This is a genomic window from Streptomyces sp. CA-251387, assembly GCF_050936625.1.
In the GTDB taxonomy this organism is placed as follows: domain Bacteria; phylum Actinomycetota; class Actinomycetes; order Streptomycetales; family Streptomycetaceae; genus Streptomyces.
In genome coordinates this window covers 7,323,530-7,380,137 of the sequence record NZ_JBNJMJ010000001.1, presented here as the reverse complement: position 1 = coordinate 7,380,137, position 56,608 = coordinate 7,323,530, and the positions used below count along the sequence as shown (strand labels likewise).

The following is a 56,608-nucleotide window of genomic DNA, read 5'->3' as shown; positions in this document are numbered from 1 at the left end:
GCGCCGCACGTACATGCCCGCGCACAGGTCGACCGGCTTGACGACGAGCGGGTAGCCGATCTCCTTGGCGGCCCGCGCGAGGTCGGCCCACTCCTCGTGCACGGCGAAGCGCGGTCCGGGCAGGCCCGCGTCGGCGAGGACACGGCGGGTGGCGTCCTTGCGGCAGGCGTTCTCCACCGCCTCGGGGCCCGGGCCGGGCAGGCCCAGGTGCCCGGCGATGCGGGCGACCGTCGGCAGGTAGTAGTCGCAGGAGGTGACCACTCCGTCGAAGCCCAGGACCGAGTGCAGCCGCGTCACCTCGGGCAGCAGGGCGTCGATGTCGTTGGTCTCGGCGGTGATCGCATGCCGGAAGCCGAGCAGCGGGTGCGCCGTCCCCTCGGGCGCCGAGCGCAGGTAGTGATGCAGGTCCCGGGTCAGGAAGGTGAACTCGTGTCCGCCCTCCCGGATCGCGCGTGGCAGCAGCCTGCTCATCGACCCGACCCAGCTCTCTACCACCAGCAGATGAGCCACAACTCCCCTTTTCGTGCCGCGAGTTCAGACGTCAGGGCAGCCCGGGGCGCCCCTCGGTCGGAGGGGTGCCGGACTTGACGCGCACACGTTATCGATAATCATTTTCATTTGCCACCCCGTTCTTACTCAGCTCCTCTGCATCGGAGAAACCTTGTCCCGCCCCTCGTCCCGTCCTCTGACCCTTCCGGCTCGTCCCGCCGCCCTGCTGTGCGCGCTCGCGGCCGCGGCCACCCTGTTGCCCACCGCCGCGCCCGCACGGGCGGCGGGGGCCCCTCTCACCTTCGGCGCCTGCCCCGCGTCCATTCCGCGGCCGCCCGCCCCGGCCCGTGTGGAGTGCGGCAGCCTGAGCGTCCCGCTCGACTGGAAGAACCCGACCGGCCCGCGCATCGAGATCGCCGTCTCCCGCGTCCCCGCCGCAGGCACCCCGGCCGAGCGACGCGGCGTCCTGCTGGTGAACCCGGGCGGCCCGGGCGGCTCCGGGCTCCCCTACGCCGTGACCAAGCGCGCCAAACTCCCTGAGAACGTCCGGCGTTCGTACGACGTCATCGGCTTCGACCCGCGCGGGGTCGGCCGGAGCACGCCGGTCGACTGCGGGGCGATGGGCGGCCTGTTCGACAGTCCGGGTGCCGACCCGGTGCCGGGGGGCCGGGCGGCCGAGCGCGGGTACCTGGCGTCACTGCGGAACCTGGCCGACGACTGCGCGGCGAGCGCGGGCAAGGTCCTGCCGTACCTGTCCACCGAGCAGACGGCGCACGACATGGACGCGATCCGCGCCGCGCTGGGCGAGCCGCGGACGAGCTTCCTCGGTGTCTCGTACGGCAGTTACCTGGGCGCGGCCTACGCGGCCCGCTTTCCGCACCGGGTGGGCCGCATGGTGCTGGACAGCGTGGTCGGTCCCTGGGACTGGTACGACTTCGACGTGATCCAGAGCCGGGCACTGCTGCGGGCCCGCGACACCTTCTTCGCCTGGACCGGCGAGCACGCGGAACGGTTCCGTCTCGGCAGGAGCGCGGATGCCGTACGGCGGGCGTATGTGCGGGTGCGCGCGGGACTCGCCGCGCACCCGCCGAACGGCTTCGGTCCCGCGGAGTTCGACCGCGCCGTCTACCGCGCCCTGGGGCGCACCGAACGCTGGGCGGGCCTGGCCGACGGCCTGCGCGCCTACCTGACCGGGGGCAGCGTGGACGGGCTGCGCCCCACGGCCGCCTTCGACAGCCCGGAGTCCCGCAACTACGAGGCCGCCAACCGCATCGTGAAGTGCGCCGACGGTCCGGGGCCGGCGCCCCGCGAGATCCTCACGGACCTCCACCGCACCCGGCGCCTGGACCCCCAGCCGATCCTGACCGGCATGGAGGCGTCGACGTGCGCCTACTGGCACCACCGGCCCGCACGGCGCACTCCGCTCGGCAGCCCGGCCGCCCCGCCCGTCCTGCTGGTCGCCTCCGCCCACGAACCGGTGACCCCGATCGAGGGGGCCCGACGGCTGAGGGAGGTGCTGCCCGGCTCCCGGCTGGTGACCCTCGATCAGGACTACTCCCACGGGGTGTTCGCGAGCCGGGGGAACGGGTGTGTGGACGGCACGGTGGCGGCGTATCTCGTCGACGGGGTGGTGCCCGAGGCGGATGTGCGGTGTGCCGGGCCGGGGTTGCCGGGGGCGCGGTGAGGGCGTCCCCGTCGACGCCGGTCAGCAGCATCAACCCGTCCGGCGTTCGCATCGTCGCCGGTGCCTTGAAAGCCGCGGCGCTCGGTCACCCTCCACGGCGCGCCCGGCGGAGCGTCACGGCAACGGCTGTTCCGTCCAGATGACCTTCCCGTTCGGGGCGTAACGCGTCCCCCACCGCTCGGTGAGCTGCGCGACCAGGAACAGCCCGCGCCCGCCCTCGTCCGTGCTGCGGGCGCGCCGCAGCCGCGGTGACGTGTTGCTGCCGTCGGAGACCTCGCAGATCAGGGCGCGGTCGCGGAGCAGGCGCAGTTGCACGGGCCCGGTGGCGTGGCGGATGGCGTTGGTGACCAGTTCGCTGGCGATCAGCTCGGTGGTGAAGGCCAGCTCGTCGAGGTGCCAGGCGGCGAGCTGATCGGTGACCGCGGTCCGCGCGCGGGACACGACCGCCGGATCGCTGGGCAGGTCCCACTGGGCCACGCGGTCGGCGCCCAGCGTGTGCGTGCGGGCGACGAGCAGCGCGACGTCGTCGACGGGGCGGGCGGGGAGCAGGGCGTCGAGGATGGCCTCGCAGGTCTCCTCCGGCGGACGGTCGGCACGGGCCAGGACAGTGCGCAGCCGGTCCATGCCGGCCTCGATGTCACGGTGCCGGTCCTCGATCAGACCGTCGGTGTACAGCACGAGTTGGCTGCCCTCGGCCAGCTCCAGCTCGACGGTCTCGAAGGGCATGCCGCCGAGCCCGAGCGGCGGACCGGACGGCAGGTCCACGAAGTCCACCGTGCCGTCGGGGGCGACCACCGCGGGCAGCGGATGCCCGGCGCGGCTGAGGGTGCAGTGCCGGGACACGGGGTCGTAGACGGCGTACAGACACGTGGCGCCGACGATGCCGGAGTCGGGCGTGCCCTCCGCGGCCCAGCCCTCGCCCCGGTCGAGCCGGCCGACCAGGTCGTCGAGGTGGGTGAGGACGTCCTCGGACGGCAGGTCCAGGGAGCAGAAGTTGTGGACGGCGGTGCGCAGTCGGCCCATCGTGGCGGCGGCGTGCAGACCGTGGCCGACGACGTCGCCGACCACCAGGGCCACGCGGGCGCCGGACAGCGGGATGACGTCGAACCAGTCGCCGCCGACCCCGGCCTGCGCGGGCAGGTACCGGTAGGCGACCTCGACGGCGCTCTGCTCGGGGCGGCCCCGGGGCAGCAGACTGCGCTGCAGGGTGAGGGCGGTGTTGTGCTCACGGGTGTAGCGGCGGGCGTTGTCGATGCAGATCGCCGCGCGGCCGGCCAGCTCCTGCGCGAGGGACAGGTCGTCGTCCTCGAAGGGGGCGGGCTGCAGCGAACGGTAGAAGCTGACCACGCCGAGGGTCGTGCCACGCGCCCGCAACGGCACGGTGATCAGGGAGTGGATGCCCGCCGCGAGCACCCGTTGCAGCCGCTCCGGGTCCTGCGCGATCCAGCCGCCCGCCTCGGCCAGGACGGGTTCCAGCACGGACTGCCGGGTCTCCAGGGAGCGGGCCTGAGGCGTGGACGGGACGTACTCGACGAGGTCTCCGACGTCGTACAGGTGGTGCGGATCCCTGCGTACGGCCCGGAGGGCCACCCGGCGCAGCGCCGCCCGGCCGCCGAGCGCGTCCGGTTCCTCGCCGCGCAGCACCGGGTCCGGGAGGTCGACGGCGACGAAGTCGGCGAACCGGGGGACGGTCACCTCGGCGAGCTCCTCCGCGGTGCGGGTGACGTCGAGGGTGGTGCCGATCCGCACGCTCGCGTCGTGCAGCAACTCCAGCCGCCGCCGCGCGAGCACGGCCAGCCGGCCGACCCCGGGCTCACCGACCAGCAGCAGCCACCCTTCGGCACCGCCGTCGCCGTCCGGTTCGGGGCGGGTGGAGGGCTCGGGCGGGGAGAAGAGGGTGCGTGCGGCGTCGGTCCCGTCGGTGTGCGCGTCCTGGGCGGGCGGGGCGGATGGCGGCGGGGGTGCGACCGTGTGCGTCGGGGCGGTTGGTGCTGCGGCCGTTTCCGGTGCGGGCCGTGCTGCGGTCCGGTCCGGCGCGGTGGGCGCCTCGGCGGATTCGGGAGTGGAGCGGGGTGGAGCCGATGAGGGTGCGGGTGCCGTTGCGGTGCCGTAGGGCGCGGGCTCGGCAGACGCAGGCGGCGCGGGGGGCGCGGCGGGAGCGGCGGGCGCGGCGGGCGCCGAAGTCACCGGAGGCGCATACGGCGCCGAAGGCGCGGCCGATGCGTGGGCGGCCGGCACCGACGTGATCGAGGGGGCCGGAACCCGCGCCGCCGACCCCGCAGTGCCCGACGGGGCCGAGGCGACCGTGCCCGGCGGAACCGAGACGGCCGTCCCCGGCGGAACCGAGACGGCCGTCCCCGGCGGAACCGAGGTGACCGTGCCCCGCGGGACCGAGGCGACCGTGCCCTGCGCAGACCAGGCCACCGGAGCCTGCGTGCCCGACGGTGCCGGGCGTACATGGCGCAGGCGCGGGCCGCCGAGGACGCGGGCCTCGACCGCGACGCCGCTCTCCCCCGCCGCTCCTCGGACCTGCCGACGCCACAGGGTGGCCGTCCGGCCGCTCGGCAGGGCGACCTCGGCGAGGGTGCGGAGCGGTGAGGCGATGAGTTCCTCGGCCTTCTCACGCAGCACAGCGAGGTCGAGCCGGCCGAGGGCGCCGCCGTCATGGCCGGGCGGCAGTGACTCGGGCTGCTTCGGCCAGCCCCGCGCATGGCCGTCGGCCCGCCGGTACGCGGTGAGGAGGGCACGCTCCCGTTCGGTGGCCTGCTCCAGCAGCCGGGCCTCGATGTTCCGGGCGGCTTCGCGGACCATCCCCACCATGGCCGGGTCGCCCTGGTCGCGCAGGCAGGTCAGATCGAGGACGGCCTCGATACGCCCGCTGAGCGGGTCCCGCACAGGCGCGCCCGCGCAGGCGAAGGGCTGCAGGCAGTCGGCGAAGTGCTCACGCCCGGCGACGTAGACCGGGCCGCGCTCGGCGAGCGCGGTGCCGACACCGTTGGTGCCCACGACCGGCTCCGAGGCGTCGAACCCGGGCGCGAACTGCACCGCGTCGAGGCGCTCGCACAGCTCCCGGCCGCCACCGAGCCGCTGGACCATGCGGCCCTGTGCGTCGCAGAGCGCGATGGTCATCCCCGCACCGGCGAGCGACGCGGTGAGGCCCGAGAGCACCGGGTCGGCAGCACGCAGGAAACGCTCGTCCAGTGTCACGTCCGCGGTGTAGCGGACCAGCAGCCGGTGCGGCTCCAGCCCGGCGGAGCGGCAGCGCTTCCAGGAGTCGAGCACGGAGTCCCGAACGTCCGACTCCACCGGTGAGCCGGCGAGGAATCGTTCGTGGGCATCGACGAGCCCGCCGATGTCGTCCCAGGCGACGGTCAACGGGATCACTTCCCTCACCTGGAGCCGTCCCGGTCGCGCGCGCCGCCCTTCGGCCCACGGCCCGGTAGGCTCCCAAGCGCCTATCACCCTAGCCCTTGTGTGATGCGCCTCACAACGGCCCGCTTCGGCCCCGCGGAGCGGCCGCGACAGGCTGCGACCAGCCGCGACCCCTGCTGATCCGTGCAGGTGAGGGACGACGCACAGCGGACCGCAAGTTTTTTCCCGCGGCGGTGATTGTTTCGCGCGTTCGATCCGTACTTCCTGAGGTACCGAGCCGTTCACGTCAGGAGTCACGATGCCCATCTCGCGCCGCATGGTTGGCACCGTCTTCGTGGGAGGCGCCCTCGTCCTCACCCTGTCCGCCCTCGCCTATCCCGCCATGCTCGGCGTGGAGACCACGTCCGCGTCGCAGGACCGCGTCATCGCCAACACCCGCTACGGCCCGCTGACCGAGGCCGACCGAGACTTCGTCGTGAAGGTCCGCGCGGCGGGCCTGTGGGAGCACCCGCTGGGGCTGATCGCGATGCAGAAGGGCACGACGGCGGCCATGAAGGAGGCCGGGGAGCACCTGGTCGTCGGTCATGGCCGACTCGACGCGACCTGCCGCAAGATCGCGCCCGAGCTGGGCATCACCCTGCCCAACCAGGCGAGCCCGCAGCAGCAGCAGTTCGTGGCGACCGCGGACTCCAAGACCGGTCAGGAGTTCGACTCCACCGCAACCGCCATCATGCGGGTGACGCACGGCCAGATCTTCCCGGTCGTCGCGAAGATCCGGGCCACCACACAGAACACCCTGGTCCGTCAACTGGCCGACCAGGCGAACGACACGGTGCTCGACCACATGACGGTCCTGGAGAAGACCGGCCTGGTGAACTTCGACGCAAACAACTTCCAGCAGACGACACCGCCGAAGCTGCCCAAGGACCAGACGACCCCGCCGCCGCCCCAGCCGGGCACGCCGGTCCTCGTCCTCAACATCCCGAAGGGCCTGGAGGACCTCAACACGGCATCCCCGGCACCGAGCCCGTCGGCCGGCTGACGCAGCACGCAGCAGTACGGCACCCGTCGCCCGCCTCAGCGCTTCGGCTCAGCAGGGCGGCGGGTGCCGTATCAACCCGTCTTCCACCCCCACGGCGTGTCCATCCGCTCCCACTCCGCTGCCCACTGCTCCATCCGGCGCCGCTCCAGCCCCAGCCGCACCGCCCAGGCGCACCCGAGGACGACGCCGCCCGCGCCCCCGGCGGCCAGCACGCCTCCGGCGACGGAATGCAGCAGGATCTCGGACTCGGACAACGGCTCGTTGACGACGCCGCCGTTCCGGTCCGTCCACACGTCGACCTTGCTGCCGGCGTGCGTCTTGGGCGGCACGCGTGCCTGGTCCGTGCGGGTCGTGCCGTCCGGGTCGGTCCAGCGGACGGTGGCCCACACGAGATGGTCGGTGGTGACGCGCGAGGCCCCCGGATCCTCCGCGTCCTTCACGAGTACGGCCGTCACCTTGCGACTCTCGGCCCGCTGCTCCTCGGCGGAGTGCACGACCGCGTCCGCCGCCACCAGCCCCGCGAACAGGGCACCGACCAGCGCGAACAGCCACCCGCACAGCACGACCCACGCCTCGACGACGTCACTGCGCCGCCTCAGCGGGCTGCGCCGCCACCGCCATAGCCGCACCCTCGTGCACCTTGACGCAGCCATGCCGACACCCCCTTGAGCACCGACGGCCTTGTATTCCAGTGTGCGCCACCTACGGCGGGCCGCACCCCCGCCCAAGTCACCCGGGAGGATTCGTCGCCCGCCGAGGCGTGATCAGCTCGCGGTGCGCCGGATCCGCCCGGCGTACCGCTTCTCCAGTTCCAGGTTGCCCTCGAAGCCGCCCGGCACATTGGCCGAGACGTACACCGGCGGGCGTTCCCCGGCGGCGAGGAGCAGGGCGGAGGCCTCGGCCACGGCCATCTGGACGAGCATCACGCCGGTCAGCGTGGACAGGGCACAGACCGCCCCGCCCTCCGGGAGCTCCAGCAGCGCGTCGCCGCGCGGAGCCCGGTTGTCGAGGACGACGTCGGCGAGGTCGGCGAGCTTCTTGCCGCTCGCGTGTCCGGCCGGGACGGCGCGGGTGTGGGTCAGGGAGGTGAGGGCGAGGACGCGGTGGCCGTGTTCCTTGGCATGCAGGGCCATTTCCACGATGACGTTGTTGACGCCGGAGTTGGAGATCACCACGAAGAGGTCCTCGGGGCGCGGTGCGGCGAGGTCGTAGATCCGGGCCGCGACCCCGGCCCGGCGCTCCAGGAGCGGGTCGTCGAGGACGCTCGGGGACTCGCCGCCGTACAGGACGAGGTCGGCGATGCTCAGCCGGTTCGTCGGCACCAACCCGCCTGCTCGCCCGGCGAGTTCGAGGACGATGGCCTGGGAGTGGCCGGTGCCGAAGGCCTGGATCACACCGTCCGCACGCACGCAGTCGGCGATCAGCTCGGCGGCACGTGCCACGTCGTCGCCGACGGCCCCGGTCAGGCGGTCGAGGACGGCCATGCTCTCGCGTGCGAAGCGCCGGGCGCTCACGGACTCGTCGGACACGGGTCACTCCCCACTGGTGGATTGAACCACCTCACGCTACTTCGTCAGTGAATCAATAAATCACAACGTGGATGGCAGGGGCAATGAGCCGCCACCTCGGTCCTGGTATCGCTCTTGGTAGCGGCCTTGGCATCGGTCCTGGTATTCAATCTGCGCGGGTAATGGTGGCTGGTACCTTCTCTCCCATGCCCCCGACGGACGTCACCACACTGATCCGCACCGAGCTGCCCCGACTGGCCGGTTCCCTGAGGAAGGTCGGCGAGCTGATCCTGGAGGATCCGGCCGCCGTCACCCACTGCTCGGCCGCCGAGCTGGGCCGCCGCACCGGCACCTCCCAGGCGACGGTGACCCGCTTCTGCCGCGCCATCGGGCTCGACTCCTACCAGCATCTGCTGATCGAGCTGGCCCAGGAACGCGGCCGCGGCGAGGTCTCCGACTGGGGCACCGCCGAGATCGGCCCGGATATCTCCCCCGACGACAGCCTGGAACGCGTCGTGCAGGTCGTCGGCACCGCGGACCTGCGGGCCATCCAGCAGACCATCGACCGGATCGACCTCGAGGCGATCGAGCGCGCCGCCCAGGCCCTGGCCCGCGCCCGGCGCATCGACGTCTACGGCGTCGGCGGCAGCGGCGCCGTGGCGCAGGAGACGGAGACCCGGCTGTTCCGCATCGGCTGCTCGGTCCGCGGCTGGACCGAGGTGCACGCGGCGGCGACCTCCGCGGCCCTGCTCACCCCGGCGGACGTGGCGATCGGCATCTCCCACTCCGGGGCGACCCGCGAGACCCTAGAACCGTTCGAGATGGCCAAGGAGCGCGGCGCCACCACCGTCGCCCTCACCACCGACCCGCGCTCGCCGCTGTCCCGGGCCGCCGACATCCGGCTCATCTCGTCATCCGCGGAGACCAGCTTCCGCGCCGAGAGCATCAGCAGCCGGCACTCGGTCCTGATGCTCGTCGACTGCCTGTACGTCCGGGTCGCCCAGCTCACCTACCAGCGCGCGAGCGCCTCGCTGGCGCTGACCGACCACATCACCCCGCAGCACGCGGTGAAGTCGCGCCGCGCACGCTGAGCCTGACCCGGACTGCATGGATGAACCACCGAAGCGGAATACAGATGGTTGTTTGAACCAACTCCTCGGTCAGGATGGGGCTCCCCACGAGCACTCGTAGGAGCCCCATGCGCGTCATCTCTGTCGAGTCGACCGAGCTCTTCGTCGGCACCGAGGACCATCCGCAGCAGGTGCTGGCCGTCGGGATCGGGCACACTCCCGGCCGGAGGGTCCACCTCACCGCCGAGGGGCCGGGTGTCCACGGCGCCGCCGAGGCGACCACGGGGGACGACGGCACCGTACGGGCCGAGATACCGGTGACGACCGACCTCGCCCCCGGCGACCGCACGCACATCAGGGTCACGGCCGAGGACACCGGCGACCCGGCCCGGTCCGCGGAGCACTCCGCCGCGTTCACGGTCGCCGAGCCCGGCTGGACCATGTTCATGGTCAGCCACTTCCACTACGACCCCGTCTGGTGGAACACCCAGGCCGCCTACACCGAGACCTGGGACGTCGCCGACGACCCCGCCACGACCGGCCTGCCCGCCCGCACCTTCGACTCGCGGGGCCAGTCCGGCATGAGTCTCGTCCGCGCCCACTGCGATCTGGCCCGGCGCGACCCGGCGTACACCTTCGTGCTCGCGGAGGTCGACTACCTCAAGCCCTACTGGGCCGCCTTCCCCGAGGAGCGTGCCTTCCTGCGCCAGCTGATCCGCACCGGCCGCGTCGAGATCATGGGCGGCACCTACAACGAGCCGAACACCAACCTCACCGGCGCCGAGGCGACCGTACGCAACGCCCTGTACGGCGACGGCTTCCAGCGCGGGATCATCGGGGCGTCCCCGGAGACCGCCTGGCAACTGGACGCGTTCGGGCACGATCCGCAGTTCCCGGGGCTGATGGCGGACGCCGGGGTCAGCTCCAGCTCGTGGGCGCGCGGCCCGTTCCACCAGTGGGGACCGACCCTCTCCGTCTTCGGCGAGGAGCCGCGCGACCCGAACCGGATGCAGTTCCCGGCGGAGTTCAGCTGGATCGCCCCGTCCGGGCGTGGGCTGCTGACCGCTTACATGGTCAATCACTACGGCGCCGGCTGGGCGATCGACAACGCGCCCACCCTGCCCGAGGCGGAGGCGGCCGCGTTCAAGCTGTTCAAGGGGCTGAAGCAGGTCGCGCTCACCCGCAATGTGCTGCTGCCGGTCGGCGGTGACTACGCGCCGCCGTGCCGCTGGGTGATGGACATCCACCGGGACTGGAACGCCCGCTATGTCTGGCCGCGCTTCATCAGCGGCATCCCCCGGGACTTCTTCGCGGCCGTACGCGCGCAGCTGGCGGCGGAGGGCCGCAAGGCGTCGCCGCAGACGCGGGACATGAACCCGATCTACACCGGCAAGGACGTCTCCTACATCGACACCAAGCAGGCGCAGCGGTACGGCGAGACGCTGCTCGCCGACGCGGAGGCCTGGGCGACGCTCGCCTCGCTGGTGACCGGGCATCCGTATCCGGACGCGGCGCTCGACAAGGCCTGGCGGCAGCTGGTCTACGGCGCCCACCACGACGCCATCACCGGCTCGGAGTCCGACCAGGTCTACATCGACCTGCTCACCGGCTGGCGGGAGTTGTACGACCTCGCCGGGACGGTGCACGCCGACGCGACCGACGCCCTGGCCCGCAGGGTCGCTCAACTGCCGGGCGGTACATCGGACTTGGTGGTCTTCAACGCGGCGACCTGGGAGCGCCGGGACGTACTGGCGGTCGCGGACCCGGGACTGGTCCCGCTGGACGACACCGGGCTGCCGCTGCCCGCCGTACGGGAGGACGGGGAACTCCGTACCAGGCGCTGAGCAGTGCTCCCGCCTTGTCGGGCACGACGTGCGGGCGGCCCTGGATCAGCACGACCGTCGTCGGCGTCCCGGTTGCGACGACGGCGTCCAGGAGCGCGTACTGGGCGGCGCCGAGCCGCAGCCCCGCAAGGTCGGCGCCCTCGCCGCAGGTCATCTCGGACACCGCGGTCAGCGCGGCTCCGTTGGCCGCGAAGTCGGTGTCCGGCGTGCGGGCGCTGCTGCCACCCAGGACGAGCACGGCCAGGTCGGAGGCGGCGGCCGCGGCGACGGCCTCGGGGATGCCGGAGAGGTCGCCGCCCGTGAGGGCGCAGCCGCGGGCGTACCGGATGTCGACGCCGGGCGGGGCGAGCGTGCGCAGGGCGTCGAGGACGCTCGTGCCCGTGCCGGGGCGTTGCGGGGCCGTGTAGTCGCCCGACTGGTGGGCGGTGGTGGCCGATTGGGGCCCCAGTACGGCGATACGGGAGACGGAGCCCGGGATCAGCAGTATGCCGTCGTTGCGGAGCAGCGTGACGGCGCCCCGGGCGAGTGCGCTGCTGACGTCTCTCCCACCGGTCGGCGGCGAAGTCGTGACGTGCCTCCGGTCGAACAGCCCCAGACGGAACTTGAGCCGCAGGACCCTGGCCACGGCGGTGTCGAGAGCCTCTTCGCTCACCAGCCCCCCTTCGACCGCCTCCTCCAGATGCGTGAAGCCCTCGTCCCAAAGGCTCAGATCGACACCGGAGTTGAGCGCGAGCGCACCCGCGGACACCTTGTCACCGGTGATCCGGGCCAACCGGTCCACGGCGAGGCCGTCCGCCATGACGAGCCCCTCGAAGCCCCAGTCCTCCCGCAGGAGTTCGGTGAGCAGGGCGCGATTGCCGGAGCACGGCATCCCGTCGATCTCGTTGTACGCGGCCATGACCGCGGCGGCGCCGGCACGGACTCCCGCACGGGCGGCCGGAAGGTGGATCTCGTGCAGCTCACGCCGACCGAGCTCGGACTCGGCCGAGTTGCGGCCCCCGACGGTGGCCCCCTGGCCGGAGAAGTGCTTGAGGACGACGGGGGCCTTGTCGGCGGCGAAGCCCTCGCACGGGTCGCCCTGCATGCCCTGGACCACCGCCTCCGTCAGCCGGGCGGCCAGGTACGGATCCTCGCCGAAGCACTCCTCCGTCCGTCCCCACCGGGGGTCACGGGCGATGTCGAGGGCGGAGACCAGGGCGACATGGCCGCCGCGGGCGCGCAGTTCGGCGGCGGCATGCGCTGCGGCACGCTCGTACAGCTCGGGGTCCCAGGTGGCGCCCACGGCCAGATTGACGGGCAGGACCGTGCCGTCGAGGGCCATGAGCCCGTGCGGCACCTCCTCGACGAACAGCGCGGGTATGCCGAGCCGGCTGCGCTCCACGACATGCCGCTGCACCAGCTCGGCGAGAGCCGCGCCGTCCTCGGCGCCGGGGCCGTCGCCGTGGTCCACGCCGGACCAGGCGTCGGCGCGCTGGAGTCCGTAGAGGGCGCCGAGCCCTTCGAAGCGGTCGGTCTCGGCGTACAGGGCCTCGGTGAGTTCGAAGCCGCCGTCGGGGGTGCGGCGGTAGGCGTTCCAGCCGTACATCCGCTGGTTGAGCTGGCCGACTTTCTCACCCAGGGTCATGCGGGCCAGCAGGTCGCGGACGCGGGCGTCGACGGGCGCGGTGGGGTCGCGGTAGAGCAGGTGGGTGCCTTCGTCGCTGCCTCCGTCGCCGAGGAGCTGGGGCCCGGCCTCGGTGGCCGCGTAGTCCGGAGTCGGCATGCGGCCGGTCCCTTTCGTTCGAGCTGTCGGGTGCGTTCAGACGGCGAGGCGTGCGAGAGCCACCGCACCGCGGGAGCCGTCCGCGACCCAGTCGAGGGTGAGCCCGAGGGGCTGGAGCCGGGCGGCCAGGGGGTCGGTGAGCGGACCGTCGGGGCCGAGCAGTCCGCCGGTGACGACGATGCGCTCGCCCGGCCGGGGTTCGAGGACGCGGACGGTGCCGGTGAGGTGGTCGGCGGCCGTGTCGAGGATCCCCGCGGCGACGGTGTCCTGGTGCCGGGCGGCCTCGGCGACCAGCGGTGCGAACTCGGCCAGCGCGACCGGCGGCCGCTGCATGACGGCGGGGAGGACGTGCATGCGGTAGGCCTCGCGCCGGGCCCGCGTCCAGGACCTTTCGCCGTACGGCGTCCAGGGCCCGTCGGCGTACGGCCCCGGAGCGTCACCCGGCAGGACGTCTTCCGGCACGCCCAGCGCCCGCCCGACCGAAGCGGCCAGCGCCGTAGGCCCGCCCCGCCCGTCCGCCATGCGCAGCGCCACCCGTACCGCCTCGCGTCCGATCCAGAAGCCGCCGCCGTCGTCGCCGAGCAGCCAGCCGTCGCCGCCGGCGGTCGTGGTGCACGCGCGTGCGGTGATGCGCGCCGCGACCGCGCCGGTGCCCGCCACCAGGGCGAGCCCGTCGGCGGGATGGCCCGGTGCGGAGGCGAACGCGGCCTCGATGTCGCTGTGGATCTCGACCGAGGCGGCGCCGATGCCCAGCCGGCTCAGCGCGACGGTGAGCGCGGCGTGCGCCTTGACGCGGCCCGGCTCGTCCGGAGCGGTCCGCGACGCGCCCGCGAACCCGCCCGCCACGGCCACGACACGGCTGCGCAGCGCTTCCGGGACGGCGCGTGCGAGCGCTTCGGCGAGGTGCTCGGTGAGCTGCGCGCCGGGCACGGTCAGGGCGTTGCCCGGACCGCCGACGCCCTCACCCTCGGGATCGCCGTCGCGCAGGGGCGCCAGGACGGCGCGGGTACGGGTGCCGCCGGCGTCCAGGCCGACGACGTACGCCGGGGCCCGCCCGGCCGAATCCTGGTTCAAATCACTATTCATCAGCAACCATGGTGGTTGATACATTCGCGATGGACAAGAGCCCGACGAGAGCCGACAAGTGCCGGACAACAGCCGGAGTCAGCCGGACAACAGCCGGACAAGAGCCGGCCCCGCCCGAGGGCAGGCCCGACCCGAGGAGGATCCCATCCACCCGCTCCGCTTCGGCGTCAACTACACGCCCCGCCACGGCTGGTTCCACTCCTGGCACGACTTCGACCCCGCACGCGCGCGTGCCGACCTCGACCAGATAGCGGGCCTCGGCCTCGACCACGTCCGCGTCTTCCACCTCTGGCCGCTCCTCCAGCCCAACCGCACCCTCGTCCGCACCGCCGCCGTCGACCAGCTCGCCCACCTCGTCGACCTGGCCGGCGAGGCAGGTCTCGACGTCCTCGTGGACGGCGTGCAGGGCCATCTGTCGAGCTTCGACTTCTACCCGGAGTGGACGCGCGGCTGGCACCACCGCAACGTCTTCACGGACCCGGAGGCCATCGACGCCCAGGCCACCCTTCTGCGCACCCTGGGCCGTGCCCTCGCGGGCCGCCCCAACCTGATCGGCCTCCAACTCGGCAACGAGCTCAACAACCTGGTCGAGCACAACCCGGTGACGGCGGACGAGGTCGACCACTACCTCGACACCCTGCTGGCCGCCGCCCGGGACGGGCTCGGCACGGGCGGCGGCCTGGTCACGCACTCCGCGTACGACGCCGCCTGGTACGGCGACGACCACCCCTTCACGCCCGAGGCCTCGGCCCGCAAGGGCGATCTGACCACCGTCCACCCCTGGGTGTTCTCCGCCGACTGCGCCCGCCGCTACGGCCCCCGCTCGCCGCAGGTCCACCACCTCGCCGAGTACGGCACCGAGCTGGCCAAGGCGTACGCCACCGACCCCGCCCGCCCGGTCTGGGTCCAGGAGACGGGCGCGCCCGAACCGCACATCCCGGCCGCCGACGCGCCGGACTTCGAGCACGCCACCGTACGGAACGCGGCCGAGTGCGCCGGGCTGTGGGGCGTGACCTGGTGGTGCTCCCACGACGTGGACCGGTCGCTGGCCGACTTCCCGGAACTGGAGTACACGCTGGGCCTGTTCGACTCCTCCGACCGCCCCAAGGCGATCGCCGAGGCACTCGCCGAGACGGTGGCCGACCTGCGCAAGGCGAACCGCTCCGCACCCCCGCGCGACACCGCCCTGGTCCTGGACTGCACACCGGGCACCCGGTCGGTGTCCGGGCCGGGCGGCGCGTACTTCGAGGCGTGGATGCGGTTGCGGACGGAAGGGGTTCGCCCGGCGGTGGTCCTGGCCGCGCGGGCGCAGGACGCGGAGTACCTGGCGGCGCGGGGGATCAAGGAGGTCGTACGGGCGTCCTGAGCACTCCTCCTCAGACGCCGGCCAGCGCCTCGGCGACGGCCCGCAGGTTCACCCGCCCCCGCCCGTACGAGCACAGCGCACCGCCCTCCGGCAGCCCGGTGTCCAGCCGAACCGCGTCCGGACGCCGGGCCAGCAGGGCGTCCCGCAGCCGCGCCTGCCAGGGATGCAGCCCGGCGTCGCACGTGGCGACGACCAGGGGCGCGGTCCCGCAGTGGCGCAGGATTCCGTCGACGAGGGCGTCCGGGTCCGCGCCGCACTCCCCGGTGACCGCCGTTCCCGTCGCCGTGGGGTCGACGGCGCGCACCTCGGTCAGCAGGTCCTCGCCGCCCCAGTTGAGCGCGGGGTGCGGCGGCGGGAACAGGTCGACGACATGGGCGCCGCGCACGGCGGGCGGTACGCCCCGGCTGCGTACGGCGCGCCGCGCGGCCGTGAGACCCGCCTCCGCTTCCCATGCGGACACCTCGCCGGGCGGGGTGGCATAGCGTGCGGCGAGCCGCCGTACCCGCCCCGCGGCCTCCTCGACGCGCTCCTGGGCGAGCAGGCCGGTCCGCAGCGCGTCGAGCACCGCGTCCCGGCAGGCCAGGGTGACGTCCAGGTCGCCCACGGCGACGATGACCTGGTCGGCGCCGGCGGCGAGGGCGATGCGCGCGCCGGCTGCCTCGCCGTACGCGTCGGCGATCGCCTTCATCTCCAGCGCGTCGCTGACGAGGACGCCGTCGAAGCCGAGGTCGTGCCGGAGCAGGTCGCCGAGGATGCGGCGGCTGAGGGTGGCGGGGCGGTTGGGGTCGAGCGCCGGGAACACGACATGGGCGCTCATCAGCATCGGCACGCCCGCGGCGACGGCCGCGCGGAACGGTTCGAGGTCGGCGCGCAGCTCGTCGTACGGCCGTGGGTCGACCGCCATGCCGTGGTGGCTGTCGGTGACGGTGCCGCCGTGGCCGGGGAAGTGCTTGGCGCAGGAGGCTATGCCGCGGGCCTCGGTGGCGGTGATCCAGGCGCGCAGGTGGCGGGCGGCGAGCCCGGGATCGGCGCCGAAGGAACGGGTCCGCACGATGGGGTTGTCCGGCCGGTGCTGGAGGTCGGCCACGGGGGCGTAGGAGGCGGTGATGCCGAGGCCGGCCAGATGCCCGGCGAGGGCGTCGGCGCAGCGGGCGGTGAGGTTCGGGTCGTCGACGACGCCGAGGGCGTAGGAGCCGGGGACCTGCGGGGCGCCGGCGCTCACCAGGTGGCCGATGCCGCCGCCCTCGTTGTCGATGGCGACGAGGAGGTCCGGGCGTATGGCCCGCAGCTCGTCCGTGAGGCGGCGCACCTGCTCCGCGTCGCGGACGTTGCGGGTGAACAGGATGACCCCGCCGAGGCCGCGGTCGATGAGCCCCTTGAGGGTGTCCGGCACGGTCGTGGCCCCGTCGAATCCGGCGACGAGACAGCGGTGGGCGGCTTCGTCCAGATCGGCGGGGAGTGCGGCAGCCGACCGGAGAGAGACGTGCTCGAAGTGGCTCACCCCCGCAATGCTCTGGCTCGATCAGCCGAAAGTCAACCTTCCGGTGGTTGACTGATTCAGCAGCTCGCGGTGGGACGGTCATGACCGTCCGGCCACCCGGCGGAAAATCCGGTTGCGCGACGTTCACCCCAGCCCTACCGTCTGCCCTCATCGCGTGGCGGCCGCCGTGGGCAGTCGTTCCGCAGGGCGATGGGGAGGGTGGGCACGGCCCGCAGCGCCGGGCGCCGCCCGAAACGACGCCCGCCCCCGCCCACAGACTCACCGCCGCGCGCACCCCGCTCACGTCGCTCGCCCGCCAACGCCGCTTCGGCTTAAGGACACCGCTTCGTCACGCCGGACGGGCACGTTTTCGTCGTCCCCTCCTGCCTCGCCCTCTAGCCGTCCGCCCCGCGTCCACGCGGGTGTGACGCGGAAGGACGACTGCGCTGTGTCCTCGCTCCCCCTCAGCGATCTCCCCGGACCGCTGCCCGCCGCGCCCGCTCCCGCCCCCGCGGCCCGCACCTCCTTCTCCCCCGCCCGCCTCACCCGCCACGCGCTGACCCTGCTGCCGCTCCTGCTGATCGGGGCATGGGCCGCGGCCGACTGGCGCGCCTTCCTCGACGGGGCCACGCGGCTCGCCTCCGCCGACCCCTGGTGGCTGCTCGCCGGTCTCTTCTTCACCTGCATGGGCTGGGTGGCGGCCGCCGTCGTCCGCCAAGGGGCCATACCGGAGCGGCTGCCGCCGGGGCTGCTCCTCGCGTCGCAGTTCGCGGCCGGCGCGGCGAACCACGTGCTGCCGGCGAGCATCGGCGCTCATGCCGTCACCCTGCGCTTCCTGCAGGGCCAGGGCATACCCCTGGCCCGGGGCACCGCATCGCTCGCCCTGTACTCACTGGTCAAGCCGATCGCGAAGACGGTGGTACTGCTCGGCTTCCTGGTGGCCTTCCCCGAGCTGCTGCACCTGGGCGAACTCGTCCCGAACAAGCGGACATTGCTCCTGGTCGCCGTGGGCGTGACGGTCGCCCTCGCCACGGCGGGCACCCTCGCGACGGCCGTACGACCGCTGCGGCGCCCTCTCGTCTGCTTCGTCCGCAGCGCCCTGACCGACGCACGGATCCTGCACACCCGCCCCAGTCGCGTCCTCGCCCTGTGGGGCGGGGCCGCCGCCACCCCGCTGCTCCAGGCGAGCGTGATCGCTTCGGTCGGCTTCGCCCTCGGCCTCCCGCTGTCCTGGACCCAGGTGACCCTCGCCCTGCTCCTCGCCAGCACCGCGGTGGGCGCCGTGCCCGCACCCGGCGGCATCGGCCCCGTGGACGCGGCCCTGGTCTTCACGATGGTCACGTTCGGCGCCCCGATGGGTCTCGCCGCGGCCACCGTCATCGGCTATCGGGTCCTGACGGTGTGGGTGCCTCTGCTGCCGGGCGCGCTCGTGCTGTCGATCCTGGTTCAGCGCAAGATCCTCTGAGTCGGCGGCGGCCGGCGCCCCTCTCGGGCCCCATGCCGCCGCACACCCCATTGAATAGACGCGACGACTAGTCTAGTCTCTTGAATAGACGCAACGGTCAGTCTTGCTCCGATCATGCGTCCGTCGTCCGCATTCGCTCACGAGAGGCCACAGCAGTGGGGAACCCGACCGTCCGTCCCCTGGACCGGACCAGCGCACCAGAGAGGGTGAAGGGCGGCGGGCTCGCCGTGTTCAGCGTGGCCTTCGCCTTATGGATCACCATGGCGGGCACCACGGCGCCCACGCCCCTCTACCCGCTCTACGGCGAGGAGTTCGGCTTCACGCCCTTCACCGTGACCGTGGTCTTCGCCGTCTATGCACTCGGCGTCGTCCTCGGACTGCTGGTCTTCGGCCGGCTGTCGGACCAGATCGGCCGCCGCCCGGTGCTGATCGCGGCCACGTTGCTGTCCGTGGGCGCCGCGGTCGTCTTCCTGTTCGCCGAGAACGTCGGGGCCATGCTCGTCGCCCGGGTCATCTCCGGCTTCTCGGCGGCCCTGGTGACCGGCGCCGCCACCGCCTCCCTCGCCGAACGGCTCGGTCCGCACGCCCGCGTGAAGCCCGCCACCGTCGCGCTGTTCGCGAACATGGGCGGCCTGGCCTGCGGCACACTGCTGGCCGGCATCCTGGCCGACCTCGCCCCGTCCCCGCTGCGCACCCCCTGGGTCGTCATGCTGGCCCTGGCCGCCGTCGGCCTGCTCGGCGTCCTGGTGAACGGGGAGAGCTCCGCGCACCGGTCCGGCTTCTCCCTGCAGTTCCAGCCGCTGCACGTGCCGGGCGAGATCCGCTCCGACTTCCTGCGCTCCGCGATGGCCGCCGGATCGGGCTTCGCGGTGCTCGGCGTCCTGACGGCCGTGACCGGCCTGTTCCTGGGCACGGTGCTGCACGAGTCCAGCCATGCGCTGACCGGCCTCGTGGTCTTCGTCGCCTTCACCTGCACCGCCTTCGGCCAGCTCCTGGTCCGCACACTCAAGCCCGCCACCGCCCTGCCCGCGGCCTGCGTGGGGCTGATGGCCGCCGCCGGCCTGATCGCGCTGTCGATGGCCACCGGCACGCTGGCTCCCCTGCTCGTCGGCGCCGCCGTCAACGGGCTGGCGACGGGCATCGCCGTCGGCCATGGCATCGGCAGCATCACCACGCGCAGCGCTCCCCAGCACCGCGGCGCATCGGTGTCCACCTTCTTCGCCATCCTGTACTCGATGCTCGCGGTGCCCGCGATCGGCGTGGGCGTCCTGATCCGCGAGACGAGCCTGCGCCCGGCGGGCGAGACGTTCAGTGCGGTGGTCGCCGCGCTCGCCCTCGGCGTCCTGCTCAGCCTGCTGCGCACCGGCAGGAAGACCGCCTGATCCGGGGCCGCCGCACCCCGGTTCGCGGCCGGCGCCCTGTGCCAGAATCTCAGCAGACGCACGACTCGAAAGGTTGACGGGACCATCAGCGCCACGCGGAAGCCACACCAGTCCTGCGAACAGACCACGGTGATCAGCCGGACCGGCCCACGCCGCAGCGAGAGCGTCCGGCTGGCGGTCCTGCACGCCGCGGACGATCTCCTCGTCGAGAAGGGGTTCGCCGGACTGACCATCGAGGGCATCGCCCAGCGCGCGGGGGTGGCCAAGCAGACGATCTACCGCTGGTGGAAGTCGAAGGTCGACATCCTGCTGGACACCCTCATCGACGACGCCCGCGAGGCCCTGCAGTGGCAGCCGGACGAAGCCGCCGGCGCCGAGGAGAACCTCGTGGCCCATCTGCGGCGCGTGGCCGACTTCTTCGAGGAGCCGGCCGGCCAGGTCCTCCAGGCGCTGCTCGGGCACGCGCAGTTGGAGAGCGACACGGCGGCGTCCCTGCGGGAAGGCTTCCTGAAGGAGCAGCGCGAACGCGACGCGGCCGGTCTGCGCGACCTCCTCGCCCGGGACCTGGACCTCATCGTCGACGACCGGACCCTCGACCACCTGGTGGATCTGCTGCTCGGACCGCTGTACTACCGGGTGCTGGTGTTCGGCGCCCCCATCGACAAGGAGCTCGTGGACTCCACGACCCGGCTCGTGCTCACCTTCGCCCGCGAGGCGTCGACCCGGGCCGGCTGACCGGCTGACCGACCGATCGTTGTATGTGAGTGGCCCCCGGCGAAAGCGCCGGGGGCCACTCACATACAACGGTCAGTGCAGGCTGATGCAGCCGCTCCTGATCCCCGCGATGACGGCCTCGGTGCGCGACGCTGCGCCCAGTTTGATGAAGATCGAGTGCAAATGAACCTTTACGGTGCGCTCAGAAATTCCAAGCGCCCTCCCTACCATCCTGTTGGAGTGTCCCTCCTTGATGCCGTTGAGGACCTGGCACTCGCGTGGCGTGAGCATCGAAGCCGACCTCCGCGCTAAACCTTCGGGTGCGGGAAGCGGTACGCGAGACATGTGTTCCCCCTGTCATGCAATGGTCATCAGTCACCAAGGCAACGATTCCGCGTTGCGCAACAATTATATGGGCGAGATTCAATCGTGCCATCAAACGTGGGTTACCTCACAGCCAAAGGTTGCACATTGAAGTTGTTGCCTTGCCCGACGTGAAAGTGTACGTTGCACACAACGCACTGGATTAATTACCTCCGGATTAATAGAGTGAAACTCGGAGGTGAGCCGATGCTCATTGACCGCAAACGGCGAAACAATCACTTAATTTATCTGGCGGGCTGCCTCGTCTTCTCCGGTGGCGCCTATCTCTTCATCCACTCCGACCTCGGCACCGACCCTCTGGACGTGTTCGCACTCGGCGTGCTGGAGCACGTACCCGTCACCGTGGGCGTCTCGCAGGCCACGGTGGCCGCGATCTGCCTGACCGTCGTGGCGGCCTGGACCCGGACGAGGCCCCTGCTGTCCCCGTTGTTGACTTTCTTCTTCTGCGGCAGCGCAATCGATCTGCTCCGCTGGTCGGACCCGGCTCACGGCCTTCCGATTCCCTCACCCGGAATGCTCGTGTGCGCGGTCCTGCTCTGCGCGTACGGTTCCGCTCTCATCATCATGAGCGGCTTCGGCATCCGGGCCATCGATCTGCTCGCCCTCACCATGAGCAGCAAATGGCGCTGGCCGTTCTGGGCCGCGAAAGGAATCATCGAGGCGTCCCTCATGACCTTCGGGTTCCTTATGGGCGGCCCGCTGGGAATCGGCACGATCTGTTTCCTGGTGGGTGTCGACCTGCTTATTCAGCCACTTATCAGAGCAAATTTCAGGGTGTTTCGGATTCCGAATTTCGGACCTTACAAGGAAGTACGGGTATGACCTCCTCGCTTTTCTCCCCGCAGGTTTCAACCGTGCTGGAGCACATCGCGTTCGAACAGCAGCGCGTGGACGAGATCGAGCAGCCGAAACTCCTCGAGAAGATCAGGCGGCGTGCGACTCCCTGGACGCCGGAGGAACTCGTGGCGGCGTGCGCCGGCGGCTACTACGCCGCGCCGGCGGCCATCGGCCGGATGCTGTACACCTGTGTCCGCGCCATACGGCCGCAAACCGTCTTCGAGTTCGGGACGTCGTACGGATTCACCGCCATCCATATCGCCGCGGCCCTGCGGGACAACGGATCGGGAACGCTGTACACGGTGGACCTGCACGCCGGAAAGTGCGCCGCCGCCAGGGACAATCTGAAGGCGGCCGGACTGGACGAACACGCCGAGGTCGTCACCGGTGAGGCGGTGGACGTGATGTCGTCGTTCTCCCTGCCGATCGACTTTCTCTATCTGGACGGTTGGGCGGATTTCTATCTCGATGTCCTGCGGGCCGCCGAACCCCGGCTCCGTTCCGGTGCCCTGGTGCACGCGGACGACACCGAGAAGTTCGCGGCCGCCGCCCGCCCCTATCTCGACCACGTCCGCGATCCCGCCAACGGCTATGTCTCCCTCGGCATCACCGATGGGCAGGGACTCGAACTCTCCACCTACACCGGCCCGTCCGAACAGGACGCGTCATGACCGCCGCCCCGTCGGCCGGCCCCGCGCGGTCCACGGCCGCGCGGGGCGGTGACCGTCCCGGCACCCGCGCGGCCGCGGCCGCGCTCGGGATGTGCGTCATGCTGGTGTTCGGGCTGGGCGCCGGCGTGAATCTGGCGGTCGGCCGGCTGGCCACCAGCGCGCTCCATCCGACCCCGACCCAGGTCCTGTGGATCGTCGACAGCTATCTCATCGTCTTCGGCTGTCTGCTGATCCCCAGTGGCGCCCTGGGCGACCGCTTCGGCCGCAAGGGTGCCCTGCTCGTCGGCCTGGCCCTGATGGTCGTGGGGTCCCTCGGATCCGCCGTCTCCCCCACCGTGCCGCTCCTGCTCACGGCACGGGCGGTGACCGGTGCCGGCGCCGCCCTGATCCTGCCCAACAGCCTGCCGCTGCTGATCAGTTGCTACCCGCCCGAGCGGCGCGGCCATGCCGTCGCGCTGTGGACCGCGCTGAGCGGAGGCGGCGGCGTGGCGGGCAACGTCGTGGGCGGCGCGGTGCTCCAGTTCTTCGACTGGCAGGCCCTGTTCGCGGTCGCCGCTCCCCTGGCCGCGTTCGGTCTGGTGGTGGCCGCGCGGTCCCTGCCCCGGGTGGAACGCCATCACCACGCCGTCGACACGGGCGGGGTGCTCCTCCTCGTCGTCACGGTCTTCTGTGTGCTGTTCGGCATCATCGAGGGATCCGAGCTCGGCTGGACCTCGCCCGCCGTACTGCTGGCCTTCGCCGCCGGCGCGGCGTTCCTCGTCGTCTTCTGCCGCTACGAACTGCGCCGCGACGAACCGCTGTTGGACCCGCGGGTGTTCCGCCGCCCCGGAATGCGCGCGGGCACCCTCGGCATCGTCGTCTCGTTCATCGCGATGTACTCGGTGTTCTATCTCAACGGCCAGTACCTGATGAACGTGAAGGACTATCCGGCGGTGCTGGCGGGCCTGGGCACCGCACCTCTGGCCGTGGTGATCTTCCTGGTCTCACCGCGCGCCGCCCGGCTGGCCGACCGACACGGCTCCCGCCCCGTCGTCGCCTGCGGACTGCTCCTGGTGGTCGCCGGACTGGGGCTGTTCTCCCTGTGCGGTCCCGGGACCGCCTACGTCCTGTACGCCGGGTGCATCGTCGTGGTCGGCATCGGGTCGGGGCTGTCCAATCCGCCGTTGTCCAACGCCGTCGTCACCTCCGTGCCCGCACATCAGGCGGGGGTCGGCTCCGGCGTCAACAGCTTCAGCCGGGAGATCGGCGGAGCGCTCGGTTTCGCCGTCTTCGGCACGTTGCTCAACGTGCGGTTCACCGAGGCCCTTCCGGCCGGTCTGCGGCATCCGAAGGACGGTTCGGCCGGCGGTCAGGCCCTGGGAACCGCCCTGCACGGTGCGCGGGGGTTCGGCTCCGACACGGCCGTACGGCTCGAGGCCCAGGTGCGCGAGGCGTTCAGCGCCTCGATGGCCGAGTCGTTGCGGGTGATCGGCCTCGTTCTGCTCGTGGCGGCCCTCCTGGTCATAGCGTGGCTTCGCTCCCACGACGCGGAGCGGACGACTTCTCGGGAGAAGCAGTGAACGGAACCGGAGCCGCAGACCCGGATCGCCACCGGGACTGGGCCGACGGGCTGTCGGGCCCCTGCGCCCCGAACGTGGACATGCGCCTGTTGCCGGCCCTGGACGCCCTGCTCCAGGAGGGCAGCGTCACCGGAGCGGCCGAGCGTCTGGCGCTGTCGCCGCCCGCGATGAGCCGCGCCCTGTCCAAGATCCGCCGCGCCCTCGGCGACCCCGTGCTGGTCCGCGCCGGACGCGGTCTGGTGCCCACCCCGAGGGCGCTGGAACTCCAGCCGAAGGTACGGGCCTTGATGCGGGAGGCGGAGTCCCTCCTCACGCCGAGCCGGCAGGAGGACCTCACCCAGGTCGACCGGACACTCACCATCGTCGCCGACGAGGCGTACGCGGCGGTCCTGGCGCCGGTGCTGCTGAACCGGGCGAGCGCGGAGGTGCCGCTCGCCCGGTTCACCTTCACCGTGGAGAACTCCCACGGCAGCGCGCCGCTGCGGGAGGGCGCCGTGGACATCGAGGTCGGCATGATCGACGAACCCAGCCCCGAGCTGCGGATCGAGCCACTTTTCGCCGACCGGTTCGTGGGCGTGGCACGCACCGGTCATCCTCTTCTCGACAGCGAGGTGACCGCGGAGGCGTTCGCGTCGGTACGGCACATCAGTGTCTCCCGCAAGGGCCGTATGACGGGTCCGATCGATGTCGCCCTGCGCGCCCGCGGTCTGAGCCGGGATGTCGTCGCCGCCGTGCCGAGCCACGGCGAGGCCCTGCTGATGATCCCCGCCGGTGACTTCGTGACCGCGATGCCCCGCTCCCTCGCCACCAGCGCGCAGCGGGCGGTGAGCATCGAACTGTTCGACCTTCCGGTCGAGACCGAGCCCATCAGCATCTGCCAGGCGTGGCACCCGAGGCACGACACCGAGCCGGTGCATGTGTGGCTCAGGCACGCCGTGCGCTCCGCACTCACCCGGCAGGCACCCCAGGGAGGTCCGGTTCGGGCCACCTCAGGCGGGCTGGGCGAGCGGAACCCGGACCGGCCCCTCGAGCAGCAGGGCCACGGCTGAGGCCGACGGCGGCACCGTCGCCCCGTCCAGGAGGCCGCCGGAGCCGACGACGGCGCCGAGGAGCAGCCTGGCCGCGAGCCGGGGTGCGATGTCGTCCCGTACGTCGCCCCGGACGACGGCCACCTCCAGCAGTTCGGCGAGCCGCCGGCACACCGCCTCACGGCAGACGGCGTCGGGGCCGTCCGCACCGGGCCGGCCGTGGGCTCCCCAGAACAGGGCGTGTCCGGCCGGGTCGTCCGCCGCCGCGTCGGCCAGCCCGCGAAGGAGTGCAGCCACGGCCGCCACCTCCAGGCCGTCCGCCGGCACGCTCGCCGAGAGCAGCGCCGACACGGTCGCCCGTACCGGCGCCGTGACCGCATGCAGCAGCTCCGCCTTGCTCTTCACATGGCGGTACAGCGCGCCCTTCGTGACGCCGAGGCGGTCGGCGATGTCGCTCATGCTCGTCGCGTCGTAGCCGCGCTCGTGAAACAGAGCCGTCGCGGCCGCGAGAACGAACTCACGGCCGCGACGTGGACGGGACGAGGGCGGTGTCCTCGTGGCTTCGTTCACCGCGACGACTGCCCCCGGCACATCTCGAGCAGCGCGTCGGCGAGATCGGCTCCGCCCGGGCCCAGTTCCTCGGCGTACCGGCCCCGTACGGTGTGCTCCCGCCCGGAGTCCACCCGCGAGCCGCCGCGGCCCGTGCGCAGGCGCTGAATCTCCCGGGACGCCCGCAGTCGCTGCTTCAGGGTTCCGATGAGCGAGCGGTCCAGGTCGTCGATCTGCTGCCGCAGCCGCGCGATGTCCTGCGGCGCGGGTTCCGCGGGGCCGGTCGCCCCGGTGGTGATGTCGGTGTCCATCGTCCTGCTCCGTTCCTGCACGGTGCACACGTCGTAGGGGTGGCAAGGGGCGTACGGGTCGTACGGTGAGGCCGTCTGCGAGGTGTACGACCCCAGGGATCGCAGCCCCGGTACGCGCAGCCGCAGCAGGCCGACGGCGCGTGCGGTGAGCGGCTGGTCCAGCCGGCCCGGGCAGTTGGCGAAAAGGAGCGAGCCGCCCCTGCCGTCGGGCACGGGGTACAGGGACACGGCCCGCAGAAAGGGATGCCGCCGCAGACCGTCCAGCAGGCCGCCGATGTCCTCCGGCCGCCTGTCGAGCCGCCCGAGCAGCGAGGTGCGGTCGGCGGGCGCGGCAGCGAGCGGGCTCGGCCGCCCGGAGCGCGCGCACAGCAGGAACCGGGTGGTGGCGCCCCCGGTGTCCTGTATCCCCGTGGCGGCGGCCAGCAGGCCGTAGCGGGCGGCGGTGAACTCGCCGGCCACTGCGGCGTCGCACTCCCCGTCCCGCACCCGGCGCGCGGCCTCGGCGTTGGACGGCGCGGACGCCCAGCGCGCCTGCGGCACATGGCGGTCGAGCCAGCCGCCCACCTGCCGTCGCGCATGCGGATGCCCGCTCACCGTACGGATCCGGTCGAGTCGCGTGCCGGGTCGGACCAGCAGGGCGAACTCGATGCCGAGCACGACTTCGCGCACCACGGCCGGCGCGGGTGACTCGGCCAGCGCGCGCAGCGTCTCCGGGACCATCCCGGCGACCGTGTTGCCCACGGGGACCATGGCGGCGTCCACGTCTCCGCGGCTCGCCAGCGCCAGGGCCTCGGCGGCCGAGGCGGCCGGCAGCAGCCGGGCGCCTGCCGCCTCGGGGAGCGAGCGCAGCGCCCGCTCGGTGAAGGTCCCCTCCGGTCCCAGATAGGCGAACCTCAGTTCCCGGCGCGGGAGTCGGCCGGTGGCGGGGTACGCCTGCGGGTCCTGTACCGGCTGCTTCATGTCACACGGCGGCGAGAGCCGCGTCCATGGTGCTCGCCACGGCGCTCTTGGCGCGCCGCAGTTCCTTCTCCTCCAGCAGCCCGGGAGCGAAGGCGGCGGCGTCGATGGTCACACTGGCGGCGGCCCGTCCGGCCTGCACCACCTCCACCGTCGTACGGACCGTGAGCCTGCTGGGCTCCGACAGATCGGACTCGTCCACCGTCAGCCGCAGGGTGGCGCCGACGGGGAAGAGGAAGTTGGAGAACGTCGTGTTCATGGAGTTGAGGACGATGTAGTAGCGCTGCTGCGGCCAGCGTGCGGTGAAGTAGTGCTCGATCACCGAGAGGAACATCTGGCGGGCGGCCTCGATCGCCACCATGCCCTGCACATGGACGCGGTCCTGGACGTCGACGAGGAGCTCGTTGTGGTCGTGCAGCCGCAGCCCGGCCTCGTACGTGCTGTCGTCGACCTGGGTGAGGCCGGCGACCAGCACGTTGTCCTCGCGGGCCTTGTGCAGTTCCTGGCGGCGGGCGGGCTGCCCGCCGGAGTGCACCACGATGATCCGGTCGTCCAGCTGCCGACGGCTGATCGCGTCCTTCAGATAGGAGATCTCGAACTCGCCGATGCCCTGACCGGTGACCACGTGCACCGGCCCTTCGACGGTGTCCAGGTCACCGGCGTCGAGGGCGCGGGCCAGGGCCGAGAGCGTCTCGGCTCCGACGGCCTCGGCGAAGTCGCGGAACCGGTCGCCGACGACGAGTCGGGAGGTGGCGGTGTTACTCATGGACATTCCTCCTGGCTGGGTGGGGAAGCCGCGGTCGGTGGAACCGCGGGAGTGCGTTCGGGTGGAGCCGTGGGACTGGATTCGGGTGAGGTCCCGGAACTCGCCTCAGCGGGCCCGGTATTCGTGCAGGGTCACGTGCTCGGGTTCGCCGGAGTCCGCGGGCACCGCGTCGGGGACCCGCTCGGCGGCGGGCTCGGCCGGGTGGAGGCCGGTGAGGCAGCGCTGGGCCAGCTTCTGGTACTGGAGGGTCCCGTTGCCCTTCCAGGCGATCTCGTCGGCCGTGAGTTCGCGCAGCACCTTCGCCGGGCTGCCGGCCACCAGATGCCGTTCCGGCACGTGGAAGCGGGACTTGACGAAGCTGCCGGCGCCGACGAACGCCTGCCGTCCCACGACCACGCCGTCCATCAGGACGGACTTCATGCCGATGAGGCTGTCCCGCCCCACGCGGCAGCCGTGCAGCACGCTGCCGTGACCGACGTGGCCGTCCTCCTCGACGACCGTGTCGGCGCCGGGAAAGCAGTGCAGGACGCAGCCGTCCTGCACATTGGAGCCCGCCCGGAGTTCGATGTGCCCGAAGTCGCCGCGCAGGCTGGCGAGGGGGCCGACGTAACAGCCCGGACCGATCTCGACCGAGCCGATGAGCACCGCGTCGGGGTGGACGAACGCCGTGGGGTGCACGACGGGAACGTGTCCTTCGAAGGAGTAGATCCTTGCCATGGTCTTTCTCACCGTTCGTCGGGAGTCGAAGGGGTGCCGGACGGTCAGAGGGCGGCCGCGGGGGACGCGCGCAGCTCGCCCAGCGCGTCGTGCCCGTGGATCCACGCGAGGTCGTCGGGCAGCCGGGTCAGCCGGATGTTGCGCTCCTCGGCCTCGGGGCCGTCCGGCAGCTGGAAGCAGGTGGCGTTCTTGCGGGAGCCCGCCTGGAGCAGCCGGGTGCGCGGGCGGCGCAGCTGTTCGTAGGCGCGCAGTGCCCCCCCGACCTCGTCGGCGCCGGCGCGGCCGAGGAGGTGCGCCAGCACCACCGCGTCCTCCAGCGACTGGTTCGCGCCCTGTCCGTGGTGCGGCAGCATCGCGTGGGCCGCGTCGCCGAGCAGGGTGACCCGGCCGGCGCTCCAGACGCGCTGCGGTTCCCGGTCGTACAGCGCCCAGCGGCCGGGCCGTTCGCACGCGGCGAGGATCTCGGTGACGAACGGGTGCCAGCCGTCGAAGGCGGCGAGCAGTTCGGCACCGTCGCCCTCGGTGGACCAGGACTCGACCGTCCACTCGGGGTCGGGTACCACGGCGAGGAAGTTCAGCGCGGCGCCGCCGGCCACGGGGTAGGCGATGAAATGCCGGCCGGGGCCGAGCCACAGCCACAGCACCTGCTCGGCGAGTTCGGGGATGTGCCGGAGCCGGTCCATGGGGACCAGGGCGCGGTAGCCGCTGGTGCCCGAGAACACGGCCTCGTCCGGGCCGAACACGCCGTGCCGTACGGCGGAGTGGATGCCGTCGGCCCCGATGACCGCGTCGGCCTCGGTCTCGGTTCCGTCGGCGAAGCGGAGCACGGCGCCGGAGCCGGTCTGCTCCACCTCGGTGCAGCGCGCGCCGAGCCGGACATGCTCGGCCCCCAGCTCGGCGAGCAGGGCCTGCTGCACGGCCGCCCGCCCCACGGTCCAGAAGGGCGCCTTGAACCGCTCCTCGTACATGCCGGTCAGGGGGTGCGTGACCATGGACCGGCCGGTGCGCCAGTGCCGGAAGTCGGCGCGCACCGGCTCGACGGCCGACCCCGTCAGGCGCCCTGTGACGCCGAGGTCCCGCAGGGCGCGGTGGCCGTTGGCGCCGACGGCGATGCCGGCGCCCTGGTGGGCCAGTTCGCGGGCCTGTTCGTGGACGACGACCTCGATGCCCTGCCGCCGCAGTCCGATGGCGACGGCCAGTCCGCCGATACCGCCGCCGACGACGGCCACGTACGGGCGTTTGCGCGCCATGGCGTGTCCTCCTGTTCCGTGTGGGGCGCGTTCTGTAGAGGGCCGCGAGCTCACCGCGTCGGCGCGATCCCCGTGAAGGTGCCCCGATGGAAGACCAGGGGCTCGTGGTCGCGGCCGACGGCGCCCAGCACCCGCCCGACGACGAGCACGTGGTCGCCGAGGGGCTGGGTGAGGTGCAGGGCGCATTCGAGGGTTCCGGGGCCGTCCGGCAGGACCAGGCAGCCCGTGAGCGGTCCGACGGTCCAGTCGGCGGCGTCCTCCACGGCGGGGCGCTGCGCGGCCGGCGCGGTGAGGACGCCGACCAGGGAGCGCGCCCGGTTGCCCAGGAACGACACCGCCCACTGGCCTGACGTGCGCACGCGCTCCAGGAACGTGGAGTCGTCGCGCAGATACATGGACACCAGCGGCGGGTCGAGGGAGACCGAGGTGAAGGAGTTCACGGCGATGGCGTCGTGCCGCACTCCGGACGGGGTGTCGAACCGGGTCGACACCGCGCACACACCGGTCACGAACTGCCCCAGGACACCCCGGAGTTGGGCCTCGTCCGGGAGGGCGCGGCTGCTCACCGCGCGGCCTCGGCGGAGGACCCGCCGCCGATGACGGTCGTGTCCTTGGGGTTGACGAGGTCGGGGGCCTTCCAGCCGTTCTCGTCGTACTCCGACAGGCACTGCTCGACGAACTGCTTGTAGCCGTCGAACTTCCCGGAGGCCTGCTGGTTGTGCAGCACCTCGTAGCGGATCTGCTCGTGGTTGCCGGCGTAGTTCATCTCGTACAACTCCCAGCGGGCGCCGAACTCCGTGCCCACGGCGTCCCAGGCCAGCTTCATTAGCTTGACACGGTCGACGGCCTCCACGCCCAGGCCCCGGACGTACTTGTCGAGGTAGGGCCGGACCTCGGGGTTGGACCAGTCGAGCGCGTGGGAGTTGGTGTAGATCAGGGCGCTGCCCAGGTCGCGCAGGAAGATCTCGCGCACCTTGGGGAAGATCGAGGAGGACAGGACTCGGAAGGCCATGGCGGACTCGCCGTTGGGCGTGACGGTGCCGTCGGGCCACTTGACCGGGTTCTCCACCATGGAGTCGACCAGCGCCCAGAACATGTTGCGATAGGCGAGCACTTCACCGAGGCGGCTCTGCACCCCACGGAACTCCGAAGTGCCGGTGGTCTCCAGGCACTTGGCGAGCAGCCCGGTCAGGAAGTCCATCTTCACCGCGAACCGGATGCAGGCGTGGAACATGGCCCGGTAGAAGAACCCGGAGCCGTAGAAGAAGTTGTTCGCCTTGTCCACGTCGTAGCAGAAGACGTTCTCCCAGGGAATGAGCACCTTGTCGAAGACGAGAATTCCGTCGTTCTCGTCCAGACGGCTGCTGAGCGGCTGGTCGAAGGGGCTGGACACGGTGGCCGCGGAGAATTCGTACGACGGCCGCGAAATGATCTTCAGGCCGGGGCTGTTGGTCGGCACGACGAAAAAGGTCGAGAATTCCTTGGCGCCCTTCGGGATGACCCCGTAGTTGCCGATGAAGATGTGCTGGGTGAGCGCGGCGCCGGTGCCCACCACCTTGGCCCCGGAGACGACCAGGCCGGCGTCGGTCTCCTTGTCCACCGTCAGCATCACGTCCTTGAGCTCGGTGAGCCCCCGGTTGCGGTCGATCGGCGGGTTGACGATGCCGTGGCCGATGAACAGCACGTTCTCCTGGGCCTTGCGGTACCACGCGGCGGCGTTGTCCTCGAACGGCGCGTAGTGCTCCCGGTTCGAACCCAGGGTGGACAGGAACGCGGCCTTGAAGTCCGGGGTGCGGCCCAGCCAGCCGTACGTCATGCGGGCCCACTCCTCCATGGCCCGTGCCGCCGCACGCAGATCGCCGGTGGTGTACGGCGCCTTGAAGTAGGGGTGGGTGAAACCGCCGTTGCCGGTGTCGGTGGGGACGACGAGTTTGCTGTTGCGCTGCGGATCGTGCAGCGCGTCGTACAGCCGCGCCACCATGCGGGAGTTGTTGCGGAAGGCCGGGTGGGCGGTGACGTCCTCCACCCGCTCGCCGTAGATCCGCACTTCGCGGCCGTCGCGGAGACTCTCGAGGTATTCCTCCCCGGTCTGCGGGCGGGAGACGGATCCGGACGGCTGGACGGTGTTGCTCATGCGGGATCACCTTTCGAGCGGACTTGTGCGCCTGCCGAAATGCTCCAGGAGTGCGACTTGCCCCGACAGTCGGCCACTGGGGCTAGTACTCGGGTAGTAGATCCGTCCTTCTAGCCCCAACGACGCACTGCACAGGCCCAGTTGGTGCGTGACAGGCTGCGCCCACCAGCTGCCCCCACCCTGCAGTCGTCAGCGGAAGGCGTTGAGTTGTCGCCGTGGAATCCGTGGAAGCCATGGAAGCCGTGAAAGTCCCAGAGAATCCCCATCCCCAAGAGAGTCCCGTCGGGTTTTCGGCCGGCGCGGAGAATGCACTCCCCGAGCCCTCCTGTGAGGCGTGGCGCGCCCTTCCCGCGGCCCAGCAGCCCGACTGGCCCGACCCCGTCGCACTGCGTGCCACCCTCGCGTCCCTTTCCTCCGCGCCGCCACTCGTGTTCGCACGGGAATGCGACGCCCTGCTCGACCGTCTCGGTGAGGTGGCCCGGGGCAGGGCCTTTCTGCTGCAGGGCGGTGACTGCGCGGAGACCCTGGACTCGGTGAGCGCTCAGTCCGTGCGGGGCAAGCTGGAGGTCCTGCTGCAGATGGCCGCCGTGCTGACGTACGCGGCGGGGGTGCCCGTGGTGAAGGTCGGCCGCATCGCCGGCCAGTACGCCAAGCCCCGTTCGCAGCCGACCGAGACGCGCGAGGGCGTGACCCTGCCCTCGTACCGGGGCGATGCCGTCAACGGGCTGGAGTTCACCGCCGAGGCCCGCACCCCCGATCCGGACCGCCTGCAGCGCGTGTACCACGCCTCCGCCGCAACGCTCAATCTGCTGCGCGCCCTGACCGCCGGAGGGCACGCGGACCTCGACCGGGTGCACGAGTGGAACCGTGACTTCGTGGCCCTGTCCGCCGCGGGACGCCGTTACGAGCGGCTGGCGGACGAGATCGACGCGGCCCTCGCCTTCATCCGGGCCTGCGGGATGAGCACCTCGACGCTACGCACCACGGAGGTGTTCGCCAGTCACGAGGCGCTGCTGCTCGACTACGAGTCCGCGCTCGTGCGCACGGACCCCGACACAGGGCGGCGCTACGCCCTCTCCGGCCACCTGCTGTGGATCGGCGAGCGCACCCGCCAACTCGACGGCGCACACGTCGCGTTCGCGGCCGGCGTCAGCAACCCCCTCGGCGTCAAGCTGGGTCCGGACGCCCGTGCCGACGACGTGCTGCGGCTGCTGGACCGGCTCGACCCGCACCGCACTCCCGGCCGGCTGACGTTCGTCGCCCGGATGGGACGGGGCGCGGTACGCGACCGGCTGCCTGCCCTCGTCGATGCGGTACACGCGGAGGGCGCGCGGGTGGTCTGGGCGTGCGACCCCATGCACGGCAACACCTACACCGCGCCGAGCGGCCACAAGACGCGTCGCTTCGACGACGTCCTGGACGAGGTCACCGGTTTCCTCGAGGTGCACCGGGCGCTGGGCACGCATCCCGGCGGCGTCCACGTGGAGCTGACGGGTGAGGACGTCACCGAATGTGTGGGGGGCGGCAACGAGGTGCGCCCCGACGACCTGCGGCTGCGCTACGAGACGGCGTGCGATCCGCGGCTGAACCGGGCGCAGTCGATGGATCTCGCCTTCCGGATCGCCGAGTGGTACAGCGCCGAGAAGCGCCGCCTCGCCCGCCCCCGCCCGGAGCCCGTCTCCGCCCGCCCCGCGGGCATGACCCTGCACGCCGACTACGCGGCATCCCTCGGCTGAGCGCCGAGGTCGGACACGGAGGGCAGTCACTGTGCGGCACTTCGAGCACTTTCCCGCCGGCACCACGTACGCACTGGGGGCCACCCGGCTGACGAGCGAGGACATCATCGGCTACGCACGGAAGTGGGACCCCATGCCGTTCCACCTGGACCCGGAGGCGGCCCGCCGCTCCCCCTTCGGGGGCCTGGTGGCCAGCGGCTGGCACACCGGCGCCGTGGTCATGGGGCAGTTCGTGCGCACCCTGCTCGCGGACTCCGCCTGCCAGGGGTCGTACGGCATGGACGAGGTCCGGTTCCTCGGCCCCGTACGCCCCGGCGACGAACTGCGCGCCCGGGCCACCGTGGAGGAGGCCTCCCCACATCCGAGACGTCCGGGCACGGGCACGGTCCGCTTCGTCGTCGAGGCGGTCAACCAGGAGGGCGCGACCGTGTACCGGATGCGCACGCGGCTGCTGTTCGCCCGCGCGCAGGCGGAGGACCCCGCGCAGGAGGCCGCGGCCGTACCCCGCTGAGGTCCGGCGCGGTGGGCGGACTCCCGTTTCTCCTCGGACAACGCCCCCTGTCCGGGGAGGAGCGGGTCATCTTCCGCCCCTTTGATTATACGCACCGTTGCGTCTAGTCTAATCGGCGTGATCGACGTTCGAGGAGGATCGAGGAGGGCGTCATAGCACCGCACGACACCCCGCAGCCGGCCGACGCACGCGAGGTGCGCCGCGTCCGGAACGGACCGAGGCGCAGCGAGGCCGCTCGCGTCGCGGTCCTGCGAGCCGCGGACGATCTGCTGGTCGACGTCGGCTTCCAGGCCGTGACGGTCGGTTCGATCGCCGAGCGGGCGGGCGTCTCCAAACAGACGATCTACCGCTGGTGGAGATCGAAGATCGACATCCTCCTCGACGTCCTGGAGGAGGACCTCCGGGACACGGCGTCCTGGCCCTCCCGGCCGGAATCCGCGCAGGCGGCCCTGGAGGGGCATGTGACGCATCTGAGCCGGGTCTTCACCCGGTCCGCCACGGGCCGGGTGATGTTCGTGCTCATCGGCCACGCCCTGCAGGACGCCACGACCGCGGCCGTACTGCGGGATCGGGTGCTGGACCGTGAGCGCGGCCACGACCGCGCACGGCTCCAGGAGGTCCTGGCCACCACCTCGCTCGGCGCCCTGCCCCGGCAGGAGGCCGACCAGCTCCTCGACCTGCTGGCCGGCCCCGTGTTCTACCGGGCCTTCATGACGGGACGGTCACCGGACCCGCGGTTCGCCGGGCGCCTGGTCTCGACCGTCCTGACCTGTCGGCAGGGCGCCCCACCCGACCGGGCGGCGCCTGCCGACCCCTCATCCTGAAAGGCTGTTCCCTCATGTTCCGCGCACGCCGAACCCGTTACACCGCCACGGTGGAGGCGGTCTCCCTGATCGCCCCGCGGATGGCGCGCATCACCCTGGGAGGGCCCGGGATGTCGGCCTTCCGGTGCGACGAACCGACGCAGTGGGTGAAGCTGTTCGTGACCGACCCGCTCGACGGCCGGACGGCCGGACGGGCCTACACCGTGCGCCGCCAGTCCCCGTCGGAGCCACGCATCGACGTCGACGTCGTCCTGCACGGAAAGGGCCCCGCCGCACGCTGGGCCGAGACCGCGCGCCCGGGCCAGGAGGTCTCGTTCGGCGGCCCCAAGGGGTCCTTCCGCCCCGTCGCCGACGCCGACTTCTACCTGCTGGCGGGAGACGAGAGCGCCCAGCCCGCGGTTCTCACCATCGCCGAGAACCTGCCGCCCGGCATGGCCGGCGCCGTCTACCTGGAGGTGGCGGGCCCCGAGGCCGAGGTCCCGGTGACCCGGCGGGCGGGCCTGGACGTCGTATGGGTCCATCGAGCTGCTGGGCAGCCCAAGGGGGAAGCCCTGCGGGACGCCGTCCTCAAGGCCCCGGTTCCCTCGCGGGGCGTGGCGGCGTGGGCGGCCGGCGAGTCGGGGGCCGTCAGGGACATCCGCCGCCACTTCACGGAGGGCCTCGGCCTGGACCGTCAGCACGCCTACGCGAAGGGCTACTGGAAACGGGACGAGGCGGACCACCGCGACCCCCTGGCCTCCGACTGACCACACCGTCCGCAGCCACACCCACACCCACACGGGCACGGCCCGGTTCTACGATGAGGTCGACACACGGACCCCGTCGACACACAGCCTCCTCGGACCTGCCGAATCGCTGGTGAGCCACCCATGAGCTCCGCCCCCAGAGGCCCCGAGGACCTCGTGCGGGCCCTCAGGACCGCCGGAATCCGCGACGAGCGGCTGCTCGAAGCCGTACGGACGACACCGCGGGCGGGCTTCGCCCCGGCCGATCACGTCGCCGACGCCTACCGTGACGTGCCGGTGGCCATCGGGCACGGGCAGGTCACCACACAGCCGTCGCTGTCCGCCGTGATGATCGAGAGTCTCGGTCTGGACGGCACCGAGCACGTCCTCGAAGTCGGTACGGGTCTCGGCTTCCAGACCGCACTGCTCGCGCGTCTGGCCGCCGACGTGGTCAGCATCGAGATACAGCCGGACCTCGCCCGCCGGGCACGCGCCAACCTCACCCGACAGCTCGTACGGAACGTGGAGCTGCGGGTCGGCGACGGCAGCGGCGGGGTGCCGGACCGCGCTCCGTACGACGCGATCGTCGTGTCGGCCGCGTTCCCCGAGGTGCCCGCCCCGCTGGTCGCCCAGGTACGGCCGTCCGGCCGCCTGGTGCAGCCGATCGGTCCGGGCGGCCACGAGCAGGTCGTCTGCTTCCTGCGCACCGAGTCGGGACTGGAGCCATGGCGGACGCTGACGGCGGCCCGCTTCGTCCGCCTGCACGGACGGCATGGATATCCGCAGGACGAGGACGATCTCCCTTGAGCGACAGCGTGGTCACTCCTCCTGGACTCGTACGACCGCCACCGTGATGTTGTCGGGCCCGCCCGCCTCGATGGCGGCCCTCCACAGCTCGAAGGCGGCGCGACCGTCGTCGTGCTCTTGCAGCACCTTGTCCAGTACGTCCGTCGGAACCGGGTCCGTCAGCCCGTCGGAGCAGATCAGGTACCGCTCGCCCGGCGCCATGGACTCGGTCGTGACATGGGGCTCCACGGCGCGGTAGGTGAGCGAGCCGCCCAGGCACTGGGTGACCAGGGACGTGGTCTGCCCGGCCGGGTGCGGCGGGCTGTCGTCGACACTGAGCTGGCGCAGCCCGTCGCCGCGAGAGGCCGCGAAGACCCGGCTGTCGCCCACGTTGAACACCAGCAGCGAGTCGGGCTGTACGACGACGCCGGCGACCGTCGAGCCCATGCCGGCGAGGTCGCCTCCCTGCTCCCCACCGGCCGCCTGGAACACGGCGCGGTTGCAGAGGTTCAGGGCGTCACGGACGGCGACCTCGCTGCTCAGGGCGGGACCGAGCGCCGCGATCCGGCGGACGACGAGGGCGCTGGCCACATCGCCGCCGGGATGCCCGCCGAGCCCGTCGGCGACGGCGACGGCCAGGGGGGTGCCCAGCGGGAAGATCAGGGTCTGCGGATTCTCGGTGACGGTGGCGCACAGCGTCCAAGGGCCGGCGACGAGACTGTCCTCGTTCCGCTCGCGCAGCAGGCCGGGATGGCTGATCGCACTCACAGCGACGTACGGCATGCAGCGCCACCGCCTTCCCGCACCGGGCAGACCCCCGGAGGCCGGAGCTCCCCTACGAGTCTAGGAACACCGGCATCCGGCGTGCCAACGGGGCCGGACCCCGCTCCCGCGGAGCCCCGCCCGCATCAGCCCTCGTCCGGCGTCAGCCGCAGCGAGATGCTGTTGATGCAGTACCGCTGATCGGTGGGCGTCGGATACCCCTCACCCTCGAACACGTGCCCGAGATGTGATCCGCACCGGGCACACCGCACCTCCGTGCGCACCATGCCGTGCGAGCGGTCCTCGACGAGCTCCACCGCGTCGGTGTCCTTCGGGTCGTAGAAGGACGGCCAGCCGCAGTGGGACTCGAACTTGGTGGTGGAGGTGAAGAGTTCGGCACCGCAGGCGCGGCAGGAGTAGACGCCCTTCGTCTTGGTGTTGGTGTACTCACCGGTGAAGGCGGGCTCCGTTGCGGCCTCGCGGAGGACGGCGTACTCGGCCGGGGTCAGCTCCGTGCGCCACTGCTCGTCCGGCTTTTCGACGTCGTACGACATGAGTCCTTGCCCCTCACTTCGACAGGCGGTCCAGGATGAGCGGGCCGAGGTCGGTGACATCGCCCGCGCCCATGGTGAGAACGAGATCACCGGGCTTCGCCATTCCCGCGATCAGCGCGGGCACCTCGGACTTGTCGTGCACCGCCGTCACCTCGGCGCCCGCCGCCCGCGCCGCCTCGATGATCACGTCGCTGGTGACCCCGGGGATCGGGTCCTCGCGGGCGGGATAGATGTCCAGGACCAGCGACGAATCCGCGAGCGCGAGGGCCTGGCCCATCTCCTTGCCCAGTTCCTGCGTGCGGGAGAAGAGGTGGGGCTGGTAGACGACCAGGATCCGGGCGTCACCGGCGGCCGCGCGCATGGCCTCCAGGTCGGCCGTCATCTCGGTCGGGTGGTGGGCGTAGGAGTCGATCACCTGGACGCCCGCGGCCTCGCCCTTCAGCTGAAGTCGCCGCTTGACGCCGGTGTAGGCCGCCAGCGCCTGGGCCAGCTCGGCCGCCGGCACACCGAGCGCCGCACCCGCCGCCAGCGCGGCCACGGCGTTGAACGCGTAGTGGCGGCCCGGGACCGAGACCGTGAAGGTGAGCTCCTGGCCGTCGAGGAGGACGGTGACCTGGCTCGTCAGCCCCTGCGCCACGACGGACAGGACGCGCACGTCGGCGTCCTCCGCCTCGCCGTACGTCACCACCTTCACGTCACCGGCCGCGACCCGCCGGGTCAGCTCCCGGGCGCCCTCCTGGTCCGCCGAGATCACCAGGGTGCCGCCGTCGGTGATGCGGTCGGTGAACGTCACGAAGGACTCGTAGATCTCGTCCATCGACGCGTAGTTGGCGTGGTGGTCGAGCTCGACGTTCAGGACGATCGCTACCTCGGGCGCGTACTTGTGGAAGCTGCGGTCCGATTCATCCGCCTCGGCGACGAAGATGTCGCCCTCGCCGTGCAGGGCGTTGGAGCCGGGGGCGTCGAGGTCACCGCCGATGGCGTACGACGGCTCGAGCCCCAGCTCACTCAGCGAGACCGCCAGCATCGACGTCGTGGTCGTCTTGCCGTGCGTACCGGCGACGGCGATCGGGCGCAGCCCGTCCATCAGCGCGGCGAGCGCGTCGGACCGGTGCACCACGGGAATGCCCAGCTCGGCGGCGCGGACCAGCTCGGGGTTGTCCTGCCGGATCGCCGACGACACGACGACACAGCTGGCGTCGTCGGCGAGGTGCTCCGCCGCGTGCCCGATGTGCACGGTCGCGCCCAGCGCCCGCAGCGCCTGGGCGGTCCCCGACTCCTTGGCATCACTCCCGGCGACCTTGGCCCCACGCTGAGCCAGAATCTTCGCGATTCCCGACATTCCGGCCCCGCCGATGCCGATGAAGTGCGGTCGGTCCATGGCGGTGGGAATGCCGGGTGCCATGTGTGTTCTCCCAAGCTTGCGATACGACGGTGAGGCCCCAGCCTATTGGGTGGGGTGGCAGGCCTCGCACATGGACGAAGGGAACTGCGCCGACCTCAGGGGCGCGGGGATCTGCCCGAGCAATCACCGACCACCCGCGGCCGCCGGCGCGCCACACCCCTACGGCGACTAGGTCCTGCTGTGTGAGAAGAGCTTCAGCACCGGCACCCCCACCTTGTGCCGCGCCCTCGACGCCCAGTCCCGGTGGAAGAACTCCTCCACATAGTGCGGGTCGGTCAGCACGATCACCTCATCCGCCCCGACCTCGTCCACCACGGCCTTCAGCGCATCGAGCGGGTGGTCCTCCAACAGCCGCCCATCGGCCTCCGCCCCGGCCCCTCGGAGGGCCGTGAGTGACACCTCCAGCGCCCGCTGCCCGGTGCTCAGCGCCTCCTCGCCCTCGGGGGTCTTCCCCTCCCGCACCGCCTCGTCCAGCTCGCCCAGCGCGATGTCGTCGATGGCACGCAACAGCCTGTCGGCCTGCTCACCCCGCGGCTGGAGCAGCACATGGAAGGAGACCTGCTCGTCCCCGTGCAAGGTGGTGACGAACTCCACGTCGGCGGACGTCAGGGCCTTCTCGATCATCAGAACGCTTGTGAACACGGGAGCCCCTTCTGCGGAAACCATCCTGCCCCGTGCTCGCACGGGGGCTGCGAGATTCAGTGTGCCCGGCGGAAGCCAAGCGGAACGGTTGATTCCGCCGTTTACCGGACCAGCGTCCTCACGACCGCCGGTACCGCCCGAACAGGAAACCGCCCTCCTCCAGCAGGGACACCAGCTCGAACCGTTTCGGGACCGCCAACGAGGGCCCGCCGGCGATGCGCTGGGCGGCACCGGCGGTGAGCATCGGGGAGATCGTCAGGCAGAGCTCGTCGAGCACTCCGGCGGCCACCAGCTGCCCGAGCAGCCGCGGCCCGCCCTCGGTCAGCAGCCGGGTGTGGCCGAGCTCGGCGAGGGCCTGGACGGCACGGACGGGGTCCACACCGACGCCGTCACCGGCGATCACCACCCGCGCACCGGCCTTCTCGGCGGCCGCGATCCGGTCCGGCGCCGCGGCGGCGCCCGTGAGGATCAGGGTGGGGACGGTCGGCGAGGTGAAGAGCGGAAGGCTGTAGTCGAGTTCCAGGCTCGCGCTCACCACCGCGATGGCCGGCGCGGGCCCCTGCCCGGCCGCCTCGCGCGCCTGAGCGAACTCCGCACGCGCGCGTGCCGGGCGGTATCCCTCCAGGCGTACCGTTTCGGCGCCGACGATCACGACGTCCGCCAGCCCCCGCAGGGTCCCGAAGATCCGCATGTCGGCCGCGCAGGAAATGGGCTGCGAACGCCCATCGTGCTGAGCGGCGCCGTCCAGCGTGGACACCATGTTGGCCCGCAACCAGGGCTGTCGGCCGTCGGGCCCGGCCTCCGGGTAGGCATAGGCGGCGGCGAGCTCGTCGAGGCTCCACTCCCGGTCGACCGGATCGGCCCCGGGCAAGGCCCTCGCCGCGACGGCCTCCCGGCGGTCCCCGCCGACGTCGGACGCGCTTACCGTCGGAAGCCCGGTCGCCCCGATGCCGGCAGCACCGGACGGCCCTTGATCAGCGCCCCCGTCCGCCGCACCCCCGGCTCCCGGGACGGCACCGGCCCCGGCAGGCCCACCACCGGACCCACCGGTCACAGGCCCCCCTTCGGCAGCTCCAACCCCGTCGTCCCCGGCGGAACCGCCGGAGGCCCTCGCTGCTGTTTCATCGGTCACAGGGAACAGGCGTCGCATGTCATGGAGTGTGGCACGGCGCTTAGCATGGTGAACCGTGTCGTCCTCCTCCGCCGCGTCCCAGTCGAGCCCGACAGCCGAAGCGAGCCCGCTGTCCCTGTGCGCCCGTGAGCCGCGCGTCCCCGCGGACCGGCTGGTCGCCGAGATGGTGCCGCCGCCGCGCTTCGACTCGGTCCGCTTCAGCACGTACATCCCGGACCCGAACCAGCCCAGCCAGACCGAGGCGGTCCGCGTCCTGGAGGGCTTCGCCGGCGGGCTCGGCGGTGCGCACGCGAGCGGTGCCGGGAAGACGAAGCGCGGCTTCCTCGGGTTCGGCAGGAGCAAGGCGCCCAAGGCCCCGGCGGGCCCCCGCGGCGTCTACCTCGACGGCGGCTACGGCGTCGGCAAGACCCACCTGCTCGCCTCCCTCTGGCACGCCACCCCGGCCGAGCCGTCCCTCAAGGCGTTCGGCACCTTCGTGGAGCTGACGAACCTCGTCGGCGCCCTCGGCTTCCAGCAGACGGTCCAGACCCTCTCCGGTCACCGGCTGCTCTGCATCGACGAGTTCGAGCTGGACGACCCGGGCGACACCGTCCTCGTCTCCACGCTGCTCGGCAAGCTCGTCGACGCGGGCGTGGCGCTCGCCGCCACCTCCAACACCCTCCCCGGCAAGCTCGGCGAGGGCCGCTTCGCGGCGGCCGACTTCCTGCGCGAGATCCAGGGCCTGTCGGCGCACTTCCGCGCCCTGCGCATCGACGGCGAGGACTACCGCCACCGCGGCCTGCCCGAGGCGCCGGCGCCGTACTCGGACGAACAGGTGACGAAGGCGGCGTACGCCACCGAGGGCGCCTCGCTCGACGACTTCCCGCACCTGCTGGACCATCTGGCCCGTGTCCACCCCAGCCGCTACGGCGCGCTGACCGACGGTCTGAAGGCCGTGTGCCTCACCGACGTACAGCCCGTTCCGGACCAGTCCACCGCCCTGCGGCTCGTCGTGCTCGCCGACCGGCTCTACGACCGTGAAGTCCCCGTCCTTGCCTCGGGGCTGCCCTTCGACAAGCTCTTCAGCGAGGAGATGCTGAAGGGCGGCTACCGCAAGAAGTACTTCCGCGCCATCTCGCGCCTCACCGCCCTGGCCCGCGACGCCAAGGGCCTCGTCACCGCCTGAAGCCTTTACCTTGTCAACTCCCCCGCATCAAGGGGGAGTTCAAGCCATCTCACCCTCGCATTTCAGGCTCTCTTCAGCTGGAAACGTTAAGTTAACCCTGCAAACAACTTTGCCGGGCTAATGTGTTTCTTGACCAACGGTTGACCAAGTGTTGGCTCGCGCAAGAGGTGTGGACTGACTGGAGGGAGGCTCATGTTCCGAGGTACGACGGCCCGGACCGTGGTTTCGCTCCTCGCCGCCGCCCTGCTCGCCCTCCAGTTCTTCGCACCCACCGCGTCCTTCGCACACGCGCACACGGCCAGTCAGGCAGAGGCCAAAGCCCAGCCCGGAATCAAACTCTCCGGAAAGGCGTTGCGCGACGAAACTCTGACGTCACGTCACTGCACACCGTCGGGCGATGGGGACCCGACCGGTCCACTGCGCACCCGTGACCGTCAGCGCGTCGCCGACTCCGGGCCCGAGGCCCGCTACCGGCCCCCGCTCACCCGGGACCCCGCCTCCGCACACGAACCGGACAGACCCGGCACCGCGCACCAGCGCATATCGAGATCGTCGGCGTCCCGCACACCGGCCGCGCTTCAGGTTTTCCGCTGCTGAGAAGCAGCGCAGTCCCCCCCACCTGTCATGTAAACCCCGACGCGCCACAGCTGCGCGCCAGGAGGAGTCACCACACATGCAGCCCCTCATCGACAACGCCCGTACCTTCGGACAGCGCCCTGAGGAGTTCGCCAAACTGGCCGAAGGGCAGTCCCCGCAGGTCCTGTTCATCACCTGCTCCGACTCCCGGGTCGTCCCGGCGCTGATCACGGGCGCCCGCCCCGGCGAGCTCTTCGAGCTGCGCACCGCGGGCAACATCGTCCCGCCGTACGCCTCCGAACACCCCACCAGCGAGGCGGCCACCATCGAGTACGCCGTGGAAGTTCTCGGCGTCAACGACATCGTGGTCTGCGGCCACTCCCACTGCGGTGCCATCGGCGCGCTGGTGCGCGGCGACGACCTGACCGCCGTACCGGCCGTGCGCGACTGGCTGACGAACGCCGCCGACGAGCCCAAGTGCTCCGACACGGCCGACCCGACCGTCGCCGAAGGCGTCCAGAACCACGTACTCGCCCAGTTGCTGCGACTGCGCTCGTACCCGTGCGTCGGCAAGCGCCGGGAGTCGGGTGAACTCCGGCTGCACGGCTGGTACTACGAGGTCCACACCGGGATCGTGCGCACGCACCGACCGCAGTCCGACACGTTCGAGACGCTCTGAGGGGACTGACGACCATGCTGTCCAAGTTCCCTTATCTGAGGCAGGACTTCCTCGCCTCCATAGTCGTCTTCCTGGTCGCCGTGCCGCTGTGCGTGGGTGTGGCGGTCGCCTCCGGTGTCCCGGCCGAACTCGGCCTGGTCACCGGCATCGTGGGCGGCCTCGTCACCGGGCTCATGCGCGGCAGCAGCCTTCAGGTGTCGGGGCCGGCCGCCGGTCTGACGGTGCTGGTCTTCGAGGCCGTCAGCGAGTTCGGGGTGGCCACGCTCGGCGTGATCGTGCTGTGCGCCGGTCTGCTCCAGCTCGCCATGGGCTTTTCCGGGATAGGCCGCTGGTTCCGGGCGATATCCGTATCGGTCGTCGAGGGCATGCTCTGCGGTATCGGTCTGGTGATCATCGCCGGCCAGATCTACGCGGCGGCGGGCATGAAGGCGCCGGAGACCGGTATCGGCAAGCTCGTGGGCCTGCCCGGCGCGTTCGCCGACGCCCTCGGCAGCACCGAGGCGCTGACCTCCCTCGCGATCGGCGCGGGCACCATCGCCGTGATCGTGCTGTGGAAGAAGCTGCCGAAGGCCGTGCAGTCCGTGCCCGGCGCCCTCGCGGCGGTGGTCCTGGCCACGGTGGTCTCCCTCGCCTTCAGCCTGCCGGTCGCCACCGTCCAGGTGGAGGGCCTGCTCGGCGTCATCCAGCCGCCCGGCGCCCAGGCCTTCGGTGAGCTGGCCGACCCGGCCATCTGGGGCACCATCGTCGCCTTCGCGCTGATCGCCTCCGCGGAGAGCCTGTTCAGCGCGGCGGCCGTGGACCGGCTGCACGACGGTCCGCGCACCGAGTACAACAAGGAGATGATCGCCCAGGGCGTGGGCAACACGGTGTGCGGTGCGCTCGGCGCGCTGCCGATGACCGCGGTGATCGTGCGCAGCTCCGCCAACGTCAACGCGGGCGCGAAGACCAAGGCCTCGCGGGTGCTGCACGGCGTGTGGCTGTTGCTGTTCGCCGTCGCGATGCCGTGGGCTCTGGCGCTGATCCCGATTCCCGCGCTCGCCGGCATCCTGGTGCACGCGGGCTGGAAGCTGATCCCGTTCCAGCAGATCTCGGCGCTGTGGCGGGCCCACAAGGGCGAGGCGCTGATCCTCGTCGTCACCGCCGTCTCCATCGTCGCGGTGAACATGTTCGAGGGCGTGCTGATCGGTCTGGCCCTGTCGGTCGCCAAGACCGCCTGGGAGGCCTCGCATGTGAAGCTGGAGGTCATAGACAAGGGCGCCGGACCGATCCAGGCGTACCTGTCGGGCAACGCGACCTTCCTCAGGCTGCCGAAGATCCTCGACAGCCTGGAGGCCCTGCCCCAGGACCGCCCGGTGGAGCTGGACCTGTCCGGCCTGCACCACCTCGACCACGCGTGCCGTACGGCCCTGGAGAGCTGGGCCGAGCGGCACAGCGCGGCGGGCACCGAGCCGGTGCGGGTCACGGCGCCCTGACGGGCGGATGAGACCGGACGACGTATGACACCGGACGACGTATGACACCGGTCGGTATATGACCTGGTCCGGGGCCGGCGTGGCCCCGGACCAGACACCGGGCATATCGTTACAGGAGCATACGCAACGGGCCTCTCGGCGAGGAGGTCGTCATGGTCGAGGAGCTGCTGGGAGCGGCTGTCGGTGTCGGCGTGGCGGGGCTGGTGTATCTCGCGGCTGCCGCACGGGTCGTCAAGCAGTACGAACGCGGCGTGATCCTCCGGCTCGGACGTCTGCGAGGGCAGGTGCGCCAGCCGGGATTCACCCTGATCGTGCCCGCCGTGGACCGGCTCCACAAGGTCAACATGCAGATCGTGACGATGCCCGTCCCCGCCCAGGAGGGCATCACCCGCGACAACGTGACCGTGCGGGTCGACGCGGTCGTGTACTTCAAGGTCGTGGACGCGTCGGCCGCGATCATCAACGTCGAGGACTACCGCTTCGCGGTCTCCCAGATGGCGCAGACATCGCTGCGCTCGATCATCGGCAAGAGCGATCTGGACGATCTGCTGTCCAATCGCGAGAAGCTCAACCAGGGCCTGGAGCTGATGATCGACAGCCCGGCGGTCGGCTGGGGCGTGCAGATCGACCGCGTCGAGATCAAGGACGTGTCCCTGCCCGAGACGATGAAGCGCTCCATGGCCCGGCAGGCCGAGGCCGACCGTGAGCGCCGGGCCCGGATCATCAACGCCGACGCCGAGCTCCAAGCCTCCAAGAAGCTGGCCGAGGCCGCGCACCAGATGGCCGACGCGCCCTCCGCACTCCAGCTGCGCCTGCTGCAGACGGTGATGGCGGTGGCGGCGGAGAAGAACTCCACGCTGGTGCTGCCGATCCCGGTGGAGCTGCTGCGGTTCCTGGAGAGGGGCGCGCAGCATCCCGACTACCGGTCCGTCGAGCCGCGTACGGAGCACACCGCGCTCTCCGCCGAGAGCACGCCCGAGAACACCGACGCGAACACCGGCGCGAACACTGCGGAGAAGTGACACGTGCTACGCGCGTGGTTCCCGCGACTCGCAGCAGGTGATAGACACAGCGGGGTCACAGTTCCTGTCCGCCAGCAGGAAGGTTGCCCCATGTCCGAGAACACGACCGATGACCGTACGACGCGCCGTCAGGTCCTGGCCCGCACCGGCGCGTTGGGCGTCTCGATCGCCTTCGCCGGAAACCTCACCGAACTCTTCGCGGGCACCGCCGCCGCACAGAGCCTGGGCCACACCGGATACGGCCCCCTCATCCCCGACCCGAAGGGCCTGCTCGACCTGCCGAAAGGTTTCCGCTACCAGGTGCTCTCCCGCGAGGGCGACCGGCTGCGCTCCGGGGAGGGCCTGGTCCCCTCCAACCACGACGGCATGACCGCCCTCGCCGGGAGAAAAGGCCGCGTCCACCTGGTGCGCAACCACGAGAACCGCAACACGGCGAAGCTCCCCGTCCCGACCGTCGCCGGACTCACCTACGACCCGGCGGGCAAGGGCGGCTGTACGGCACTGACGCTGGACTCGCAGGGCCGCGTCCGATCGGAACGTGTCGCCATCGCGGGTACGGCCGTCAACTGCGCGGGCGGACCGACGCCTTGGGACACCTGGCTGACCTGCGAGGAGACCGAGGACAAGGCGGGCACCAACGGCTACACCAAGGACCACGGCTTCATCTTCGAGGTCGACCCGGAGAACCCGTACCGCTCCGGCGCGGTTCCGCTGACCGCGATGGGCCGCTTCCAGCACGAGGCGATCGCGGTGGACCCGAGAAACGGCATCGTCTACGAGACCGAGGACGCCTTCCTGAAGCCCTTCGGCCTCTTCTACCGCTTCCTCCCCCACGCGCCGCTGGGCGGCCTCGGTTCCCTGCGCGCGGGCGGCCGTCTGCAGGCGATGCGTGTGCCGGGCGTACCCGATCTCTCCTCGATCCAGGAGCCGGGCGCGAGCTTCGAACACATCGAGTGGGTCGACGTACCGGACCCGCTCGCCGCCCAGACCCCCGTCCGCCTCCAGGACTTCGGCCCGAAGGGCATCACACACGCCCAGAAGCTGGAGGGCTGCTACTGGGGCGGCCGCTGCGTCTACTTCGTCTCCTCCTTCGCCCGCAGCGCGGAGGGCTCGGCGGCGGACCACTACGGCCAGATCTGGCGCTACGACCCCGGCGCGCGCCGTCTCACCCTGGTGATCGTCTTCGGCCCCGGCACGGACGTCCAGCTCCCCGGCGAGTCCCCGGACAACATCTGCCTCGCCCCCAGCGGCGGCCTGATGGTGTGCGAGGACGGCAACGGCGCCCAGCACGTCTACGGCGTGACCCGACGCGGCGAGGTGTACGCGATGGCCCGCAACGCCCAGAACCTCGGCACCCCCGCGGAACCGGAGTGGGGCGAGTTCGCCGGGGTGACCTTCTCGCCCGACGGCGAGACGATGTACGTCAACTGCTACACGCCGGGTACGACGTTCGCGGTGACGGGGCCCTGGCGCAGGTAGCAACCCCTGCCCCGGGCCCGCACGCGGAGGCCTTCGCTCCGGCGCGTCCTCTAACCTGTGCCGCATGAACGCATCGGGGGACCTCGTCGACGGCCGGTTCGAGCTGGTCGAACGGCTCGGCAGCGGCGGAATGGGCACCGTGTGGCGGGCCCGGGACACGGTGTTGCAGCGCGAGGTCGCGCTCAAGGCAGTGCGGTCCGACGCGGACACGGTCGGTGTGATGCGCGAGCGGGTACTGCGGGAGGCTCGGGCGCTGGCCCGGCTCAGCCATCCGCATGTGGTGATGGTCCATCAGATCGTGGACGCCGACCCGCATCCGTGGATCGTGATGGAACTGGTGCCGGGCGTCTCGCTGCAACAGCGGCTGGGCGAGGGCCCGTTGACCCCGGCGGAGGCGGCCCGTATCGGCCGCCAGGTGCTCGCCGCGCTGCGGGCCGCGCACGCGGCGGGCATCCAGCACCGGGACGTCAAACCCGCCAACATCCTCCTGCGCCCCGACGGCACCGCCGTCCTCACCGACTTCGGCATCGCCGCCCTGCAGGGCACGACGGGCCTCACGGCCACCGGCGAGCTCGTCGGTTCGCCCGAGTACATGGCCCCGGAGCGCATCCGAGGGCACGGCGACGACCATCCGGCCGCCGACCTCTGGTCGCTGGGCGTGGTCCTGTACGTCTGCGTCGAAGGCGTCAGCCCCTTGCGCCGCCCCACCACCCTCGCCACCCTGGCCGCCGTCCTCGACGACCCGCTCCCGCCGCCGACCCGCTCGGGGCCGCTGACGCCAGTGCTCGACGCCCTGTTGGTACGGGACCCGGCAGCACGCCCGGACGCCGCTCGGCTCGACGCCATGCTGGCGGCCGTGGAGACCGGGGCGACACCGCACTGGGCCCAGCCGACACTGACGGCCGGAGCACCGCACCCTCTGCCGGCGCCATCACCGGTCCCCGTCCAGTCGGCCACCCCGCCTCCGACGATTCCGCAGCAGACGCGGGGCCCCCGACGCCGTACTCCGCTCGTGGTGGCCACGACCGCGGCCGTGGTGATCGCCGCGGTCGCGTCCCTGGCCCTCATGCTGCGGGCCGGCGCCACGGGCGGAGACGACAAGGCCGACGCCCCTACGAACCCGTCGGCCGCGAGTTCCACGCCCAGCCCGACGGACCAGCAGTCGTCCCCGTCACCGACGCCCAGCCCGACGGCCCCTCGCACACCCACCGGCGCGTCGGCCGGCCGCTGGATCGCCCAACTCCACTCCGAACCGGTCTCTTCGGGCACCGCCGCCCGGGACCGCCGTCTCGCCGTCATCCGCCGGTCCGTACCGGAGGCCGTCGTCCTGCGCAGCGACGACTACGCGTCCCTGCGCGGCGGCTACTGGGTGTTCTACGCCCCCGGCCCCTTCCCCGACGGCCGCGCCGCCCTCGACTTCTGCGCCGAGCACGGCCGCACCACGCCGAACACCTGCATCGGCCGCTATCTGAGCACCGACCCGGCCGAATTCATCCTCCAGTGCCGCCCTCCGGCCACGGCACCGACGGGCCGCTGCACCCGCTCGGACTGAGAGGTCCGCCCCCGCCGGGCGGGTGACACGGGCCCGGCACACGCGGTGACGTGCCGGAATGATCTGGTGACCCCCATACCTTCATGCGGTGATTACTCGTGTACGGATCGTCACCGCTGTCTGTGTCCTGACCGCGGCGCTCAGCGCGCTCGCCGCCTGTGCAGGGCCCGAGGAGCCCGGGGTGATGCGGGCTCCGCGGCCGGCGCCCTCGGCCTCCGCTGTCTCGCCCGTCCCGCCCGCCGCCAAGCCCCCGACGCTCGCACCCGGCCCCGCCGGTCTGACGCCCGTCTTCGAGCACGGTCCCCGGACGGGGGGCAAGGCCGTCGCGCTCACCTTCGATGCGGACATGACCGCCGATCAGGGGCTGCGGGCGCGGCGGGGGGAGCGGTTCGACAATCCGGGGCTTGTCGCGGCGCTGCGGGCGTTGGAGGTGCCGGCGACCGTGTTCATGACGGGGCGGTGGGCGGAGGAGTATCCCCGGCAGGCCCGGGCCATCGGACGGGACCCACTGTTCGAGGTCGCCAACCACTCCTACAGCCACTACGCCTTCACCGACGACTGCTACGGGCTGCCCACCCTCCCGGAGAAACGGATGCGGGCGGACGTGGAGCGGGCGTACGCCGCGTTCCGGAAGGTGGGGGTGCGCAATCCGATGCCGTACTTCCGGTTTCCCGGCGGCTGCTACGACCGGCGCGCCCTGAAGGCGCTGACCCCGGTCGGCGTCACCGCCGTGCAGTGGGACGTGGTCAGCGCGGACGCGTTCGCGACGGATGCCGGGGCGGTCGCCCGGGAGGTGCTGGACGGGGTGCGGGCGGGGTCCGTGGTCGTCATGCACTGCACGCGCAGTGCCGCTCCGACGACCGAGCGGGCGGTCCGGAGGATCGTGCCCGAGCTGCGTGAGAAGGGCTTCCGGTTCGTGAAGGTGTCCGAGCTGATCGGGGCCGCGGGCGGCCGGGCCTGAGCGGCCTACGCTGGGGGTATGAGCGAGGACTACTGCACCATCGCCGACGTGGTGAAGCCGCCGAAGGCGGACGGGCCGCCGTATGCGGAGTGCGTGCTGTGCCGGGAGCCCACGGAGTACCCCGAGTCGTACAAGGGGATCACGCTCTGCCCGGTGTGCGAGTGGCAGGAGGCGCAGCGGACGGCCTGTTCGGGGTGACCCGATGTTCAGGGTGATCTGCGGGACGTGAGCGCGCAGGCCGCGGCGATCGCCGCCGCGGTGAGCAGGGCTGCCGCCGCCAGGGGCAGTACAGGCAGGGGGACCGTGCCCGAGCGGGAGCCCGTGACCAGGCCGCTGACCGCCGCGTGGGCCGGGGAGCCGGTCACCACCACCGACAGCAGCGCCGCGAGCAGCATGGTCGGGACGGCGCGGCCGGTCGAGCGCAGCACCGGCCAGGTCGTGAGCGCGCCGACGGCCGTACCGAGCAGGGCGCAGGCCAGCGTGGCGAGCAGCCCGGCCGAGCCCGCCGGAAGCCGCGGTACGCGCGTCTCGTGGTCCGCGCTCGCCGGGTCGCTGATCAGCGTCACGGCCACGGTCGCCAGCGTGCCCAGGGCTGTCGCGGCTGCCAGTGCCACCAGCAGCGCGGCGAGGTGCGCCCGCCCCGGACCGACCGCCGCGGCGACACAGCTGCGGGCCGCGGGCGGCTCGTTGGTGACACAGATCCGCACCAGCCAGGCCGCCACGGGCAGCAGGGCCGCGGCCGCGAAGCCCAGCGAGTCGAGGATGGGCTGGCCGCCCTGCACACCGATGGCGAGAAAAGCCGCGTACAGGATGAACGGCGGCAGCCAGCGCTGCGAGCGGGCCAGCAGGGCGGCCTGGTAGCGGAGGAGGGCGGTCATCGGCGTCATCGGCGGCTCTCGGATTCGGGGGCCTCGGCGGCTTCGGGGGCTTCGGGGGCTTGGAAGGCCTCGGAGGCTTCGGAAGGGGTGGGTGGCTCCTGGCTCACGCTCACCACGTGCCAAGGCGGTCGGGCGGTCAGGAGGGCGCGCAGCAGGACGTCCGAGTGGGAGGCGGGGACGGTGAGGCGGTGGGTGCCGGGGGTGGTCTCGTACGCTGTCGTGGCGACTCCGGTCGCCTCGGCGGGGAGGGCCGCGCCGCTCGGGCCCTGGACGACGACCGTCGCGTGCGGGCCGGTGGGTGGTGGAGTCCCTTGACCGGTACGGAGGTTGAGTGCGCCGTAGTGCACGGTGTACGTCGCGTCGGGTGCCCCGGCGAGGCGGCGCGGGTCGTGGTCGACGAAGACCACCGCGGTGCCGGCGGCGGTCCGTTCGGCGACGGCGCGCTCCAACTCGGTGCGGGCGGCGGCGTCCAGGCCGGTCCACGCCTCGTCCAGGACCAGCAGTTCGGGGTCGGCGAGCAGGGCCTGGGCTACGGCGACCTTCTGGCTGCTGCCCTTGGAGAGGTGCGCCATGGGGGTGCGGGCGTAGGCGGCGGCGCCGAAGCGGTCCAGGCACTCGCCTGCGGCACGAGTGGCCGCCGGCCGGGAGAGGCCGTGGACCGTGCCGAGGTGGGTCAGGTAGCCGAGGGCGGTGAAGGGGAGGGCTGTGGGGAAGCGTTCGGGGACGTAAGCGGTTCGGAGGCGGCCGGTGACCTTGCCTTCGGTGGGGGCGTCTATGCGGGCCAGGAGGCGGAGGAGGGTGGATTTGCCGGTGCCGTTCTCTCCCTCGATGCGGGTGAGTGTGCCGGGGGGCACGGTGAGGTGGACGCCGCGTAAGACCCATGGGCCGCGCAGGCCGTAGCGGCGGCCCACGTTGTCCAGACGAAGATCGCGTTGCATGGGGACATCTTGTCGTATGGCGGGTGCGGGCTCGTCGGGGCTGGTCGCGCCCAGGCGGCGGAGCCGCACATCGACACCGCCCCGCGCCCCTGAGGTCCGCCGCACCCGGCGTTGGCAGACTGGGAGCGTGAGCACTGATCCGACATCCTTGAACGACAGCCCCTTCCGGTCCGACCCCGGCGCACGTGACCACGCCCCGCAATTCGTGCTGCCCCTTGTCGTGCGGATCGAGCGGGCTGCTCCTCCGGCCCGTACAGATGCCCTGGAAACCGCCGCCCGCGCCGTGCTGGTGATCCTCAGTGACGAGCGGTCCGTCGGCGACGGTGAGTGGGCGCAGGCCATACGGGACTGGGAGGACGCCCGTATCCGCAAGGTCGTGCGGCGGGCTCGGGGGGCCGAGTGGCGGCGGGCGGAGGAGTTGCCGGGGATCACCGTCGCCGGCAGGTCGGCCGAGGTGCGGGTGTTTCCGCCGGTGCCCCTGGACGGGTGGCCCAAGGAGCTGGCGAAGCTGCAGGTGTCGGGGACCCATCTCGAGGATCCGGTGCCGGCCGGGGACGCCGATCCGTCGGCGCCCGTGCTCTGGGTGAATCCCCATCTCGACATGTCGGCCGGCAAGGCGATGGCGCAGGCGGGGCATGCGGCACAGCTCGCCTGGTGGGAGTTGTCGGACGAGGAGCGGGGTGCCTGGCGCGAGGCGGGGTTCCCACTGGCCGTGCGGACGGCGGATCCTGGGCGCTGGCGTGAACTGACCGCCGGTGGGCTGCCGTTGGTGCGTGACGCCGGGTTCACGGAGATCGCGCCCGGGACGACCTTCGCCGTCGAGGGGCATCACCGTGTGGGATCGCTGCCGTCGCAGGTACGACGACCCCTGACCTACCGCTGAGCCGGCTGCGCGGAGCCGGCGCGAGGTCCGCTCAGGCGGCGGCCGGCCGCTCCGTACACGCGCTCCACGGGAAGCCTGACGACCAGGCGCCGTTCGGCGACCATGGCGTTGCGGAAGCCTCCCCAGTCGGGGTGCTCGCCCCGGAACCCCCGGAAGACCTCGACGAGTTCGTCGGCGACCGCGTCGTGCGGGTCCGTCGTGATGGGCGTCAGTTCCGCCTGGGCCTCGGCGATCATGTAGGCGTAGCCGTTGGGACTGGTGACGAAGAAGCTGGCGCGCGGATCGCGGCGCAGGTTGCGGGTCTTGGCGCGGTTGTAGGTGACCATGAGCCGGATGAGGCGCGCCGCCGGGTCGTAGGCGTAACCGACGTTCGACAACTGAGGGCGGCCGTCACGCTTGAGGGTCACGAGCGTGCCGATCCGTTGCTGACCGAGCAGTTGGAACAGGGCGTCGTCACCGGCCTTGTGTGAGGGCTCTGTCATGCGGCGAGCGTACGGGAGCGAGCGGCTGTCCAGGTGGGAGACCGACGGGTCTGCGAGGGCATGGCTGAGCGGTGCCCTCGCCGCCGACGGGGGATGGAGGCGGCGGGGGCACCGCGGTACCGGGGGAAGGGGGTCAGGTGGTCGCCAGCGCCTCCGTGGGCGGCAGCCGGGCGGCGCGGACGGCGGGGTAGAAGCCGGCCAGGCCGCCGATGACGAGGGTCGCGCCGACGCCGCCCGCCATCGCCCAGGTCGGCACGACCGACGGCCAGCCCTGGTAGGCGGCGTATCCGGAGGTGACGGCGATGCCGAGGACTACGCCGCCCAGCCCGCCGAGCGCGGACAGCAGCAGGGCCTCGCACAGGAACTGCGTGCGGATCTGCCCGCGCGTCGCGCCGAGGGAACGGCGCAGGCCGATCTCGGAGCGGCGCTCCAGCACGGAGATGACCATCGTGTTGGCCACGCCCACCCCGCCGACGAGCAGGGCGACCGCGCCGAGCCCGAGGAGCAGACCGCTCAGCGTGTCGTCGGTGGCCTGCTTCGCCTCCAGGGCGTCCGAGGGCCGCGACACGTTGGCCTCGCTGGGGTTCTCCGGGTTGGCCGTGGGTCCGAGGACGGACTGGACGTCGGTCACGGCCGATTCCTCGGTGCGGGTGTAGACGGTCGTCGGGTAACCGTCGAAGCCCAGTTCCTCCTCCGCGACCGGCCAGCCGACCAGCGCGGCGGAGTCCAGCTCGGGCACCAGGTCGTTGGGCGCGAGCAGGCCCACGACGGTGAACCACTGGTCGCCGAGCCACACCCGGGTGTCGGGGCCGGCCCGGAAGACCCCGAGTTGCTCGGCGGCCTTGGGGCCGAGGACGACGGCGGGGTACCGCGCGTTGGCGGCGTTCAGCCAGCGGCCGTCGACGACCTCGACGCCCGCGCTGCGCGGCAGGTCCGTGCGGGCCGCGGACACCGTGAGCCCGCCGGTCTCCTGCTTGGGGACATGGTCGTTGCGGTAGACCTTGGCGTCGGTCCTGCCGATGGCGGACACCGCCGTGACTCCGTCGATGTTGGCGATCATGTCGACGGACTCGTCCGGCAGATGGGCGGTGCCACCCGTGAACGACTGGCCCGCGGTGACCGTGAGCAGATTGGTGCCCAGCGCCGCGAGCCGCCGGTCGAGGTCCTCCGTGCTCGAGGTGGAGATGCCGACCACGCCGACCATGGCGGCGATGCCGATCGCGATGCCGAGCGCCGACAGGAACACCCGCAGCGGCCTCGACCGCAGCCCGGATCCGCCGACCCGCAGCACGTCGGCGGGGCCGAGCCGGGCGGGCTTGGGGCGGGGGCGCGCGGCGGTGCCCGGCCGGCCTTGCGGCGGGCGCTGAGTCGTCAGGCTCATCGCGTGGCCTCCTCGAGGACCGCGGTCGCGGGCGTTCCGGTGCGTTCGCCGGTGCGTCCGCCGGTGTGTCGGCGTGCGGTGTCGTACTCGATGCCGCCGTCCTTGATGCGCACCTCGCGCGGCAGGCAGGCGGCGATGTCCCGGTCGTGGGTGATCACGACGACCGTGGTGCCCGCCCGGTGCAGTTCATGGAGCAGGTCGAGCACCACGGCGCCGGAGCGCGAGTCGAGCGCGCCGGTGGGCTCGTCGGCGAGCAGCAGCGGCGGGTCGCCGAGCACCGCCCGGGCGATGGCCACCCGCTGCTTCTCGCCGCCGGAGAGCTGGTGCGGCTGGTGGTAGAGGCGATGGCCCAACCCCACCCTGCGCAGCGCGCGTTCGGCCAGCCGGCGCCGCTCGCCGCGGGAACGGCCGCTGTAGAGCAGGCCGTCCGCGACGGAGTCCAGCGCCGGTACGCCGGGCGCGAGATGGAACTGCTGGAAGACGAACCCGATCGTCTGGGCGCGCAGTGCGGACAGCTCCCGGTCGGAGAGGCGGTCCACGTCGTATCCGTCGATCCGGACGGTGCCAGCGGAGGGTCTGTCGAGGGTGCCCATGATGTTGAGCATCGTGGACTTGCCGGAGCCGGACGGGCCCACGACGGCGAGCAGTTCGCCGCGGTGGATGACGAGGTCGGCGTCCTTCAGCGCACGGACGTCGCCGTACGTCTTGGAGACCCCGGTGAGTTCGACGACCGGGCCCGGTGTCCCGGTCACCTGGGCACCCCCACGACCGTGCCGTCGGTGAGGCCCTTGCCGGAGATCTCGACCATGCTGTCCGCGAACATGCCGACCTCGACCGGGGTGCGCCGCACCTCGCCGTCGGGCCGGACGACGTCCACGGCGTAGCCTCCGCCCTGGCGCGCCACCAGGGCGTTGATGGGCACCACGAGGACGTTCTCATGGGTCTCCGCCTTGAGGGAGACGTCGACGGAGGCGGCCTGGTAGCTGCCGAGCTTCTTCTGCTCGGCCACCTTCAACTCGACGGGCAGCGTGGCCTTGTCGTCGCCGCCGGAGCTGCCGTTGCCCGAGCCCCCGCCGGAGGCCCCGGCGTCCTGGCCGGTGGTCGGTGTGCCGACCTCGGTGACCTCGGCCTGCACGGTGGTGTCGTCGGGCAGGGTGACCGTGGCCTTGGTGCCCTTGTGGACCAGGTCCTCGTACTGCGCGTCGAGGTCGACGCTCACGACGCGCTCGGTGCCGGTCCAGGTCAGCACGGCACCGCTCAGCGGCGCCCCGGGCACCGCCCGCACGTCGGCGACGCGCCGGGCACCTTCGGCGATCACGGCGTCGCCGGGCCGTACCGTGCCGGTCTCCTCGCGGCCCAGGTCGTCCTGCCAGTCGCGTACGGCGTCTGCCGTGCCGGAGGTGTACTCGTCGTCGACGGTGAAGCCCGTGTAGCCGAGCGCGGCGAGGTTCTTCTCCAGCATGCGCACGTCCGCGCCCTCGCTGCCCTCCTGCAACTGCCGGTAGAAGGGGATCGAGCCGTAAAGGAGCGGGACCTTCTGCTCGGCGACCCGGTAGACGGCATCGCCCCGTTCGATGACGTCGCCCTCGGCGGGCACCCACGTGACGACTCCCCGCCACCGCCCTGCGGGCCGGACGGAGCCTGTACGGCCGACACGTCGCCATGGCCGAGGGTGCCGTCCACGGTCTCGCTGCGGGTGAGCGTCGTGCGCTTCACCTCGGCGGTGCTCGGCGGGGCGGCGGGCGCGGCTACGTCCGTACCACCGCCGTCGCCGCCGAGGACACCGGCGCTCGCGGCCCCGGCTCCGGCGACCACCGCGATCGCGAGAACGACGATTCCGGCGGTGCGCAGGGGGCGGCGCCGGCGGGTGGGCGGATGGGCCGCGGCGTCGTCACCGTCCGTCCGTGCGAGTGCGGTGTCCGGTGCGGCGGTGTCGAGGTCCTTCCCGAGGCGGGTGCCCGCGTCCGGCGTGGTCGTGGCCCTCGGCTCCAGGTCCCCGGCGGTCGACGGCGACACCTGGGCCGGCTTGTGCAGTTCCAGCGACGCCGAGGAGTTCGGGGCGCCGTCGGCGGTCGGGGGGCCGTCGACGGCCGGGGGGCCCGGTGGGTCGGAGGTGTCGCCGGACGTGTGCGGCACCTCGGTGTCCGCGTCGTGTTCCCGCTCTCGGGTCTCGTCGGGTGCGGTCACTGGCCACCGCCCGAGCCGGTGAGACCACCGCCGGGCCACTTGTCCTGGCAGGCCATCCTCGCCTTCTGGAACTCCTCGCCGCCGGGGTTGATGCCGCTGCCCCCGAAGTCGATGCTCATGTTGCCGCCGTTGATCTCCGGGTCGGGGAGGTTCGGCAGGCCGTTCTCCCGCATGCACTTCGCCCAGGCGGCGACCTTCGTGGAGTCGAGCGCGCCGCCGCCTCCCCCGCCGCCGCCGACCTGGCCCTGGGGCATCTTGTCGCGGCAGGCCTGTAACGCCTGCTGGAATTCCGCCGAGTTGGGGTCGATGCCGCTGTCGGGGCTGAGCGCCAGACCGCCGCCGGGCTCCGGGTCGGGGAAGGCGGCCACGCCGTTGTCCCGCATGCACTTCGAGAAGGCCAGGGCCTGGTCCTCGGGGCTGGTCGGTGAAGCCTCGGCGCCGCCGGACGC

At 72.0% G+C, this 56,608-nt stretch carries 52 protein-coding genes and 2 pseudogenes (2 of these 54 cut by a window edge); 27 read left to right on the top strand and 27 right to left on the bottom strand.

From position 1 onward, the window contains the following. Positions 1-510 carry the beginning of an ATP-grasp domain-containing protein gene (locus ACQEV2_RS32880; protein WP_433049671.1) on the bottom strand. Its footprint begins 747 nt before the window's first position, so 510 of the gene's 1,257 nt are visible here — the first part of the coding sequence; the start codon lies at positions 508-510; its stop codon lies off the left edge, out of view. Positions 511-661: 151 nt separating this feature from the next. On the opposite strand from ACQEV2_RS32880, the gene ACQEV2_RS32875 reads away from it, so the two are divergent. Beyond that, positions 662-2,173, top strand: a complete 1,512-nt coding sequence (locus ACQEV2_RS32875; RefSeq protein ID WP_433049668.1) for an alpha/beta fold hydrolase — start codon at positions 662-664, stop codon at positions 2,171-2,173. Between the two features lie 114 nt (positions 2,174-2,287). Here ACQEV2_RS32875 and ACQEV2_RS32870 read toward each other — a convergent pair whose 3' ends face one another. After that, positions 2,288-5,557, bottom strand: coding sequence for a SpoIIE family protein phosphatase (locus ACQEV2_RS32870; RefSeq protein ID WP_433049665.1), 3,270 nt, complete (start codon positions 5,555-5,557; stop codon positions 2,288-2,290). A 286-nt stretch (positions 5,558-5,843) separates the two neighbouring features. Between ACQEV2_RS32870 and ACQEV2_RS32865 the strand changes: the two genes are divergently transcribed. Next, positions 5,844-6,587: a DUF4142 domain-containing protein gene (locus tag ACQEV2_RS32865; protein WP_433049662.1), complete on the top strand. Its 744-nt coding sequence runs from the start codon at positions 5,844-5,846 to the stop codon at positions 6,585-6,587. 71 nt (positions 6,588-6,658) lie between these two features. Here the strand turns inward: ACQEV2_RS32865 and ACQEV2_RS32860 are convergent, their stop codons facing one another. Together ACQEV2_RS32860 and ACQEV2_RS32855 are read right to left on the bottom strand one after the other, a co-directional pair. Continuing rightward, positions 6,659-7,240, bottom strand: coding sequence for an Rv1733c family protein (locus tag ACQEV2_RS32860; protein WP_433049659.1), 582 nt, complete (start codon positions 7,238-7,240; stop codon positions 6,659-6,661). Between the two features lie 111 nt (positions 7,241-7,351). Beyond that, positions 7,352-8,116, bottom strand: a complete 765-nt coding sequence (locus ACQEV2_RS32855) for a sugar isomerase domain-containing protein (RefSeq protein ID WP_433049656.1) — start codon at positions 8,114-8,116, stop codon at positions 7,352-7,354. A gap of 185 nt (positions 8,117-8,301) precedes the next feature. On the opposite strand from ACQEV2_RS32855, the gene ACQEV2_RS32850 reads away from it, so the two are divergent. Further along, on the top strand, positions 8,302-9,186 hold the full coding sequence (locus tag ACQEV2_RS32850; RefSeq protein WP_433049653.1) for a MurR/RpiR family transcriptional regulator: 885 nt from the start codon (positions 8,302-8,304) through the stop codon (positions 9,184-9,186). 107 nt (positions 9,187-9,293) lie between these two features. Beyond that, positions 9,294-10,997 (top strand): annotated as a pseudogene (locus ACQEV2_RS32845) (NEW3 domain-containing protein); the annotation flags it as partial. Here ACQEV2_RS32845 and ACQEV2_RS32840 read toward each other — a convergent pair. Together ACQEV2_RS32840 and ACQEV2_RS32835 are read right to left on the bottom strand one after the other, a co-directional pair. Beyond that, positions 10,987-12,633: pseudogene (locus ACQEV2_RS32840) on the bottom strand (glycoside hydrolase family 3 protein); the annotation flags it as partial. The pseudogenes ACQEV2_RS32845 and ACQEV2_RS32840 sit on opposite strands and share 11 nt — an antisense overlap. Before the next feature lie 174 nt (positions 12,634-12,807). Then, a complete protein-coding gene (locus tag ACQEV2_RS32835) occupies positions 12,808-13,857 on the bottom strand; it encodes an N-acetylglucosamine kinase (RefSeq protein ID WP_433049650.1) in 1,050 nt (349 codons plus the stop codon). A gap of 145 nt (positions 13,858-14,002) precedes the next feature. Here ACQEV2_RS32835 and ACQEV2_RS32830 point away from each other — a divergent pair, with 145 nt between their 5' ends. Then, positions 14,003-15,223: a glycoside hydrolase 5 family protein gene (locus ACQEV2_RS32830; RefSeq protein WP_433054940.1), complete on the top strand. Its 1,221-nt coding sequence runs from the start codon at positions 14,003-14,005 to the stop codon at positions 15,221-15,223. Positions 15,224-15,233: 10 nt separating this feature from the next. On the opposite strand, the gene ACQEV2_RS32825 is transcribed toward ACQEV2_RS32830, so the two are convergent. After that, the gene (locus ACQEV2_RS32825; protein ID WP_433049647.1) at positions 15,234-16,724 is read right to left on the bottom strand and encodes a glycoside hydrolase family 3 N-terminal domain-containing protein; all 1,491 of its coding nucleotides are present in this window, start codon (positions 16,722-16,724) and stop codon (positions 15,234-15,236) included. A 427-nt stretch (positions 16,725-17,151) separates the two neighbouring features. On the opposite strand from ACQEV2_RS32825, the gene ACQEV2_RS32820 reads away from it, so the two are divergent. The 3 genes from ACQEV2_RS32820 (at position 17,152) to ACQEV2_RS32810 (ending at position 20,285) form a co-directional block, all read left to right on the top strand. Continuing rightward, the gene (locus tag ACQEV2_RS32820) at positions 17,152-18,168 is read left to right on the top strand and encodes a lysylphosphatidylglycerol synthase transmembrane domain-containing protein (RefSeq protein WP_433049645.1); all 1,017 of its coding nucleotides are present in this window, start codon (positions 17,152-17,154) and stop codon (positions 18,166-18,168) included. 155 nt (positions 18,169-18,323) lie between these two features. Next, positions 18,324-19,550 carry an MFS transporter gene (locus tag ACQEV2_RS32815; RefSeq protein ID WP_433049642.1) on the top strand — a complete coding sequence of 409 codons (1,227 nt, stop codon included), beginning with the start codon at positions 18,324-18,326 and terminating at the stop codon, positions 19,548-19,550. A 129-nt stretch (positions 19,551-19,679) separates the two neighbouring features. Next, the gene (locus tag ACQEV2_RS32810) at positions 19,680-20,285 is read left to right on the top strand and encodes a TetR/AcrR family transcriptional regulator (protein ID WP_433049639.1); all 606 of its coding nucleotides are present in this window, start codon (positions 19,680-19,682) and stop codon (positions 20,283-20,285) included. A 72-nt stretch (positions 20,286-20,357) separates the two neighbouring features. Here ACQEV2_RS32810 and ACQEV2_RS32805 read toward each other — a convergent pair whose 3' ends face one another. Beyond that, positions 20,358-20,555 carry a response regulator transcription factor gene (locus ACQEV2_RS32805; RefSeq protein ID WP_433049636.1) on the bottom strand — a complete coding sequence of 66 codons (198 nt, stop codon included), beginning with the start codon at positions 20,553-20,555 and terminating at the stop codon, positions 20,358-20,360. Between the two features lie 279 nt (positions 20,556-20,834). On the opposite strand from ACQEV2_RS32805, the gene ACQEV2_RS32800 reads away from it, so the two are divergent. From ACQEV2_RS32800 to ACQEV2_RS32785, 4 genes are read left to right on the top strand one after another with little or no spacing between them, the layout of a single operon-like run. Beyond that, on the top strand, positions 20,835-21,470 hold the full coding sequence (locus ACQEV2_RS32800) for a YczE/YyaS/YitT family protein (protein ID WP_433049633.1): 636 nt from the start codon (positions 20,835-20,837) through the stop codon (positions 21,468-21,470). Continuing rightward, entirely contained in the window at positions 21,467-22,156 is a 690-nt protein-coding gene (locus ACQEV2_RS32795; protein ID WP_433049630.1) for an O-methyltransferase, read from the top strand. The genes ACQEV2_RS32800 and ACQEV2_RS32795 overlap by 4 nt, the downstream gene beginning before the upstream one ends. After that, the gene (locus ACQEV2_RS32790; protein WP_433049627.1) at positions 22,153-23,715 is read left to right on the top strand and encodes an MFS transporter; all 1,563 of its coding nucleotides are present in this window, start codon (positions 22,153-22,155) and stop codon (positions 23,713-23,715) included. Before ACQEV2_RS32795 ends, ACQEV2_RS32790 begins: the two co-directional genes overlap by 4 nt. Beyond that, positions 23,712-24,764 (top strand): LysR family transcriptional regulator, encoded by a 1,053-nt coding sequence (locus ACQEV2_RS32785; RefSeq protein WP_433049624.1) that lies wholly within the window; start codon positions 23,712-23,714, stop codon positions 24,762-24,764. The genes ACQEV2_RS32790 and ACQEV2_RS32785 overlap by 4 nt, the downstream gene beginning before the upstream one ends. Here the strand turns inward: ACQEV2_RS32785 and ACQEV2_RS32780 are convergent. From ACQEV2_RS32780 to ACQEV2_RS32750, 7 genes are all read right to left on the bottom strand, one after another. Continuing rightward, positions 24,705-25,313, bottom strand: coding sequence for a TetR/AcrR family transcriptional regulator (locus tag ACQEV2_RS32780; protein ID WP_433049621.1), 609 nt, complete (start codon positions 25,311-25,313; stop codon positions 24,705-24,707). The two genes, ACQEV2_RS32785 and ACQEV2_RS32780, sit on opposite strands and share 60 nt — an antisense overlap. Next, a complete protein-coding gene (locus tag ACQEV2_RS32775) occupies positions 25,310-26,563 on the bottom strand; it encodes a chorismate mutase (protein ID WP_433049618.1) in 1,254 nt (417 codons plus the stop codon). The genes ACQEV2_RS32780 and ACQEV2_RS32775 overlap by 4 nt, the downstream gene beginning before the upstream one ends. 1 nt (position 26,564) lies before the next feature. Further along, positions 26,565-27,326: an AfsA-related hotdog domain-containing protein gene (locus ACQEV2_RS32770; protein WP_433049615.1), complete on the bottom strand. Its 762-nt coding sequence runs from the start codon at positions 27,324-27,326 to the stop codon at positions 26,565-26,567. A 105-nt stretch (positions 27,327-27,431) separates the two neighbouring features. Next, complete coding sequence (locus ACQEV2_RS32765) at positions 27,432-28,043, bottom strand: transferase hexapeptide repeat family protein (RefSeq protein ID WP_433049612.1); 612 nt, start codon at positions 28,041-28,043, stop codon at positions 27,432-27,434. Between the two features lie 44 nt (positions 28,044-28,087). Continuing rightward, positions 28,088-29,293, bottom strand: coding sequence for an FAD-dependent monooxygenase (locus tag ACQEV2_RS32760; protein WP_433049609.1), 1,206 nt, complete (start codon positions 29,291-29,293; stop codon positions 28,088-28,090). A gap of 50 nt (positions 29,294-29,343) precedes the next feature. After that, positions 29,344-29,859 carry a flavin reductase family protein gene (locus tag ACQEV2_RS32755; protein ID WP_433049606.1) on the bottom strand — a complete coding sequence of 172 codons (516 nt, stop codon included), beginning with the start codon at positions 29,857-29,859 and terminating at the stop codon, positions 29,344-29,346. Next, the gene (locus tag ACQEV2_RS32750) at positions 29,856-31,427 is read right to left on the bottom strand and encodes a 4-hydroxyphenylacetate 3-hydroxylase family protein (protein ID WP_433049603.1); all 1,572 of its coding nucleotides are present in this window, start codon (positions 31,425-31,427) and stop codon (positions 29,856-29,858) included. The genes ACQEV2_RS32755 and ACQEV2_RS32750 overlap by 4 nt, the downstream gene beginning before the upstream one ends. Before the next feature lie 233 nt (positions 31,428-31,660). On the opposite strand from ACQEV2_RS32750, the gene ACQEV2_RS32745 reads away from it, so the two are divergent. The 5 genes from ACQEV2_RS32745 to ACQEV2_RS32725 all read left to right on the top strand — a co-directional run bounded on the left by ACQEV2_RS32745 (position 31,661) and on the right by ACQEV2_RS32725 (position 36,030). After that, positions 31,661-33,163 carry a class II 3-deoxy-7-phosphoheptulonate synthase gene (locus tag ACQEV2_RS32745; protein ID WP_433054937.1) on the top strand — a complete coding sequence of 501 codons (1,503 nt, stop codon included), beginning with the start codon at positions 31,661-31,663 and terminating at the stop codon, positions 33,161-33,163. Positions 33,164-33,194: 31 nt separating this feature from the next. Beyond that, positions 33,195-33,674: a MaoC family dehydratase gene (locus tag ACQEV2_RS32740; protein WP_433049600.1), complete on the top strand. Its 480-nt coding sequence runs from the start codon at positions 33,195-33,197 to the stop codon at positions 33,672-33,674. Between the two features lie 194 nt (positions 33,675-33,868). Further along, positions 33,869-34,498, top strand: coding sequence for a TetR/AcrR family transcriptional regulator (locus tag ACQEV2_RS32735; RefSeq protein WP_433049597.1), 630 nt, complete (start codon positions 33,869-33,871; stop codon positions 34,496-34,498). Between the two features lie 14 nt (positions 34,499-34,512). Further along, positions 34,513-35,244, top strand: coding sequence for a siderophore-interacting protein (locus ACQEV2_RS32730; protein ID WP_433049594.1), 732 nt, complete (start codon positions 34,513-34,515; stop codon positions 35,242-35,244). Positions 35,245-35,367: 123 nt separating this feature from the next. Continuing rightward, positions 35,368-36,030 carry a protein-L-isoaspartate O-methyltransferase family protein gene (locus tag ACQEV2_RS32725; protein WP_433049591.1) on the top strand — a complete coding sequence of 221 codons (663 nt, stop codon included), beginning with the start codon at positions 35,368-35,370 and terminating at the stop codon, positions 36,028-36,030. Positions 36,031-36,042: 12 nt separating this feature from the next. Here ACQEV2_RS32725 and ACQEV2_RS32720 read toward each other — a convergent pair whose 3' ends face one another. The 5 genes from ACQEV2_RS32720 to ACQEV2_RS32700 all read right to left on the bottom strand — a co-directional run bounded on the left by ACQEV2_RS32720 (position 36,043) and on the right by ACQEV2_RS32700 (position 40,243). Then, positions 36,043-36,792, bottom strand: a complete 750-nt coding sequence (locus ACQEV2_RS32720) for a PP2C family protein-serine/threonine phosphatase (RefSeq protein ID WP_433049588.1) — start codon at positions 36,790-36,792, stop codon at positions 36,043-36,045. A 125-nt stretch (positions 36,793-36,917) separates the two neighbouring features. Beyond that, positions 36,918-37,325 (bottom strand): peptide-methionine (R)-S-oxide reductase MsrB, encoded by a 408-nt coding sequence (gene msrB, locus ACQEV2_RS32715; RefSeq protein WP_433049585.1) that lies wholly within the window; start codon positions 37,323-37,325, stop codon positions 36,918-36,920. 13 nt (positions 37,326-37,338) lie between these two features. Beyond that, positions 37,339-38,730, bottom strand: coding sequence for a UDP-N-acetylmuramate--L-alanine ligase (gene murC / locus ACQEV2_RS32710; RefSeq protein WP_433049582.1), 1,392 nt, complete (start codon positions 38,728-38,730; stop codon positions 37,339-37,341). Between the two features lie 168 nt (positions 38,731-38,898). Further along, positions 38,899-39,372 carry an indole-3-glycerol phosphate synthase gene (locus ACQEV2_RS32705; protein WP_433049579.1) on the bottom strand — a complete coding sequence of 158 codons (474 nt, stop codon included), beginning with the start codon at positions 39,370-39,372 and terminating at the stop codon, positions 38,899-38,901. 118 nt (positions 39,373-39,490) lie between these two features. After that, complete coding sequence (locus ACQEV2_RS32700) at positions 39,491-40,243, bottom strand: pyrimidine reductase family protein (RefSeq protein ID WP_433049576.1); 753 nt, start codon at positions 40,241-40,243, stop codon at positions 39,491-39,493. 316 nt (positions 40,244-40,559) lie between these two features. Here ACQEV2_RS32700 and zapE point away from each other — a divergent pair, with 316 nt between their 5' ends. From zapE to ACQEV2_RS32655, 9 genes are all read left to right on the top strand, one after another. Beyond that, positions 40,560-41,669: a cell division protein ZapE gene (zapE, locus tag ACQEV2_RS32695; RefSeq protein WP_433049573.1), complete on the top strand. Its 1,110-nt coding sequence runs from the start codon at positions 40,560-40,562 to the stop codon at positions 41,667-41,669. Between the two features lie 192 nt (positions 41,670-41,861). Beyond that, positions 41,862-42,266: a hypothetical protein gene (locus tag ACQEV2_RS32690; protein WP_433049570.1), complete on the top strand. Its 405-nt coding sequence runs from the start codon at positions 41,862-41,864 to the stop codon at positions 42,264-42,266. Positions 42,267-42,342: 76 nt separating this feature from the next. Continuing rightward, positions 42,343-42,924 (top strand): carbonic anhydrase, encoded by a 582-nt coding sequence (locus tag ACQEV2_RS32685; protein ID WP_433049567.1) that lies wholly within the window; start codon positions 42,343-42,345, stop codon positions 42,922-42,924. Positions 42,925-42,938: 14 nt separating this feature from the next. Beyond that, complete coding sequence (locus ACQEV2_RS32680) at positions 42,939-44,396, top strand: SulP family inorganic anion transporter (RefSeq protein WP_433049564.1); 1,458 nt, start codon at positions 42,939-42,941, stop codon at positions 44,394-44,396. Between the two features lie 152 nt (positions 44,397-44,548). Continuing rightward, positions 44,549-45,418, top strand: a complete 870-nt coding sequence (locus ACQEV2_RS32675) for a slipin family protein (RefSeq protein ID WP_433049561.1) — start codon at positions 44,549-44,551, stop codon at positions 45,416-45,418. A 90-nt stretch (positions 45,419-45,508) separates the two neighbouring features. Continuing rightward, the gene (locus ACQEV2_RS32670; protein ID WP_433049558.1) at positions 45,509-46,897 is read left to right on the top strand and encodes a PhoX family protein; all 1,389 of its coding nucleotides are present in this window, start codon (positions 45,509-45,511) and stop codon (positions 46,895-46,897) included. A 64-nt stretch (positions 46,898-46,961) separates the two neighbouring features. Next, positions 46,962-48,449 (top strand): protein kinase domain-containing protein, encoded by a 1,488-nt coding sequence (locus ACQEV2_RS32665; protein ID WP_433049555.1) that lies wholly within the window; start codon positions 46,962-46,964, stop codon positions 48,447-48,449. 88 nt (positions 48,450-48,537) lie between these two features. Continuing rightward, positions 48,538-49,410 (top strand): polysaccharide deacetylase family protein, encoded by an 873-nt coding sequence (locus tag ACQEV2_RS32660; RefSeq protein ID WP_433049552.1) that lies wholly within the window; start codon positions 48,538-48,540, stop codon positions 49,408-49,410. Positions 49,411-49,428: 18 nt separating this feature from the next. Further along, positions 49,429-49,608 (top strand): hypothetical protein, encoded by a 180-nt coding sequence (locus ACQEV2_RS32655; protein ID WP_433049549.1) that lies wholly within the window; start codon positions 49,429-49,431, stop codon positions 49,606-49,608. A gap of 8 nt (positions 49,609-49,616) precedes the next feature. Here ACQEV2_RS32655 and ACQEV2_RS32650 read toward each other — a convergent pair whose 3' ends face one another. Beyond that, on the bottom strand, positions 49,617-50,288 hold the full coding sequence (locus ACQEV2_RS32650) for an ABC transporter (protein WP_433049546.1): 672 nt from the start codon (positions 50,286-50,288) through the stop codon (positions 49,617-49,619). Between the two features lie 5 nt (positions 50,289-50,293). Beyond that, a complete protein-coding gene (locus ACQEV2_RS32645) occupies positions 50,294-51,226 on the bottom strand; it encodes an ABC transporter ATP-binding protein (protein ID WP_433049543.1) in 933 nt (310 codons plus the stop codon). 127 nt (positions 51,227-51,353) lie between these two features. Here ACQEV2_RS32645 and ACQEV2_RS32640 point away from each other — a divergent pair, with 127 nt between their 5' ends. Beyond that, entirely contained in the window at positions 51,354-52,109 is a 756-nt protein-coding gene (locus ACQEV2_RS32640; protein ID WP_433049540.1) for a peptidyl-tRNA hydrolase, read from the top strand. Here the strand turns inward: ACQEV2_RS32640 and ACQEV2_RS32635 are convergent. From ACQEV2_RS32635 to ACQEV2_RS32615, 5 genes are all read right to left on the bottom strand, one after another. Beyond that, the gene (locus ACQEV2_RS32635) at positions 52,100-52,591 is read right to left on the bottom strand and encodes a PPOX class F420-dependent oxidoreductase (RefSeq protein ID WP_433049537.1); all 492 of its coding nucleotides are present in this window, start codon (positions 52,589-52,591) and stop codon (positions 52,100-52,102) included. The two genes, ACQEV2_RS32640 and ACQEV2_RS32635, sit on opposite strands and share 10 nt — an antisense overlap. A gap of 133 nt (positions 52,592-52,724) precedes the next feature. Continuing rightward, on the bottom strand, positions 52,725-53,972 hold the full coding sequence (locus ACQEV2_RS32630; protein WP_433049534.1) for an ABC transporter permease: 1,248 nt from the start codon (positions 53,970-53,972) through the stop codon (positions 52,725-52,727). Then, positions 53,969-54,724, bottom strand: coding sequence for an ABC transporter ATP-binding protein (locus ACQEV2_RS32625; RefSeq protein WP_433049531.1), 756 nt, complete (start codon positions 54,722-54,724; stop codon positions 53,969-53,971). The genes ACQEV2_RS32630 and ACQEV2_RS32625 overlap by 4 nt, the downstream gene beginning before the upstream one ends. Next, entirely contained in the window at positions 54,721-55,569 is an 849-nt protein-coding gene (locus ACQEV2_RS32620) for a peptidoglycan-binding protein (RefSeq protein ID WP_433049528.1), read from the bottom strand. Before ACQEV2_RS32620 ends, ACQEV2_RS32625 begins: the two co-directional genes overlap by 4 nt. A gap of 586 nt (positions 55,570-56,155) precedes the next feature. Then, positions 56,156-56,608 carry the 3' portion of a hypothetical protein gene (locus ACQEV2_RS32615; RefSeq protein WP_433049525.1) on the bottom strand. It continues 114 nt past the right edge of the window, so 453 of the gene's 567 nt are visible here — the last part of the coding sequence; the start codon falls outside the window, past its right edge; its stop codon occupies positions 56,156-56,158.

Bases quoted from the DNA above. Each gene is read 5' to 3' on its own strand.
- ACQEV2_RS32800 (WP_433049633.1), top strand. From the start codon at position 20,835: ATGCTCATTGACCGCAAACGGCGAAACAATCACTTAATTTATCTGGCG.
- ACQEV2_RS32805 (WP_433049636.1), bottom strand. From the start codon at position 20,555: ATGCTCACGCCACGCGAGTGCCAGGTCCTCAACGGCATCAAGGAGGGA.
- ACQEV2_RS32770 (WP_433049615.1), bottom strand. From the start codon at position 27,326: ATGAGTAACACCGCCACCTCCCGACTCGTCGTCGGCGACCGGTTCCGC.
- ACQEV2_RS32665 (WP_433049555.1), top strand. From the start codon at position 46,962: ATGAACGCATCGGGGGACCTCGTCGACGGCCGGTTCGAGCTGGTCGAA.
- ACQEV2_RS32650 (WP_433049546.1), bottom strand. From the start codon at position 50,288: ATGACCGCCCTCCTCCGCTACCAGGCCGCCCTGCTGGCCCGCTCGCAG.
- ACQEV2_RS32655 (WP_433049549.1), top strand. From the start codon at position 49,429: ATGAGCGAGGACTACTGCACCATCGCCGACGTGGTGAAGCCGCCGAAG.
- ACQEV2_RS32680 (WP_433049564.1), top strand. From the start codon at position 42,939: ATGCTGTCCAAGTTCCCTTATCTGAGGCAGGACTTCCTCGCCTCCATA.
- ACQEV2_RS32860 (WP_433049659.1), bottom strand. From the start codon at position 7,240: ATGGCTGCGTCAAGGTGCACGAGGGTGCGGCTATGGCGGTGGCGGCGC.
- ACQEV2_RS32720 (WP_433049588.1), bottom strand. From the start codon at position 36,792: ATGCCGTACGTCGCTGTGAGTGCGATCAGCCATCCCGGCCTGCTGCGC.
- ACQEV2_RS32685 (WP_433049567.1), top strand. From the start codon at position 42,343: ATGCAGCCCCTCATCGACAACGCCCGTACCTTCGGACAGCGCCCTGAG.
- msrB (WP_433049585.1), bottom strand. From the start codon at position 37,325: ATGTCGTACGACGTCGAAAAGCCGGACGAGCAGTGGCGCACGGAGCTG.
- ACQEV2_RS32790 (WP_433049627.1), top strand. From the start codon at position 22,153: ATGACCGCCGCCCCGTCGGCCGGCCCCGCGCGGTCCACGGCCGCGCGG.
- ACQEV2_RS32865 (WP_433049662.1), top strand. From the start codon at position 5,844: ATGCCCATCTCGCGCCGCATGGTTGGCACCGTCTTCGTGGGAGGCGCC.
- ACQEV2_RS32630 (WP_433049534.1), bottom strand. From the start codon at position 53,972: ATGAGCCTGACGACTCAGCGCCCGCCGCAAGGCCGGCCGGGCACCGCC.
- ACQEV2_RS32835 (WP_433049650.1), bottom strand. From the start codon at position 13,857: ATGAATAGTGATTTGAACCAGGATTCGGCCGGGCGGGCCCCGGCGTAC.
- ACQEV2_RS32750 (WP_433049603.1), bottom strand. From the start codon at position 31,427: ATGAGCAACACCGTCCAGCCGTCCGGATCCGTCTCCCGCCCGCAGACC.
- ACQEV2_RS32775 (WP_433049618.1), bottom strand. From the start codon at position 26,563: ATGAAGCAGCCGGTACAGGACCCGCAGGCGTACCCCGCCACCGGCCGA.
- ACQEV2_RS32730 (WP_433049594.1), top strand. From the start codon at position 34,513: ATGTTCCGCGCACGCCGAACCCGTTACACCGCCACGGTGGAGGCGGTC.
- ACQEV2_RS32635 (WP_433049537.1), bottom strand. From the start codon at position 52,591: ATGACAGAGCCCTCACACAAGGCCGGTGACGACGCCCTGTTCCAACTG.
- ACQEV2_RS32670 (WP_433049558.1), top strand. From the start codon at position 45,509: ATGTCCGAGAACACGACCGATGACCGTACGACGCGCCGTCAGGTCCTG.
- ACQEV2_RS32765 (WP_433049612.1), bottom strand. From the start codon at position 28,043: ATGGCAAGGATCTACTCCTTCGAAGGACACGTTCCCGTCGTGCACCCC.
- ACQEV2_RS32725 (WP_433049591.1), top strand. From the start codon at position 35,368: ATGAGCTCCGCCCCCAGAGGCCCCGAGGACCTCGTGCGGGCCCTCAGG.
- ACQEV2_RS32850 (WP_433049653.1), top strand. From the start codon at position 8,302: ATGCCCCCGACGGACGTCACCACACTGATCCGCACCGAGCTGCCCCGA.
- ACQEV2_RS32760 (WP_433049609.1), bottom strand. From the start codon at position 29,293: ATGGCGCGCAAACGCCCGTACGTGGCCGTCGTCGGCGGCGGTATCGGC.
- ACQEV2_RS32745 (WP_433054937.1), top strand. From the start codon at position 31,661: ATGGAAGCCGTGAAAGTCCCAGAGAATCCCCATCCCCAAGAGAGTCCC.
- murC (WP_433049582.1), bottom strand. From the start codon at position 38,730: ATGGCACCCGGCATTCCCACCGCCATGGACCGACCGCACTTCATCGGC.
- ACQEV2_RS32645 (WP_433049543.1), bottom strand. From the start codon at position 51,226: ATGCAACGCGATCTTCGTCTGGACAACGTGGGCCGCCGCTACGGCCTG.
- ACQEV2_RS32795 (WP_433049630.1), top strand. From the start codon at position 21,467: ATGACCTCCTCGCTTTTCTCCCCGCAGGTTTCAACCGTGCTGGAGCAC.
- ACQEV2_RS32690 (WP_433049570.1), top strand. From the start codon at position 41,862: ATGTTCCGAGGTACGACGGCCCGGACCGTGGTTTCGCTCCTCGCCGCC.
- ACQEV2_RS32675 (WP_433049561.1), top strand. From the start codon at position 44,549: ATGGTCGAGGAGCTGCTGGGAGCGGCTGTCGGTGTCGGCGTGGCGGGG.